Consider the following 57,671-nt stretch of genomic DNA (forward strand, 5'->3'; position numbering starts at 1 on the left):
TTTTCAGGCAAAACCTTTGCAGTGAGCTGAATTTCGCCTTCAACTTCAACAGTGTTTTCGCCCGAAATTTCAACCGATTTTACGGCAACAGTTTCTTTTTCATCGCCGGTGCTGTCAGCATCACAAGAAAACAGCAGGCCGCTCAGAATAAAAGACAATGATGCCAGTACGGCAAATGCCTTTCCAAACTTTTTCATATGAATCCCCTTTTTTAGATAGTTGGAAGCAAGAAAGCGCTGATTAACATTTTCGCGATTAACCAGCACTTTCCTTCAAATTATTCTCCGATTACGATTACACCGATTGCAGCTTTGTCACCTTTTGAAATTACATCATTTCCTGTCGCAGTAAATGATTGTTCAAAGGTCGTGACAGCAGTTGCTTTTGCAGCAAGTTTTACATCTTTATCGTTCACTTTGAAACATTTCTGACTTCCGCTTGGCAGCGAGCCGATTACGGTAATTGTAGTTCCCGCAGCCGCTTTTACAGTAATTTGAGAAGCAGATTCCATTTTCAAAGTCGGGTATTCTTTTCCATTATATTGAATCGTGAGTGCACCATTCTTTACATCCCCATTAACCTTGCATGAAGTCAATGTTACGCGCGAATCGCTTGAAACAGCCTTTCCGTCAGAAACAAGTGAAACGACAGCAGCGCCGGTCACAGGTGCAGGCTCTGGAGTTCCAGATTCATTTCCATTTCCGTTACCTGATTCACCTTCGTTTCCATTATCTGATTCGCTTTTGCCCTCGCCACTTTCTTTTTCTTCTGTACCAGAACTTGTTCCGCTTCCCTGAATCTTTGTCAGGCTTGTTTTATAAGCGACAACAATTTCCTTGAGTTCTGAAATCACATCGTCGTCCTTGTCGTCCTTTGCATTATTGAAAGTATAAGCAAAATCAGGCTCATGACGGCCGGCAAATTTCATTACATCAGCCTTTGCCTGAAGAGGATTTGAAGGAACACCAGAAAGACCAAGACCAGAAAGCCCCAGTTCAGTGTCGAAGTTAGAATAACTCGTACCGCCAGCCTTAGTCACAACAGAAGCAGGAACGGTCTCAGAGCGTGAATCGACTTCATAAGCGTCAATGTCATCGAGGGCAACACCTGTCGAATAAGTTGTTGTCCATGCAGTTGGAGCGTAAACCTTAATCGACTTGATGTTGATTGAGCCTTCTTTTCCTGCAACGATTGCAAGTGATGTAGATGAATCAGAGCTTACATCAAAGGTGTATGCTGGATAGTTCGCATCAGTAACAGACTGGCTCACACTGCCGACTTTAACTGTTGCAGAAGAAACATTTTTTGAAGCCGATTTTGCAGTAATCACAACCTTGCTTGCATTTGAAGGAACCTTGAGCGTAAATCCTGTTTTTTCATTTGCGAACTGATAATAAGGCTTTGTTGAATCACTTGCGCCTTTATCAGAGGCATCATTTTTCGAGATGAATGAAGGAAGCTCTTCACCATAAGTCCATGAATAAAGAAGCCAGCCATCTTCGGTTTCAGTTCCAATCGTCTCGCTTGCAGTGCCAGAGCCGCCAAGAGCAGTCTTTGTTGCCTCGCCAGAAGCATTGTTTCCGTAGCGGTATTTATTTGTAACAAAATGAACAGTATTAGCCGTGTTGTAGCCGATGAAGTTATTCCATGCCTTGATTATGCCGCCGTCTTCTCCAGAGAAAGTTCCGGCTCCAGTAGCGTCAGTTCCCTGTTTGCTTGACATCATCGGGTCATTTGCATCACGGAAGAAATTTCCTTCAACAAGGGCAGATGCTCCGGTCGTAATGCCGACTCCATATTTTGCATTTCCGTCGTAGTAATTGTTGTAAACATGAACGGCACTTGCATTTCTGATGCGCGGATGTCGTGAATCAGAATGGTCATACCAGTTATGGTGATAAGAAAGATAGTTTGAACCGCCAGATGCATGCTCAGAAGCGTCCAGAAGATTACATTTTCCTGAATCCCAGAAATGATTGTATGAAAGAGTGCTGTAAGTAGATTTTTTCAAGTCCAGAGAACCGTCACCTTTCGCCTGGTCAGCATCACTGCCTTTTCCGCCATATGAAATATCGTTGTTATGAATCCAGAGATAAGAATTGTTCGTATCGATTGAAACGCCGTCATCCATGAAGTTGTAGATTCCGAGGTTAGAAACTTCAACATATTTTGCCTCACGGATAAGGAATCCGAATCCAGAAATTGCCGCATCATGACCGACACCCTCAATCGTAATGCCGCTTGCAGTCGTGCTCTTAATCTGAAGACCTTCAGCACTTGAACCGAGTGAATCCATCTGGTCTTTTGAAATCGTTCCGACAATTCGGATATCAAGAGGAACAGAAAGATTTTTAAGGGAAGTCTCGCTCAAAATATCCTGCAAACCAGTGTATGTCGCAGCCTTTTTGCCACTTGATGAATAAGAAACAGTTTTTGCAGTATCGCCAGTCACATAAATAACGATTGCACCGTCTTTAAGCGTTCCGTCAGCCTTGTAAGCACCCGGTGTGTCAGAGCTTGTAAAAGCAAAACCTGAACGGTCATGATCAACGACCTTCATTGTTGCACTTGAATATGCCGAAGTTGTGCCGCCAGAAACAGCCGCAACCTTGATTGTATGCTCACCAGCAGCAAGACCAAGTGCATCAGCGCGGACAACCTTTGAAAGAGTCTTTTTAGTCCAGCTTACCTGAAGGCTTTCACTCTCTGACTGCTCGTAATAAACATATTCGTTATAATATCTGATAAGGGATTCATCGATTTCTTTATCATCACAGAGGACTTTATACGAAGCACCGTCAACCTGCTCAAAAATAACATATGCACTATTGAGCCAACCTTCACCCTTTACGATGTTGACAGACGCATTTGACACATCTGCCTCCGAAGGCTCATCAAGCTTTGCTTCGTTTTCATTATCATCGCCTTTTGCAGGATTATTGTTATTGTCTTCTTTTCCCTGCTCTTTTTCCTTTTCCTGATTCTGATTTTCAGGAGCCGCAGGCTTGCTTATGTCATTAGAAGAACTGTCCGAATCAGTCGAACAAGACGCAAACACGAATGTCGCAAGGACACCCGCCATAAAGATTTTTTTCAACAGGCTTTTCAAAATTTCCCCCTTTTTGATATAGCGCGTTTTAATATGTCGTCATTGTAACAAGTTCGGAAAAGTACATTCATGGCACAATTTGCACTTTTCCGAACTATTTTCAAAATATAGGATTTTATGCTATCTTTATGCTTGGGAGATTTTTATGGGATTCGACATCACAACGAACAATACAGAGACTGACCCGCAGATTTTGCTGTCTCAGTTTTTCAAGACTTTCGATAATTTTTCTGATGACGAAAAAGCGCGTTTCACCTCGGCATGGGATTTTCTTTGCAAAAAGACCGATGGCATCAAACGAAACTGCGGACTCCCCTACATTCTCCATCCAATGCGTGTTGCCGCAATCCTCGCCGAAGCACAAATGGACATTGACTGCCTCATTTCCGGCCTGCTCCACTCAATTTTTGAAGTTGACGGCATTTCCGAAGCAGAAGTCAAGGCACAGTTCGGAGACACGGTTTTCAAAATCGTAAAAGACACTTCCAAAATCACGGGCATGAAAATCAATGCGACCACAATCGCACAGGCGGATTCAATCCGAAAAATGCTGTTTGCGATGATTGATGATGTCCGCGTCATTCTTGTCAAACTCGCAGACCGTCTCGACCGAATGCGAAACCTCAAATCAATCGAAGAAAAAAAGCAAAGGCTCGTCTCATCCGAAGTCATAGACATCTGGGCACCGCTTGCCGACCGGCTTGGTATGCAGAGCGTCAAATCCGAACTTGAAGATTTGAGCCTCAAATACTCTAACCCCGATGTCTTCCAGCAGATTAAGGCAATTGTCGCACAAAAAAAAGACGAACGGGCCGCTTACCTCGAAAAAGCAGTCAACGCAATCTACAAGTCTTCCGAAAAGCTCGGAATCAAAGTCAGCATCTCAAGCCGCGCAAAGCATTTCTATTCAATCTACAAAAAAATGCAGAAAAGGAATGTTCCTGCATCCTCTCTCTATGATTTGCTCGCACTGCGCATAATCTGCCAGACAAACGCTGAATGTTACACATTGATTGGAATCGTTCACGGTCTATGGAAGCCAATGGACGGCCGTTTTAAAGATTACATTGCCATGCCAAAAGCAAACGGATATCAATCGCTGCACACCACGGTTGTTTGCGAAGGAAAGCCGCTTGAAATCCAAATCAGAACGAGCGAAATGCACAACATGGCAGAACACGGTGTCGCTTCGCACTGGCTCTACAAAAAGGGCATGAATCATGACAAAGTTGATGTCAATTCACTCGGAATCTTCAATCAGCTGCAGAATCTCAAAAACGAAGATTTGAGCAACGAGAATTTCTTTGCAGAGCTCAAGGGCGAACTTTTGGGCGATGAAATTTATGTCTTCACTCCAAAAGGCGATGTAATTCAGCTGCCACAGGGAAGCAATGCAATCGACTTCGCATATCATGTTCACTCAGCAGTTGGCGAAAAAATCGTCGGTGCAAAAGCTGACGGAAAAATCATCCCGATTACAACCCCGCTCAAAAACACTCAGATTATCGAAATCATCACGAATCCGCAGGCTCACCCTACAGAAAATCAGCTCAAGGTCGTAAAAACAAGCAAGGCTCGTCAGCGAATCCATTCATGGCTTCTGTCAAACGACCCGACCTTTGAAGACAAGGCAGCCGCAGAACAGCGTGCACGAGATTTGGACGCTCAAAACGAGAGAAGCCGTGCCATCCAGGAAGAAAAACGCAAAAAACGCTCCGCAAAAGGCACAAATCCCGACTACGCCGAAAAAAGCCTCTACACCGGTAAAATCACCGTCGAAAATACAAAAAATGTCGTCTACACGCTGGCCGGATGCTGCAATCCTCAGCCCGGTGACCCAATCGTAGGCTACATGAACAAAAACAAAGGCCTCAAAGTCCACAAAGCGACCTGCATGACCTTCCAGCGCATTCCGAACATCGAAAACCGAATGATTGAAGTGACCTGGGAAAAAAAGATTTAACAAACCACCGTCTCATACCCATTGACCAACTAGGCAATTCCCGTTAATATAAACCTATCAAGGTACTAGGTATTATATTAAAAGGAAACAGTTATGGCATTGGACGAACAGACAATCTACCGCGAGCATCCGTGCTTCGGGCCGCACAAACACAATAAAGGGCGAATTCATCTGCCGGTCGCACCTGGCTGCAACATCGAATGCCGCTTCTGCGACAGAAAAATTAATGAGAGCGAGAACAGGCCGGGCGTTACAAGCACCGTAATCAAACCCGAAGAAGCCTGTGAATATATCCGCCGCGCACTCGAACGATGCCCGGAGCTTACAGTAGTTGGAATCGCGGGACCGGGCGACACACTTGCCACAAATTACGCGCTTGAAACATTCCGGCTCGTCAAAAAAGAATTTCCTCAGCTTATCCGCTGTATGAGCACCAACGGACTCTTGCTTTCAGAGCGTGCCGAAGAACTGATTGAAGTCGGAATTGACACGCTCACGGTTACAGTCAATGCCGTAGAACCAGAAATCGAAGCTCAGCTCAACAACAGAATTATTTATCACGGAAAGATTTACACAGGAGTTGAGGCAGCAGAAATTCTGATTCACAATCAGCTGGAAGGAATCAGAAAAGTCGCCGATTCAGGAATGCTGATTAAAGTGAACACAGTCCTCTGCCCCGGAATCAACGACAAACATATAGAAGAAATCGCCTACACCGTAAAAGATGCGGGCGCACACATTTACAACATCATTCCGCTGATTCCGCAGAACGAGCTAAAACACCTCGAAGCCCCGACATTCAAGCAGCTCGATGATGCCCGAAAAGCCGCTTACCCGTACATCAATATTTTCACCCACTGTGCGCATTGCCGAGCCGACGCAATCGGAGTGCCGGGCGAGTACGACATCGGAAGCGAAATCTACATGGGGCGTGTGAACACGAAGGAGACCTTCAGCCACGGGTGATTTTCAGCATACGCGCAGCAATGGACATTGCCGGTCAGACATTATATGATAAATCATGCTGTCATTTGAAAGTGATTATATCGAAGGTGCACACCCGCTGATTTTGGATGCACTCATTAAAAGTAATATGGAACAACTTTCCGGTTATGGTGCAGACAAATACACAGAATCGGCAAAGAAAAAACTCGCCGACCTTTGCGGATTGCCGGACTGTCAGATTCAGTTTTTGACTGGAGGAACGCAGACCAATCAGATTGTAATTGATACTATGCTCCGCCAGTTTGAGGGAGTTGTTGCCGCACAAACGGGTCATGTGAGCGTTCATGAAGCCGGCGCAATTGAATACACTGGCAGAAAAGTCCTTACGCTGCCATCACATGACGGAAAGATGAAGGCAGACGAACTAGCTTCTTTCATTTCTGATTTTTATGCTGACGGCAACTGCGAGCATATGGTTTTTCCAGGAATGGTTTACATCTCGCATCCAACTGAATACGGAACGCTTTACTCATTGAAAGAACTTGAAGAACTGAGCGCCGTATGCCAGAAAAACAAGATTCCGCTTTTTATGGACGGTGCACGACTGGCCTATGCCCTTGCAAGTCACAGCACGGATGTAACTTTAAAAGATATCGCCAGACTTTGTGATGTCTTTTATGTTGGCGGAACTAAAGCAGGTGCTCTATGCGGTGAAGCAGTCGTTTTTACGCGAAACAATATGCCACTTCATTTCGAGCATCTTGTAAAAAAACATGGCGCACTTTTGGCAAAAGGCCGACTTCTGGGAATTCAATTCGATACGCTATTCACAGATGATTTGTACCTCAAACTTGGAAAAAATGCCATCGACCGTGCCGAAGAGCTAAAATCGCTGTTTAAAGAAAAAGGATTCCACTTTTACCTGGATTCGCCCACAAACCAGCAATTCATAATCCTCGAAAACGCACAGATTGAAACCCTCAAAGCAAAAGTCAAGTTCAGTTTCTGGGAAAAATACGATGACACCCACTCAGTAGTACGCTTTGCAACCAGCTGGGCAACCACAACAGAAAAAATCGCAATGCTGCGAGAGATTCTTTCGGAATAAAAAACAAAAAGAGAGCCGTAGCTCCCTTTTTTCATTTGTTCTGTTTATATTCAAAAAGAATATAAAAGCATTTTGCGGAGTCAAAAGACTCCTTGTTAGCAGGTTGACCGGATAAATTAATCAGTAATTTCATAATATTGCATCAAACTTTTTATGTCAAATTATTTTTACATATTCTCTTAATCATGATACAATTTTTTTATGAAATATCGATTGGGGCTCGATTTAGGTACAAATTCTATTGGTTGGGCTGTGTATTCTTTGGATAATCAGAATACACCTTTGAATCTTGAAGATATGGGTGTCCGTATTTTTTCAGACGGGCGGGATCCAAAAACGAAAGAACCTCTGGCCGTTGCGCGAAGAATCGCCAGAGGGCAACGAAAAATAATCTATAGAAGAAAACTTCGTCGAAAAGCAACTTTCAGACTTTTACAAGAACAAGGCTTGTTCCCAAAAACAAAAGAAGAAACTCAAAAATTAAAGTCGTTAAATCCTTATGAGCTTCGTATCAAAGCATTAGATGAAAAACTAGAACCATCTGAACTTGCTCGTGTTCTATTTAATCTTTCTGTCCGTAGAGGCTTTAAAAGCAACCGAAAAGATACTGAGAATAACGAGCAAGAAACTTCAAATTCAAAAGAAAAACTATCTCAAAAGGATATGTGCACAGAACTTGCAAATGCAATAAAGGACTCTGGCTGCCGAACTATCGGCGAATTCTTGTGGAAAAATCAGAATCAAAATCATGGTATAAGATTTGTTCCTGGAAGAATGAAATACTATCCTCTTCGACAAATGTATATTGATGAATTCAATGCAATTCACTCAGTTCAAGAACAATTCTTCAAAAATATTAAGTGGGATGAAATCTATAATGCAATTTTCTTTCAACGCCCATTAAAAGCACAAGAAAGAGGCCGTTGTCAATACATTCCAGAAAACGAAAGAACCTTCAAAGCTCTTCCTTGTGCTCAAAAACTTAGAATTCTGCAAGAAGTAAGAAATTTAAATTATCAGAATGCAGAAGGAAAAACTCTTCCGATTTCGAATGTGAGTAAACTTTCTCTTTTTTCCGAATCAGGCGAAGATACTCTCTTAAAACTCTTGGATACAAAAGAAAAAGTTACTTTTGATGCATTCCGAAAAGCACTGGGGCTTAGTCCTGCCTGTACATTTAATCTCGAACGAGGCGGAAGAACTTTCTTGCAGGGAAATACCACAGCTGTAAAAATGAGGAGCAAAAATCGATTTGGTTCTTTGTGGGATACACTTTCGCTTGAGGAACAGGATTTTATCGTTGAAAAATTGATAACGGCAGATGAGGATTCTGAAATTCTTGAGACTCTCGAAAAATACAGTCTTACAGATGAACAAAAAGATTCCATATTAAAATTGCAACTTCAAACTGGTACTACGATGCTTTGTAAAGAAGTTTCCGAAAAACTTGTTCATAAAATGGAATCTGATAGCGCCGATACATACACGGTTGCTGTTGAATCTTTGGGATATAAATATGCTGACCAAACTGTGGAAAAGTGTGATGAATTGCCATATTACGGAAAAGTCCTTGTCGGCTCAACAATGGGCTCTGATCCGTCTGCTGATGAAAGCAAGCCTGAGAAAAAATATGGAAAAATCAGCAACCCCACTGTTCATGTATCTTTGAATCAGACTCGGGTTGTCGTCAACGCTCTTATCAAACAGTACGGAAAGCCCGCTCAGATAGCCCTTGAACTTTCACGAGATTTAAAGGCAAGCCGGGAAGCAAAAGAGGCGATTCAGAAAAAGCAGAACGAAAACAAAAAGCGAAATGAAATCACAAATAAAAACATTCGTGATGCAAATCCAAATATTCCTTATCCCAACCGCAACGACCGCTTAAAGTGGCGCTTGTGGGAAGAACTTGGAGCAGAAGGGCTTCCACGAAAATGTCTTTATTGCGGAAAGAATATATCCGGTGGGGAACTGTTCAGCAAGAACATTGAAATTGAGCATATTCTGCCATACAGCCGAACCTTGCTTGACGCAGAGTCGAATCTGACTGTGGCACATGCAAGCTGCAATGCCTTTAAAAAAGAGCGTTCTCCCTACGAAGCTTTTGGCACAAATCCCAAGGGCTTTAATTGGGAAGAAATTCTTATGCGGGCAAACCAACTGAAAAATCCTGCCAAGCGCAGGCGTTTTGCCGTAGATGCAATGGAGACTTTTGAAAAAGACAGCGGATTTATTGCCCGACAACTGACGGATAATGCCTATCTTTCAAAAATGGCAATGAAATACCTGAAGTCTGTCTGCGACGATATCTGGTCGGTAAACGGCGGAATGACAAAATTGCTTCGTGACAAATGGGAAATTGATTCTATTTTAAAGCGTAAAATAGATGACAGGGAAATTGCCCATTTTGAATTAAAAGAAGAGCAAATCGGTGAATACAAAAAGAACCGCTATGACCACCGCCACCATGCTTTGGATGCTTCTGTAATTGCCTTGATTGACCGTTCGCTTGTAAAGGAAATTTCTACGCTTAATGCTCGCTCACAAAACCACAGAATTGAAGTTCCGCCAATGGCTGTTCCTAGACTGGAATTGCAGGAAAAAGTGAAAAATATTGTTGTAAGCTTTAAGCCTGACCACGGTGCGGAAGGAAAACTTTCAAAAGAGACTTTGCTTGGCAAAATCAAGCGTGAAGAATTGCTGGAAATTTCAAAAATTGAGGAGGCGGACATTCCTCTTATAAAAAGTGATAAAGTCCGTAAGGATTTTGAGGAAAAATTTGCAGAAACAAAGGACATCAAGCAAGTCCGAAAAGAATTTAAGGATGTCTATCCGCAGATAAAAGTTTTCAAAGAATATTTTGTTGTCCGTACAGCGGTAATGAGTTTGAAAGAAAACAACATTGAGGACATTGTTGATAATAAAATTCGAACGAAACTGCAAGAATTTATTGTGCTCCACAAGGGTGAAAAATTTGAAGATGTTTTGGAGCGATTCAGCGAACAGACTAGAATAAAAAAAGTCCGCTGTTTGAATCGTGACCAAAATCCAATTGTTATTAAAGGCTGTGTTCCCCGATACTATGAAACTAAAGATTATTGTGCAGCTATAATTTGGAAAACCCCTCCCAAAAAAGAAGGGGCAAAACCGACTTTTGAAGCACAATATTTCCTTAGGACGGAAATCGATAAAAACAACAAACCAAAAAAAGAAATAATAGAAGCATGGAAAAAGCAACACCATCCAGCTGCAAAACGTTTACCATTTCTTTTACACAAAGATGATTATTTGGAATTCTGCGATGGCGGGAAATGGTATAAGTGTAGAATAGCAGGATTGCAAGCTGCTGCGAATAGATTTGATATACGTCCAATTTTTTCGGTTACCGATTGTAAAGACTGGATAATTGCTACTGAAGAAAACCAACTGGAAGGATATTGGAAGCCGCAAAAAGGTCAGAATTACATCTCCGTCAATGTCCTCTTTGGCGAAAAAGAGGCAAGATTCATCACGGTAAATCCAATCGGCCGTGTATTCAGAAAATAATGGCTAACTCTGTTCAGTATGCCGATATTTAAAATATGCTGAACAGAGTTTTAGAGATTTATGAAGAAAATCGATATCTGTCTCTCAGTCGTGGCTTTATCGTCATACAGCATGGTTCAGAAGAACTGGGGCGTGTTCCTCTTGACGATATAGGCGTACTCTTACTTTCAGCTCAAAGCGTAACATTCTCCAAAAACATATTAAATGCTCTTGCAGAGCGAGGCTGCGTTACCGTCCTCTGTGGCAAAAACTATTCACCGCAAAGTATGGTTCTTCCTGTCTACTCACATTATCTTTTTGCAAAAATCCTGAAAAAACAGATTGATGCTTCTTTACCTCTTAAAAAAAGAATATGGCAGCAGATTGTTATCCAAAAAATTAAGAATCAGGCCTTGAATTTAAAACTTTGTGGCAAGGAAGAAGAATCAAAACGGATTGAAACCATAGCGGCTCTGGTAAAGTCAGGAGACCCCGACAATCGTGAAGCATACGCGGCCAGAATGTACTGGAAATATTTGTTCGGAAAAGATTTTACAAGAGATAAAGAAAAGGAAGGAATAAATTCTTTTTTGAATTATGGCTATGCAATCATGCGCTCCTCTATGGCACGGGCAGTTTGTGCCAGCGGACTTCTTCCTTCCCTTGGTCTTCATCACGACAATCATCTTAATCAGTTTTGTCTTGCGGACGATTTATTTGAGATTTACCGTCCTTTAGTTGACTGTGTAGTATTTCATCTTGGAATAAAAGATGATTCTGAGTTAACTCCCGAATATAAAACTAAACTTACAGAAACACTATGGATAAAGGTTCATACTTCGGAAGGCAATTCCCCTGCATTTCAGAGTATGCAATATCTGACGGCTTCTTATGTTCACGCATTGGAAGATGGAAAACCTGTCATTGATTTGCCTGTATGGGCAGGAGATGAATATGGCAATGCCAGAACTGAATAGGTATGAGCTTATGTGGATGCTTGTTTTATTTGATTTACCTGTGGTTGAGAAGAAAGAGCGCAAAGCAGCAACAGATTTCAGAAATTTTTTGCTCGATCACGGATTTGCAATGGTGCAATATTCAATTTATACTAAGCTTTTTTCCGGTAAGGATGCTTGTGAAAAATATTATCGCCTGATAAAGCAAAACTTGCCGGAAGAAGGTAAAGTTGATATTATCACGATAACGGATAAGCAATATGAAAACATTATCAGTTATTCATCCTGTAAAAAAATCGAAAAAAAAGAGCCTCAACAACTGCTTTTATTCTAGTTTTCCCTCAAAAAAAATACGTCCGATGCACTCTATTTCTTTATATAAAATAGAATTACATCGGATGTATTATAACTGATTAATTTGTCCGGTCAACCTGCAACATATTCATACCGCAAGCGTTACACATTTCAATTATAACTGATTAATTTGTCCGGTCAACCTGCAACCTTTTCAGCCTGCTGGATAACGGCATTCGAATTATAACTGATTAATTTGTCCGGTCAACCTGCAACGCTTTTGAGCCTCAAAGGCTTATTCCTTTGATTATAACTGATTAATTTGTCCGGTCAACCTGCAACGCCTTTGTTTTAGTATGGCTTGCTGTAATAATTATAACTGATTAATTTGTCCGGTCAACCTGCAACGACTGGAGTCATAATATTGAAGTAGATTTTTATTATAACTGATTAATTTGTCCGGTCAACCTGCAACATACAGATTCTCTTTATACAATATTTGTGAATTATAACTGATTAATTTGTCCGGTCAACCTGCAACCACTTTTAATTGTCCAAATCGTAACAATGAATTATAACTGATTAATTTGTCCGGTCAACCTGCAACCTTGCGAGCGTTGCTTCAAGAATCGGAAGCATTATAACTGATTAATTTGTCCGGTCAACCTGCAACAAAGGCTACTACAAGGGGGTTGTAGACGCTATTATAACTGATTAATTTGTCCGGTCAACCTGCAACCCGCCGTGGCCGTTGGGCGTTCCGAATTAAATTATAACTGATTAATTTGTCCGGTCAACCTGCAACTTTTTTGACTATTGGTTACTAGATGAACGGATTATAACTGATTAATTTGTCCGGTCAACCTGCAACAATGGTAACGACCTTTGTCGGGCTTTTGCTATTATAACTGATTAATTTGTCCGGTCAACCTGCAACGTAGGAATCGGCACTAACTCACTGTTGATTATTATAACTGATTAATTTGTCCGGTCAACCTGCAACATCTATTTGGGAGATGAGAACGGCACCGTAATTATAACTGATTAATTTGTCCGGTCAACCTGCAACAATTTTTTTTATCGGGTATAACAAAGACTGATTATAACTGATTAATTTGTCCGGTCAACCTGCAACCGGGAATGTAATATTATTGTCCAACATTGTATTATAACTGATTAATTTGTCCGGTCAACCTGCAACGGCAAACATCACACAGAATACACATTATTTATTATAACTGATTAATTTGTCCGGTCAACCTGCAACCTTCACGTTGATGAGGGGGAACGGCTTTGAATTATAACTGATTAATTTGTCCGGTCAACCTGCAACATTTCTGGTTCTGATGTCTCAAAGCGTATTATTATAACTGATTAATTTGTCCGGTCAACCTGCAACATAGCGGTCGGTGGTCAGTGGGCAAAAAGAATTATAACTGATTAATTTGTCCGGTCAACCTGCAACGATTTGTCAACTCTTGAAGCAGATGCGGCAATTATAACTGATTAATTTGTCCGGTCAACCTGCAACAAAGTTGCAACGTTTACTCCAAATATGATTATTATAACTGATTAATTTGTCCGGTCAACCTGCAACTCGCCGCGGTCGTTGGGCCTTTCGCATAAATTATAACTGATTAATTTGTCCGGTCAACCTGCAACGGAATCAAGGTAAAGACGGCACTGCTTGGCATTATAACTGTTTTATTTATTCAAATTTCCCCATTCCCGAAGTCTTTCCAACAGACTTGGTAGATTTCTGACTGCTTGCGCTTTCTCGCTCTTTCAAAGGTTTTTTTAACCACCAATTGACTAGTATAATAATATAGTATAAATTTAAATCATAGGAACACCAAAGCAAGGTGGGCTGTCTCCTAATCTTAACGAATGGGAGACTCGTGCAGATATGACGAATTACGAAAAAGCGATGCTTGTCATTTCGATTGTAACTTTGCTTATAGAAGCACTCGCTCTCTTCAAGTAATCTTGTAAGAAGCAAAAAATATAGCCTACCCCAGTGGTCAAGACTGAGTAGGCTATTCAATCAGCTGAAAGGAGACAGCCACACTGCGACGGTGTTCCTTTCTTGTTTTAATATAGCATATTTCGAGCAAAAGTCAAGGCAATCGTATTATAACTTTCACTCACTTTCTGTCACACCATCTTACCCATCTCCACTTTTCCTGCTACAATATCCTCATGAATTCATATTGCACTGAATGTGGTAGGCTTCTTGTCGAAAAGGAGCTTGAGGGCGAAGGGATTGTTCCTTATTGCGAAAAATGTGGTCAGTATCGGTTTCCGCTTTATAATGTGGCTGTCAGCATGATTGTGATTGACGAGTCAACTGGAAAGATTCTTCTGATTCAGCAGTACGGAAGGCCTGTTTATATTCTTGTTGCGGGATATGTGAACCGTGGCGAGAGGATTGAAGATGCCGCCGTTCGTGAAATCAAGGAAGAGACTGGCATGACCGCACGCAAGGTTCATTTCAACCGAACGAATTTCTTTGAAAAATCAAACACGCTTATGTGCAATTTTACGGCTTTCGTAAAAGATGCAAGCGAACTGAACCCGAACAAGGAAATCGATTCTTTCAAATGGTTCACTCCTGATGAAGCGCGAAAGAATATTCTTCCAGACAGCCTTGCTTCCAGATTTTTGAACGCTTATCTTGATGAGCAGAATGATTCCTAAAAATCTAAACAATTCACTTTCGCCCACCAGAATACTATGTTATACTGATGGGAGAGGTGAATCATGAACGAAATCTACGAATTTATCAAAAAATGCGGAACTTATTTTCTTGCAACAGTTGAGGACGGTCAGCCACGAAACCGCCCTTTTGGTACGGTAAATATATTTGACGGCAAGCTCTACATCCAGACCGGAAAGAGCAAGTCTGTTTCAAAGCAAATTCAGAAGAATCCAAAAGTCGAACTCTGCTGTTTTGACGGCTCCACAGGCCAGTGGCTCCGGCTTTCAGGAGAACTTGTGCGCGATGACAGGCGCGAAGCCAAGGCCGATATGCTTGAGCACTACCCTGATTTAAAGAGAATGTACTCTGCCGATGACGACAACACTGAAGTCCTCTACTTCAAAAACGCAAAGGCAACAATTTCAAGTTTTACGGCTGCTCCAAAAACAATCGAATTCTAATCTCTCAAAGCAGGCGGTCTTCATTTCTATAGACCGCCCCTTTTTTCCCCTTTCCATTCCATTTTCATATTATTTTAGCAATTAGCTGTGCTGTTTCTACCATAAACCTATTGATTAAATAGGTTAAATCCTTTACGATATATTTACCTACTACAACAATAGGTTTTACAAGGGTACTAAATGAAATATAAAGTTGCGGTCGCTACAAGCGATGGAAAAACAGTTGACTCTCACTTCGGTCATGCACAGAGCTTTTTAATTTATGAAGTTGATGAAGAAAGCGGTGCATTCGAAGACATTGAAGAGCGTGATGTTACGTCTGCCTGCTCAGGCGGTGAATGTGGCGGAAAACCGGCTGAATCGGCGGAGGCAGAAACTGCGGGCTGCGGCGGTCACAACGGAGCAGGAACAGGCTCATCTCCTATGGACGAAATTGCGAAAGCCCTGAGCGATGTGGATTATGTTCTCGTCGCAAGAATCGGGCCACACGCAATCCGTGCACTGGCGAAATACAATGTAACCGCCTACGACATCGTTCTCCCGATAGACGAGGCAATTGCAAAAATCAATGATTTCAGAAGAAAAATAAAAGAAAGAAAACAAAATTATAAAACTAACTAGACGCGGATGAACGCTGATAAACGCTGATAAAAAAATCCGCGTCCATCTGTGTGTATCTGCGTCAAATAAGAGGTATTGAGTATGGCGAAAATTCTTGATCAGCCGCGTTACAAGTGTGCGCTGGCTGCTATGCAGACTGTTCAGTCGATTCCGGGGGCAATTCCGGTTCTTCATTCGGGACCGGGATGTGCTTCAAAACTGAACGACAACAACGGAACCAGCGGACGATACAGCCCGAACATCTTCCCTTGTACTTCGATTTCGGAGAAGGAAGTTGTATTCGGTGGTGCTGAAAAATTGCGCTCAACGATTCACAATGCGCTGCGTGTCATTGACGCTGACTTGTTCGTGGTGCTTTCTGGATGTACGGGTGAGATTATCGGAGACGACATCAAGGAAGTTGCTCAGGAATTTGAGGACGAAGAAAAGCCTGTAATCTGGGCAAAGACTCCTGGCTTCAAGGGTAACAACTACGTCGGCCATGACTGGATTTTGAAGTCAATCTTCGAGCAGTACCTTAACCGTCCGGAAATCCGCGATGAGCGTGAAGAAGCCGGCGGAACAATAAAAGGTCTGGTCAACATTTTCGCAGGCCCGCCTCAGCAGGATCCTTACTGGCTCGGAAACTTGCGTGAAATTGAGAGCCTGATTTCTGCAATCGGACTCAAGCCGAACACAATCTTTGGCTTTGGCCGTGGAATCGAGAATATCAAGAATGCAGCACGCGCACAGTTCACAATTTTGATTTCGCCGTGGGTTGGTTTGGAAAGCGCAAAATATCTTGAGACAAAATTCAAGGTTCCGCTTTTGCATTATCCAATCCTGCCGATTGGAGCGAGCGAGACAACGAAATTCCTTCGGGCTGTGCAGGAGTTCACCGGAGCGGACAAAGATCTGGTTGAAAAGGTAATCACCGAAAAAGAAGCTGAATTCTACTATTATATCGAGCGATTTGCGGATACTTTGCTTGAAACCCGAATCCTGGGCAAGCGTTTTACGGTTGCAAGCGACAGCCAGTACACCATGGCAGTCACAAAATTCCTTGTAAACGACATGGGCTTATTCCCGGAGAAAGTCTTTATCACTGACGATGCGCCGGAAGCTTTCCGCACACAGATTGCCAATGAGATTTCAAACCTCAACTACGGAATTCAGGCAGAAGTTCAGTTTACGACAGACGGACACGACATTCACGAGCAGATTAAAAAGACTGACTTTGCGGGCACTCCGCTGATTATCGGTTCCAACTGGGAGAAAAAGCTTGCCGCTGAAATCGGTGCGCATTATGTGAACGTAAGCTATCCGATGCTTGAAAAGCTCGTAATCAACGACCACATCGCAGGCTACTCAGGCGGACTTCATCTGCTTGAGCAGATCTTCTCAGCTGCAATGAGCAAATTGAAACTTTAGGAGATAACCATGCCATATAACTTTAAAAACGCAAATCTCGCCGTTCGTGAAAACCGACTCGGCTCAATTACAGGTTTTGTGGGCAACCTTGAAACGCTCGTCTACCGCTCAGAATGCGGCTCACTCAAAAACCGCGAGCGATGCTTCTCACAGTCAAGCTCATGTCTTTCGGGCTGTGCCTTGAACGCCCTTGCCGCAATCAGAAACGTGGCCGTTGTTTACCACGCACCGGCAGGCTGTACCGCAATGGCCTCAAACGACAACGTAAAATTCGGCCAGATTGCAGCCAGAATCAACAAAACCACAAATTCGGTCTTTGTCTGCACGGACTTGAACGAAAAGGACACGGTTTTCGGTGCGATGAACGACCTTCGAAAAATCGTCGAGCACACTTACAACACATACAAGCCGGACGCAATTTTCATCTCGACTTCATGCGTTTCTGGCGTTATCGGTGAGGACGTTGACGGCTTGGCCGACGAAATCAACGAGGAACTTCCGATTCCTGTGATTCCGGTTCACTGCGAAGGCTTTAAGAGCCGAATCTGGGCAAGTGGTTTTGATATTTCCGACCACGCCGTTTTGCAGGGAATCGTAAAACCGCCGAAAGAAAAACGTAGAATCATCAACATCAAGAACTTCTACGAGAGCGCACGCCCTCAGATTACAAAGATTTTCAACGAAGTTTTTGACGCTGAGCCGCAGTTTCTTTACTGTAACTCGACAATCGAAGAGCTTAGTCATTTGAGCGAGGCTCTGGCAACGGTCTGTATCTGCGGTACTCTGGGAACTTATCTTGGAAACGCTTTGGAAGAAACTTACGGCGTTCCTTACGTGCGGACAATCAACCATTCTGGAGTCACAGGCTTTGAAACATGGCTCCGTGGAATCGGGGATGCGATTGGCCGCCGCGAGCAGGTTGAAGCCTACATCAAAAAACAGCGCGAAATTTACATTCCGCAGATTGAAGAAGCAATCAAGCCGCTTCGTGGTCTTCGGGCTGTAATCGGAATGGGACCAGGCTTTACTTACGAGATTGCCCGCGTTTTGCAGGAATTCGGCATGACAATCGATTACGCCCTTGCATGGCACTATGATTACAAGTACGACAACGGCCAAGTTCCGCCGGCACTGGAGCATCTGCTCAAAAACAGCCCTAAGGACATGAAGGTTGCCGTCGCCGACCAGCAGAACTACGAGGTTTTGAACATCCTCAACCGCTACAAGCCTGACGTGTACTTTAGCCGACACCCGGGAACTACTGTCTGGGCAATCAAGCAGGGCTATGCCGCAGTCTTCGTTGCCGACGAGTACACTGTCTTTGGTTACGAAGGAACTTTGAGCTTTGCAAAACTGATTCGCGACACCGTTACAAACCGCTCGTTCGAGAAAAACCTTGCCGCCCGAATCAAGCTTCCATACACAAAATGGTGGTACGAGCAGAGCAACGAAAAGTTCATCAACGCGGAGAGCAAGAGGTAGTGAGCAGGTAGCAGTGAGCAGTTTTCAGTGGACGTTACCCGCCTTTGACGGGTCGGGCTTTTCGTGAGCACTCTCGTTGTCGTGCTCATTTGGGTTCCGCTATCGCTCTATTGCTCACTGCGTTTCGCAACGGCTATCGCCGCCACTACAATCCCTAACGCTTGGCTATTTTGCTAATTTTTCGTAAAGCTTAAATAATTCTCCGACTATTTCCGATTCTGTGATGTCAGGGGGAAATCCGTAGGCCGCTATTACAGCCTTGTCGTTGGCTTGGTGGGCTTTTCGCAATTCTTGGGGCATGAAAGTCTCATCGTATAAATCTGCGAGCGTACTGTCGGGGAAGTTTGCGCGGGTATCCAAAATTGCCTGTGCGGTTTGTTCGATTTTTGCTTTCTGCTCGGCTGTTGGATTGCACCAAACAAAATTGTTGTAGACAATATCATTTGAGTAACGATAATCGCTTTTCAATCTTCCGCAAACTACACGCATCCATGCGTTATGAATAGAACTTGTAAGTATACCAAATTCATATAAACTTGCATTTGGAACAATTTGTACAGCATCACTTGCAATTATATCGGATGAAACATACCCTATTGGAATATAACTACGTTTTTCTGACGAGACTCGAGGAATCAAGAGATAATTTCCACTTTCGGGCTGACGGTTCTCGGTAAACAGATATGGATATGCGGCCCAATTCTGAGTTGATTCTTTGGAACTTGAAAGCCGCATTTCTTTTACAGCGGCTACTCTTTGTGCTACAAGTGACATTTTGCGTAATTCGGCAGGACTTGCATTTACGAGCCATAGGCAATATCGTTTTTTCCCATTTATGAATTCTTCTGCTCCTAAAAACTCTCGGATAAATTTTTTTGCAGCAGGTTCCTTTTTTATGAATTCGTCGTATTCTTCCGCTTCAATTATAAGATTGCCACCATCTGTAGGCTGGCTTCCTTTGTTAATTTTAGAAACTTTGCAAAGCGGATTCTTTCTTTTTTCAACAAAAACATTCGGTGCATCAATTAAGTAAGGAGAGATATTACTTGCTATAGTCTTATTTCCATTCTCATCGAAGATAATTTTTTCCTTTTGATTGCTGTTTTTGTCACTGAATCCAAGAATTACACAATGAACATGAGCTTTTTGAGAGCTTTCAGAATCCCAAACAAATGTTTTATATGCAAAATCAAATTGAATATTGTTTTCCTCAAAAAGTGGCTTCCATACTTCTGCGACTTGCTCACCTTGAATAATCGAGTTTGTAGAAACAAAAGCGCATTTTGTCTGACTTCCATGAATAAGTCTGCTTGCTTTAATATACCACCCGACAACATAATCGATATTTTTCCCAATGTTTTTTACAACAAGTGCCAAGTCTTTCTTTTGCTGTTCAGATTGGAATGCATATCCAACAAAAGGGGGATTCCCGATGATGTAATCATAAACAATAGGCTTTGAAATTGATTTTGTATGGTCTATTTTGAACTCGACTTCTTTTGCAACTACATTAAGTTCTTTAAAATACTTCTGTGATAAGGCAGATTCTTCAATTTCTGAATCATGGATTTCAATCGTTGCCCCAGATAAATCTTTGTAAATGTTGAGCTTTTCGGCATAAAGAGCGTTAAGTTTCTGATTCTGCGAAAGTGTCGCCCAGTCAAGCTGCAGTGCGTTTCCTTCAATGATATTAGCACCTGTTTTGAGTGGTAGAAAATCAATTGTCTGACTCAAAATTGCCTCGGTTTCTGCAACCATCTGGCTTTCCGCAATCCACAAGGCGGTTTTTGCGACTGTTACGGCAAAATCGTTTATTTCAATTCCATAGAACTGGTTGATGTGAACTTTGATAAATTCATCGAATCCTAATTTTTTGTGGCCTTCGTTAAGGATTGAAAGAACTTTGTTTTCAAGCCGTCGGAGCGAAAGATATGTTTCTGTCAAAAAGTTTCCGGAGCCACATGCTGGGTCAAGAAATTTGAGTGAGCCGAGTTTTTCTTGAAAATCATAAAGTTTATCGATTTTTTGCTTGGCCGCTTTTGTCGCGCAAATCTGTTCAAACTCAGAATTTAACTCGTCCATAAAGAGCGGGTCGATTACCTTGTGAATGTTCTGAATCGAAGTGTAGTGCATTCCGCCCTTTCGGCGTGTGTCTGGATTCAATGTACTTTCAAAAACTGCACCAAAAATTGTTGGGGAAATCTCTGACCAGTTGAACGGAGCGCAGTGATTTACGATAACATCGACAATCTCTTGTGTGAAATTTGGAATTTCAATCTTTTCATCTCGGAATAATCCGCCGTTCACATAGGGGAAAGGCTTTAGTTTGAGGTCGTATTTGTCTCGGTCTGAAAGTTTTGTATCGAGACTCTTGAAAAGCTTGATGATTCCGTCACGCAGATTTTCAATGGCAAATGATTTTATATAATCTTCAAAAGAACTTTTGGTTTCAAAAAGCCCCGCATCTTCGGCATAAAGGCAAAAAACGATTCTGACGCAGAGAATGTTGAGTGAACGAAGACTGTTTTCTTCTGGTTCAATGTACTCTTTGTATAAAGCATCGTAAAGTTTTCCTACAAGTTCTCCAGCTTTTAAAGAAATTTCTTCTTCACGACGGATATTCTCGTTTTTTGTGTCCGAAAGAAATTGCAGACGATAAAAATCTTTTTCCAAGTCTTTCAAGAAAATCTGCTCTGGCTCGCCGCTTGGATTTTCCATGTCATACACAAGAAATTCATCAAAATTGCAAGTAACAATCCACTTTGGATGCTGGCTCAAAGGCAAGTCTGCAACATATTTTTTTGCCTGTTGGTATGGAGTGAGAAAAGATCCATCGCTCTGCTTGATAGGTTCACGCAAGTCCTTGTGGCTTGACTTTTGCTCAATCATAACTCGGGTGGAAGGAATATAGGCATCGATAAAATTCGTGATTGTTTTGTTCTGAATCTTGTCTTTTACCTGCTCTTCAAAGAAGATGAAATTCGCAATGTCTGCCACACCGAACACGCAAGTCAGAAGGTCAATCCAAAATTTCTGGGATTCGCCTTTTTCGTAGCCGTGTCCAAGCCAGTTTTCCGCGAACTTTTTAGCATTCTTTGTTTGTTCTGCCCTTGTCATACTTTGATTATATCAGACAATGGGAACTTTGTATAAGGAAATGTTTTTATCCTATTTATCTATTGACTTAGTAGGTAATAATCGCTATTATATACCTACCTTACAACTAGGTATTAAAAGAGGTACGAATGCTTAATTTAAAAAATGTTCTATATCGTGCTTTACCTGTACTTGGCGTGCTTTTTGCACTTTTGGTGCAGAGTGTTTTTCCTGATAGTCCGCTTCACCCGGCTTCAACGAAACATTATTACAACTTTCTTCTATATATATTGCTTTCGGTCACGGTTGTGTTGTTTGCGCTTTCTTTTTTCATCAAAAGGATTCATGACTCGCTTTCTGAAAAGGGAGCTTTTTTCGCTGGAAGCGGCATTCTGATTGCGATTTTGAATCTTGTGACCGCAAAATTGGCCTTGCTTCCGGTGATTTTCTTTCCGAGCTATGACAACATTCTGGCGGTATTCGTAGAACAAACTTCCCTGCTTTTGAAGTGCATTGGCTTTTCGTTCAGACTTTTGATTCTGGGCGTAATTTGGGGCGTAATTACAGGATTTATCACGGGCGTTTTTCTTGGCTTTTCAAAAAAGGTCTACTACTGGATTAATCCGTACATAAAGCTGATTGGTCCGATTCCTGCTACGGCATGGATTCCGCTCGTGCTGACCACTTTTCCGACGCCACTTGGGGCAAGCATTTTCATCATCGCGCTTGCGGTTTGGTTCCCGGTTCAGCTGATGACAAGCTCCGGAATACAGAATACAAGCAAGGTTTATTTTGAAGTGAGCAAGACGCTTGGAGCGGGAACCTTTTATCAGGTGTTCAAAGTCGCAGTTCCGGCCGCCCTTCCGAACATCTTTCAGGGCGTTTTCAACGGAATCTGTGCGGCATTCATCGCGCTCATGACGGCAGAAATGTTCGGTGCAAAATACGGAATCGGCTGGTACATAAGCTATCAGAAAGCGATGATGCTCTATTCAGGTGTCTACGCCGGTCTGATTATGATTGCGGTCTTCTGTACAGTAATCATCACCGCCCTATTCAAAGTGCGAACCCGCCTATTAAGCTGGCAGAAAGGACTTATCAAATGGTAAAAATACAAAAAAAACGGAGGTAAAAATGAAAAAAGTTTTTACAGCAATTGTCTTTGCAGCTATCGTATTTACTGGCTGTGAAAAGAAATCGTCGTCTCAGAAGGTCGTACGAATCAACTTCCAAACAGGCACTCTCTGTGCGGCTCCTGTTCATGTCGCAATGAAAATGGGGCTTTTTGATGAGGAACTTGCCGCAATCGGGCAGAAAGCGGAATATGTTCAGGTCGTTGAAGGCGGAGCAACTCTTGCAGAAATGATTGCTTCGGGCAAAGTCGATGCAGGATATGGCTTGTATGCGACCCAGCTTCAGGCAATGGAAAACGGTCTTCCAATCTCCTACACTTCGGGAATTCATGTCGGCTGTACGAAATATTATGTCCGTGCAGACTCAAACATTTATTCTGCAAAAGACTTGCGCGGAAAGAAAATCGGTGTTCCAGGCCTTGCTGATTCGAGCGTCATGAACCTCAAACGAAAACTCATGGATGAAGGAATCGGAGTTACTGCTGATAACAACGAAGTCGAATTTCTGGCTTATGCTTCATCTGACCTTGCAATCGCTTTGAATAACGGTGCGGTTGATGTAATCGGTGCGCACGATCCAGTCGCAACAAAAGGCGAACGAGCTTACAAATTCCGAAAAATTCTTGATACGGGAATTGATGAAAAATTCGTAAACGAGTATTGCTGCCAGCAGTTCGTAACGCACAAACTCTTAAAGGAAAATCCCGAAGGAGCAGCCGCTGTAACACGGGCTTTGCAGAAAGCAAGTGCCTTTGTCGAAGCAGAACCAAGAATTGCGGCACAGCTTCAGATTGAAAACAATCTCGTTGCTGGAGACCTGGATTTCAATGCAGAACTTCTCGACGAGCTAAACTTCATCCCAAGCCGCTCATTGGGCAAAAAGACCTTTGATTCTGCGGCGCGACAGCTTCAGGAAGCAGGAATCCTTAAAAAGACAACGGACATCGAAAAGTTTATTGCACAAGGATATATCGAGCTTTTTGGAGTTCCAGACGGCTATTCGTATGATTCAGCAACACAAACTTATAAAGAGATCAACGGAACAAGAACTAGTTTCAATTTAAAAAAATATCGGAGAAAATAAAATGAAAAAGCTAAATCTTATTCTGGCATCAGTAAGTGCACTTTTTGGACTGCTCGTAGCACTGGCCCCATACACCTTCGCAAAGGTCTGTTCAATGCCAAAAATGCACTGCCACGCAGTAACCGCACCGACTGAATTTGTCCTTGGAATCTTGATTTTCGCATTTTCTGCCTTTCAGGCGGCACTTCTATGGAAAAAACGCTGATTGAAAAACTGCCGGAAGGATTTTCTCTGGCGCTTTCAAATCTTTCAAAGAAGATTTACAGAACAGTTTCGCTTATCTTCCTTGCAGCTATTTCTTCTGCTGTTCTGTTCGCTTCGCTGATTCTCTCTTCAAGCCTGAAATCTGGAATCACAGGCCTTCGTTCCCGACTGGGCGCAGACCTGCTGGTAGTTCCAGAAGGCTATGAACAGGGAGCAGAGAATGTTCTTCTTACTGGTGAACCAAATTATTTCTACATGGACAAATCCGTTCTGGAATCAATTCGGGGCCTTGAGGGAATTGAAAATGCCACTGCTCAGTTTTACCTTACAAGCCTTGCTGAATCCTGCTGCGACTTTCCTATACAGATAATCGGATTCGACAGAAAAAGCGATTTTATCGTTCAGAATTGGGCACGCACGAAACTGGGCGAAAACAGCTCAACTGAAGACTTTCTTCTTTCGGGCAGCAATGTAAGCCTGACACACGGAAAAGTCAAATTTTTCGGTGAAGAGCACACAATTTCCGGAAGACTTTCAAAAAGCGGAACAGGAATGGACAATACAATCTTTTGTGATTTGGAAAGCCTTCAAAAAATTTTCGAAAGCGCAAAATCAAAAGGCTTCGGCTTCATTTCTGACGGCGATACAAAGAATAAAATCAGCACGGTTTTAATCAAAGTATCAGACGGCTCTTCAACAGATTCCGTCGCGCTCAGAATAAAAAATGCTGTGAAAGGAATACAGGTACTTACCGGCGAGAAATTCCTTAAATCTTTTTCGGAAAGGATTTCATCATTTCTCGTATTCTTTTATTCAATTTCGGCCCTGGTTCTCTTAATCAGCATTTTTTCACTCGGAATTGTATTTTCGTTAACAATCAATGAGCGGCAGCGTGAATTTTCAATTCTTCGTGTGCTCGGAGCAAACAGAAGACAGCTCAGGCAAATTCTTTTAGCAGAAGCGGCTTTTTTGGGCGGAAGCGGAGCTGTCACAGGAATTGCATTATCAGCACTGATTGTGATTCCATTCAACGCCATCATAGCAGAAAAAATCTCACTTCCTTTTGCGATGAGCAGTGCAGGCGAGATTCTGATTTTTGCCCTTCTCACCTTCGCCTTATGTACAGCTTCAAGCGTTTTTGCCGCATTAAACGGCGCATTCAGAATCTCAAAAATTGAACCTTATGGAGGAATAAAATGATTCAAATCGAAAAACTGTCAAAATCATTCAAAACTCCGCGGGGAATAAAAAAAGTCTTTTCAGATTTTTCATTAACGGTGAAAGATGGAAGTTTTCTCGGAATCGCAGGTGAATCAGGAACAGGAAAAAGCACGCTCCTTTCAATCATTACCGGCCTTCAAAAGCCAGATTCTGGAAAAGTATGCGTCAACGGAACGGAACTTTTGTCGCTCAATGATGATGAGATGTGCACTTTCCGAAATGAGAACATTGGATTTGTTTCGCAGGAGCAGAGTTTCCTTGAAAATCTTTCAGTTCTCGACAATGTGACACTTCCGGCTTTGCTTTCAAAAACAGGCAAAACCAAAAAGAGCGAAGTTATCGGACGGGCAAAAAAACTCCTTTCAGATTTCGGAATAGAAAGCCTTGCTGAAATGGGTCCATCAGCTCTTTCCGGCGGGGAAAACCGAAGACTGCTGATTGCACGGGCGCTGATTAATGACCCGCAGATTATTGTAGCCGATGAACCGACTGATGCCGTGAGCAAAAAGCAGGCCGAAGAAATCATCGGCATATTCAAGGCACTTTCAAAACGCGGAAAGACGGTAATTTTAGTCACCCACGATGAAAACGCACTGAAAAAATGCAGCAGCGTTTTTTATTTAGACAAATAACCTAGTCAAAATATAGGCAAAAAAAAGGAGAAACTAATGGCAAAAAAGATTCACGATTCACTTACCGAGCTTGTAGGACACACTCCCCTCGTTCGGCTTCACGGATATGAAAAAAAACTCGGCTTAAAGGCACATCTTCTGGCAAAAGTTGAATATTTCAATCCAATCGGAAGCATTAAAGACAGGATTGTTCTGCGCATAATCGAAGATGCAGAAAAAGCAGGAAAAATTCAGCCCGGAAAAACCACCTTGATTGAATACACCAGCGGAAACACAGGAATTGCAGTAAGCGCAATCGGAGCGATGAAAGGCTACAAAGTCCGCATTTTCCTTCAGGAAGGTGTCAGCAAGGAACGCTTGCAGGTGATGAAAGCATTCGGCGCAAATGTAACAAAAATCGGTGATGTTCCAGAATTACAAGATGCACTCAAAGCAACGAACAATGATTTCGTAGCGGCAACAAACATATTAAAACAGCATATTCGTGACCGCCAGGCCGCAGGTGATGATATTTATTTCGTTGATCAGATGATTAATCCTCTGAATCCGCAGGCTCATCACGATACGACTGGAAAGGAAATCTGGGAAGACACGGAAGGCGAACTTGCGGCCGTAGTTGCTTCGGTCGGAACGGCCGGAACCATCCGTGGAATCGCTGACTACCTTCATGGGCAGACAAAAAATGTAAAAATCTTTGCCGTAGAACCGGGCGAAAAAGACACGAAACTTACGGGAATTCATAATTTTACAGAAGTGCCAGTTGAACGAGTTCCGCCAAGCATCAAGGAAAACAATGAAATCACTAAAAAAGTCTTTGATGAAGTGTTTGTCGCTGACACAGACGGCGCATTTGAAGCGGCAAGAACTGTTGCAAAAACAGACGGCGTTCTGGTAGGAAATTCAAGCGGAGCGGCCCTCTGGGGAGCAACACAGATTGCCCAAAAAGAAGAATTCGCCGGAAAAAATATCGTAGTGATTTTCCCTGACACAGGACTTCGATATTTGAGCACAAATCTTTTTGAAGACTAAACGCAATATAAAGCAAAAGCGATAAGGGGGCATTATGCCGGGAAACATAAATATTCAGAAAGTTAACAAAAGTTTCGGAGATATTAAGGTACTGAACGATTTCTCACTGGATATAAAAGAAGGTTCTTTCGTAAGTTTGATTGGTCCGTCTGGATGCGGAAAATCAACACTTTTAAGAATCATCGGAGGTCTTGAAAAAGCAACAACAGGTTCTGTAAGTCTGGACGGCGAAACAATTACAAAGGCTGGAAGTGACAGAGGCTTTGCTTTTCAGGGCTCGAATCTGTTCCCCTGGCTTTCGGTAAAGGATAATGTTTCATTCGGCCTAAAAGCACGAAAAATCTACCACGAAAAAAAGCAGGATGTAAGCGATATCATCAATCTTGTCGGCTTAAAAGGATTTGAAAATTCCTATCCGCATCAGATTTCAGGCGGAATGCAGCAGAGAGCGTCCTTAGCACGAGCACTCGTCGGTCATCCAAAAGTCCTTCTTCTTGACGAACCTCTTGGCGCTTTGGATGCCTTTACGCGAATGAATTTGCAGGATGAAATTCTCCGCATAAAGAAAGAAAATGAAATGACTATGCTCATGGTAACTCATGATGTAGATGAAGCGATTTACATGAGCGACAGAGTTGTGGTAATGAGCGCACGGCCAAGTCGTGTTGAAGCAGTTATCGATATAAATCTTCCTCATCCGCGAATTCGGGTGCAGGATACCTTCACTCTTTACCGCAATAAGATTCTTGAATACCTGGATTTTGGCGGCAAAGTTCAGGATATTGAATATGTAATTTAACAAGTCGGTTTTTAAAGACTTAAAAATAAAATGGAAGAGAATATGTACAAAATTTCAACCAGAGGACAGTATGCACTTTTGATTATGGAAGATTTGGCGGAAAACGCAGAAGATTCTTTTGTTCCGCTGCGACTTCTTTCTCACAGACGAAATCTTTCAGTAAAATACCTCGAACAGATTCTTTCAAAACTGGTTGCGGCAAATCTCGTTGAAGGTTCAAGAGGAATTAACGGCGGCTACAGACTTACGAAACCCGCAGATAATTACACGGCAGGCGAAATCCTTCGAGTCATGGAAGGCGACCTTTCCCCGCGAAATACAAACGAAGGAAATACAATTGAATCAGCAGGCAGCGACGAGTTTTGGAAAGGCTTTGAGAATGTAATCAATAATTTTGTGGATTCCATAACGCTCGACACGCTGGTTCATAAAAATAAAGAATTCGTTGGCTTTGAATACTGCATCTAAACGCGCGCTGAATAAAGCCATTTGCGAATTTTTCAAAGTTAAACCGAGTTTCCTTAAATTTTCTTAAATCCTATTGACATAGTAGGTAATTAAATGTATATTAAACCTACCAGTTAACTAGGTTTAGGAGAAAAAATATGGCAGAAAATGTACTTTTCAGTGACTACTCTGCTTCCGATTACATAAAATTTGCGGAACAGAGCGCGGCATGGATAAAATCCACAAAGCAGGCAGGAAAATTCGGTGCACGATGGATTCAAAGCCCGGATTCAAAAGAAGATTTTACTGATTACCCGATGCTCACACCGAAATCCCTTTACGGTGGCTCAGCTGGAGTCGGACTTTTTTACCTTCGATTATATCAGTCGACAAAAAATGCTGAATATCTTGAGGAAGCAAAATCAGCGGCAAAAGAGATAATCGAAACCGATGAAGGGGCGGCTTTTTACGAGCGGACTTTGAATGCAAAGGCAAGCGGGGCTTCAAAACTTGTTCATGTAAAAAATATGCCTGGCTGGGCTGCAGGATACTACAACGGTCCTACTGGAAGTGCATATCTCGTGCTCAAACTTTATGAACTTACAGGTGATGAATCTTACAAAAACTATGCCGTCAAAGTTGCTGATGATTTGCTTGCGGCTGCAAAAAAATCTGATGCTGGCATTTACTGGAGCGAACAGAATGATTTGTGCGGCGATGCAGGATTCGTGACCTATCTTTCTGCAATCTACGAGCTTACAAAAGATTCAAAATATCTTGATGCAGAAAAAAGTTTCGGGAACTTCCTTTTGAGCAAAGGAAAACCTGCTCCAAAGGGCGGAACTTACTGGAATGTAGTTGATTTGACAATCATCGACTTTCCGAAAGATGTTTTCTGGGTAAATAATGCTCACGGAACAAGCGGAATCGGCTGGATTTTCACGATTCTTTACAAAACGACAAAAGACGAAAGATTTTTGAACGCGGCAAAAGAAGCTGCAAAATATATCGAAGGAATTGCGGTCGGTGACGAAAATGCTGTTCTTGTTCCATATCTCGACAGTTTGGAACGCGGTCCATCAACTGAGTTCTATTATCTGAGCACATGCCACGGACCTGCAGGAACTTCACTGCTCTTCCATGCGCTTTATAAAATCACCAGCGAAAAGCATTATCTGGATTGGGTTTTGAGGCTGAGCCGTGGAATCATTAAGGCGGGTGCACCGGAGAATTTCAGCCGCGGTTACTGGCAGAGTCAGGCTTTGTGCTGCGGAACTCCGGGCTTGCTTGAACATTTCGTTTCGGTTTACAAGCTCACGAAAAATCAGGAATTCCTTGAATATGCTAAACGGGCGGCAAAAACTGTTGTTGGGCAGTCATTTGTTCCTGATGCAGACGGTGATATTTATCATCAGAAAGCATTGCGAAGATGGAGCGGTGCATGGTGGCGAACGATTCCGACCGATGTTCACTCTTACACAGGTCTTTACATCGGAACGGCAGGAAACGCATGGTCGCTTCTTTCACTTGCGGCAGCCGAAAAGAACGAAAATCTTATCGAGCTGATTGAATACAACTATTTTAACTAAAAAAAACATAGAGGAGAAAATATTATGGCTAAAATTTACGATTCAATTACAGAACTTGTTGGGGACACACCGCTTGTCCGTCTTCATCGATATGAAAAATCTGAGAACCTTGAGGCAAACATTCTCGGAAAATTTGAGTACTTCAATCCTTCGGGCAGTGTCAAAGACCGAGCGGCATTGAACATCATCGAAGAAGCAGAAAAACGCGGCGACATTCATCCTGGAATGACTTTGATTGATTATACGAGCGGCAACACTGGAATCGGTGAGGCAACTTTCGCAAATGCAAAGGGATATAAATTCGTTGCCGTCATTCAGCCACTTGTTTCGCAGGAACGATCGCAGATTCTCAAGGCTTTGGGAGCAGAGCTTTTGCAGGTAACGGATGTTCCGGGATTCCCTGAGCTTTTGAAAAACGGCCTTACAATGACCGCACTCGAAAAACTCTTCAAAGATTTTGCCGCATCAAAAGGCTGGTATTACTTGAATCAGTGCGCGGACATTAATAACTCGCTTGCTCATGTAAAATCAACTGGTCCTGAGATTTGGGAAGCAACAGGCGGAAAAGTCGATTATGTTGTTCAGCTCGTAGGAACAGGCGGCACGCTTTCAGGCCTTTCAAAATACTTCCGTGAGAAAAATCCAAATGTAAAGATTATCGGAGCACAGCCTGCCGAACAGTCAAAGAAAAACCCTAACTTCCCGGAGCGAAACACAATCGACGGTGTTTTGAACTTTGACGGCGTTCCACAGGAAAATTATCCGCCACTTTTCACAAGTTTCGACACCAAATACGATGAATGTTTCAATGTCGTTGCCGAAGACGCTTATGAGACAGGCCGAAAACTCGTAAAACAGGAAGGATTCTTCGTTGGCCAGTCAGCAGGCGCGGCCCTTTGGACAGCAACCCAAATTGCAAAACGCCCGGAAGCAAAAGGCAAGAACATCATCGTGATTCTCGCCGACAACGCGTTCAAATATCTTTCAACAAATATGTATAAATAACGAAAAAGGGGGAACGGCACCTTTCAAAGCAAGGTTCCTTTCCCCCTTTCAATCCCCTAATCTTCCAAAGTTAAAAATGAGGTGCGAATATGTCTTTATCCTTTGAATCCAAATGTCTTCACATAGAAGATGAATCCGCTCCCGCGGGTGGTATAACTGCAGGGCACTGTACTCACTATGGTGCGATAAGTTTCCCGATTTATCAGACTGCAACTTACGCTCATCCCGCTGTCGGTCAGAGCACAGGCTTTGATTACAGCCGTCTGCAAAATCCGACAAGAGAGCATCTTGAAAAAGTAATTGCCCAACTCGAAGGAGGAATAGACGCATTCGCACTTTCAAGCGGAATGGCCGCTATCACTTTGCTTATGGAGCTTTTTTCACCGGGTGACCACATAATTGCAGATTCAGACCTTTACGGAGGTTCAATCCGCCTGTTTGACAATGTATCAAAAAAAAATGGAATTCAGTTCACCCGCCAAAATATTGCAGAACTTGGCGAATCAGAATTGGAAAGTCTTGTCACATCAAAAACAAAGGCAATCTATATCGAAACCCCGACAAACCCGATGATGAATGTTACCGACATTGCAAAAACAGCGGAAATTGCAAAGAAACACGGACTTCTTTTAATAGTAGACAATACATTTATGTCCCCATATTTTCAGAATCCACTTGCACTCGGTGCCGACATCGTGGTTCATTCAGGTACAAAATATCTGGCTGGCCACAATGACACCCTTGCAGGCTTCATAGTGACAAATCGGCCGGACATTCAGGAAAAACTTCGCTTCCTCATAAAAACCACGGGAGCAGGCCTTTCACCTTTTGACAGCTGGCTCACCCTGCGCGGAATCAAGACGCTCGCAATCCGCATGGAAAAGGCACAGCAAAACGCTGTAAAAATCGTTGAATGGCTCAAAAATCAAAAGGAAGTCACAAAAGTCCTGTATCCGGGGCTTCCAGAACATCCGGGCTTTGAAATTCAAAAAAAGCAAGCCCGTGGATTCGGCGCGATGATTACATTCAATGTCACCGATGAAGCAAAGGCCAAGTCAATTTTGAACAAGGTCAAGCTGATTCAGTTTGCAGAAAGTCTCGGTGGAGTGGAAACGCTCATCACCTATCCGGTAACGCAAACTCACGCAGATGTTCCTGAAGAAATCCGTCTCAAAAACGGAATCACAACCTCAACGCTCCGACTTTCAACAGGCATTGAAAATCCAGACGATTTAATAGAAGATTTAAGGCAGGCAATAAAGTAAAGGGGAAAGCCTTAAAACCCAAAAGGAGAATCAAATGTACGATTTCAACAAAATTACAGACCGTCATAACACCAACGCGATAAAATTCGACCTTGCAGTTGCACGCGGAAAGCCCGCCGATGTACTTCCTCTTTGGGTTGCCGACATGGACTTTCCTACTTCGCCAGCAATTATTGAAGCACTTCATTCTAAAGTAAATCACGGAATTTTCGGATATTCTGTTCCTGATGAGCGATTTTATGACGCCGTCAAAAAATGGCAGAAAACAGAGCACGATTTTGAAATCAACAGAAACTGGGTTGTGACCACACCGGGAGTCGTTTTTGCAATCGCCACGGCAATCAGGGCCTTTACAAATGAAGGGGATGCCGTAATCATTCAGACTCCGGTTTACTATCCATTCAAGAACATGATTGAAGCAAATAACCGTAAACTCGTCACATCTTCGCTTTTTGAAAAAGACGGCAAGTGGCAAATCGATTTTGATGACTTTGAGCGAAAAATCGAAGAAAACGCCGTAAAGCTCTTCATTTTATGCAGCCCGCACAATCCAGTCGGCAGAGTCTGGACGCGCGAAGAACTGACCCGTCTTTCAGAAATCTGCCTTAAGCACAATGTTCTTGTTTTTGCCGATGAAATTCACAACGATTTTGTATTTGAGCCGAACAAGCACACAGTTTTTTCGACGATTTCTAAAGAGACCGCATTGAATTGTATCGTCTCTACTTCCGCGAGCAAAACTTTCAACCTTGCGGGCCTTCAGTTCTCAATCAATTTCATTCAGAATCCTCAGTTAAAAAGAAAATTCCATGATGAACGCGACAAAACCGGCTACGATGAACCGAGTCTTATGGGATTCGTTGCAACGCAGGCAGCTTATGAACAGGGCAAAGAATGGCTTACCGAACTGAAAGCACACCTTGTATCAAATCTTGATTTTGTACGGAAATTTGTTAAAGAAAATCTCCAAAAAGCACGGTTGATTGAACCAGAAGGAACTTATCTTCTGTGGCTGGATTTTTCGGCTTACGGGTATTCAGATGCTGAACTCGATGATTTAATCGTAAATAAGGCAAAAGTCTGGCTTGACCGTGGAACGATGTTTGGAGCGGAAGGAAATTGCTATCAGAGAATCAACATAGCAACTCCCCTCCCGATTTTAAAAGAAGCCCTCGAAAGAATATCGAAGGCTTTATCGTAAAAAACTATTCGCTTAAAAGAACATCTTTGAGAATCGCAAGGCCCTCATCGATTTCTTTGTAAGAAATGTTGAGTGGCGGCACGATTCTGAGAGTGTTTGCACCGGCTGTTGAGGTAAGAAGCCCCTTTGCAAGAAGCTTTTTCTCAACCTCAACAGCAACGGCTCCGTTAATCATATCAACGCCAATCATCAGACCCTTTCCACGGATTTCGCCAACGCATTTTGCCCCGAAAGAAGCAATGGTCTTCCGCATATATTCGCCTTTTTCAACGACTGATTCAAGGAATCCCGGTTTTGTAAGCTCTTTAAGAACGACAAGACCTGCGGCACAAGCCAATGGGTTTCCACCGAATGTTGACTGATGATCACCAGCCTTGAACACATCAGCTGCCTTTCCGCGAATCAAAATACCACCGAACGGCACGCCACCGGCGACGCCTTTCGCAAAAGAAACAACTTCCGGCTCAAAATCAAGTGCATCGCTTGCAAGCAAAGTGCCTGTGCGGCCAAAACCAGTCTGAACTTCATCGGCCATTACGATTGCACCAGCTTTTCGGGCAGCATCTGCAGCAGCTTTTGCCCATTCAGCATCAACGATGTTTACACCACCCTCGCCCTGAACGCATTCAATCATAAGGGCTGCAGTTGTGTCATCGAAAGCCGTTTTAATTGCTTCCCAGTCGTTTGCTTTGATAGTCTTAAAGCAGTCAACATAAGGAGCAAAGCAGGCAGGATGGAATTTGTCCTGACCTGTTGCAGTCAGAGTTGCCAAAGTGCGGCCATGGAAAGAACTTTCCAAAGTGTAGATTACGCGGCGTTTTTCTCCACCATTGAGATAGCCGTATTTTCGAGCCAGTTTGATTGCAGCTTCATTTCCTTCTGCACCAGAATTTCCGAAGTAAACGGCATCAAAGCCTGTCTGTCCGAGAAGTTCTGTTGCATACTCGATTCCGACATCACTCGTAAAATAATTGCAGACATGAATCTGCTTTTTTGCCTGTTCAGAAATGGCCTTTACGAGAGGCTTAAAATTGTGACCGAGGCAGTTGACGGCAATTCCCGCCAGAAAATCAATGTATTTTTTGCCGTTGATGTCGTAGCAGGTTGAGCCTTTACCCTTTACCATTGTGACATCGAACGAGCCGTAATTATTTACAACAATTTTTGAACCCATAATTTTCTCCAAGATTTTAGTAAATCATCGTGCCAATACCACGGTCACTGAACATCTCGATAAGAAGCGAATGTGGTACGCGGCCGTCGATGATGTGGGTGCGTGGAACACCGCCTTTTCGCGCCATCATGCAGCACTCGATTTTTGGAATCATTCCGCCAGCGATTGTGCCGTCATCAAAGTATTTCTGAACATCTTCAATGTGAATCCGCTGAATCAATGATTTTGGATCGTTTATGTCACGGAGCACGCCCGGAACATTCGTGAGCTGAACGAATTTTTCGGCCTGCAAGGCAATTGCAAGTTTAGCTGCGGCTGTATCAGCATTGATGTTGTAACGGGCACTGTCACCAGATTCTCCAAGCGCAACAGTTGAAACGACAGGAATAAAGCCCTTGTCCAAAAGCGACTGAACGATTTCAGGATGAACTTCGGTTACTTCACCGACAAAGCCCAAATCAGCGCCGTCTTTATCAATCTTCTTTGCACGGAGCAAGCCTGAATCAACGCCCGAAAGACCGACTGCCTTTCCGCCTTCCTGAAGGATAAGACCAACAATGTCCTTGTTGAGTTTACCAGTCAAAACCATCTGAACGATTTCCATTGTTTCGGCATCGGTGTATCGAAGACCATTGATGAATTTTGATTCCTTTCCAACGCGCTCAAGCATGTTGTTGATTTCAGGACCGCCGCCATGCACGAGCACGACCTTGATTCCGATTGTATTCAAAAGAACCAAATCCTTCATTACTGCGGCTTTGAGTTCTTCATTGAGCATGGCATTTCCGCCATATTTTACAACGACAGTTTTTCCAACCCAATGGCGGAAATAAGGCAAAACCTGCACCAGAACATCCGACCAGTGAGCGTTGTCAACACGCGGATCAATTTTCTCACGAGTTTCGTTTTCATTATTTTCAGACATAATTTTCTCCTAAGTTCGATAATCTCCGTTGATTTTTACATAATCGTATGTGAGGTCACAGCCCCATGCGGTGCCTTTGGCATTTCCGTCTTCAAGTTCAACGAGGATGTCAACAGCTTCTTCGGTGAGAATTTTCTTTGCCAAGTCTTCATCGAAATTGAGCGGAACTCCGTGCTCGAACACTTTAATAGAAGATTCTTTACCACCGTTCTGACTTCCGTCCTCGAAATAGCGTTTTGCACCTTCGCGGCTCAAGAATGAAACCGAAGTTTTTTCTGGTGTGAAGAAGAATCCTGAATAGCCCATTGCGTCCAAGATTCGGCCCCAGTTTGCGTCAGCACCAAAGAATGCGGCTTTTACGAGATTTGAGCAGATTACGGCTTTTGCAAGACCACGGGCATTCTCTACAGTGTCAGCACCGACTACATTACAGGTGACAAGGCGGGTTGCACCTTCACCGTCAGCGGCGATTTTCTTTGCCATCTGGGTGTTGAGTGCGTTCAAAGCCTCAACGAAAGCGTCAAAATCAGCTCCTTCGCCAGTGATTTCAGCGTTTCCGGCCATTCCGTTTGCAAGAATAAGAAGAGAATCGTTTGTTGAAGTGTCACCGTCGATTGAAACGCAGTTGTAAGTGCCTGCCGCAGAAATTCGGAGTGCCTTTTCGAGCATTTCTGAAGAAATTGCACAGTCAGTCGTGATGAAGCCGAGCATTGTTCCCAAATTGATGTGAATCATGCCGCTGCCTTTAGCCATTGTTCCCATGCGGACAGTTTTGCCGCCAATCTGAGTTTCAAGGGCAACTTCTTTATACTGAGTGTCAGTCGTCATGATTGCGATTCGGGCTTCCTTGTGGCCTTCTTTTGAAAGACCGTCAGCAAGCTTGTCCAGACCGTTAAGGATTTTATCAACAGGAAGCTGCTGACCGATTACACCAGTCGAAAGAACGAGAACATCATCGGAATTAATGTTCATTTTTGCTGCGACTGCAACAGCCTCTTTATTTGCGTTGTCATAACCTTCTTTTCCAGTACAGGCATTTGCGTTTCCAGAGTTGGCGATTATGGCCTGAGCCTTGCCGTTTGCAATGTGATCACGAGTAAGTTTAACACACTCTGCCTTTACCCGGTTCTGTGTGAATACGCCGGCTGCATTGCAGACCTTTTCGCTGAAAATAAGAGCCGTGTCGTTAGTCGTTCGGCTTGATTTGATTTTGTTCAAAACACCGTTTGCAGTGAATCCCTGGGCTGCAGTAACGCCGCCGTCAATGAAATTACAAGAAAATGCCATAATTTTCTCCTGTATGCAAAAAAAAATGAATATTTATGCAAATTTATTACATAAATATTCATTAAGTATACGATAATGTGAATAAATATTCAAGGTGAATGAGAGACAGCCTTATTCCTGTGATTCAATCACAACATCTTCTTTTTTGACTTTCTGCCAGTCAAAGGCACTTACGGCCTCTTCAAGCGACAGTTTCTCTTCTTTTTCGAGGCAGCCGCAGAGAAATAGGATTTTTCCAATCAATTGTTCACTGGTAAAATTCTCTCGCAAAAAGCCCATGTCAGTGTCCTTGTCACGCTTGGAAAGACGGCGACCGTCAGCACTCAGCAAAAGAGGAAGATGAAAAAATTGCGGGAGCTGATGGAAATCGAGTTTTTCATAAAGATAAAGCTGATTGAAGGTCGAAGAAATCAAATCCCGGCCGCGAACAACCTGATTCACGCCCATAAGAGCATCATCAACCACGACGGCAAGCTGATATGAAAAGTTTCCGTCAGAACGGCGGATTATAAAGTCGCCCAAATCACGAGAGAGGTCGCAATTCTGATTTCCATAATGGCCGTCAAAAAAAGAACAAGTCCTGTCTTCAACAATGATTCTTTTTGCCGGAAGACGCACACTGTATAAAAGAGATTTTTCGGATTCTGAAAGGTTGCGGCACTTCCCTGAATAGACTGATTTTCCGTCACTTGCGTGCGGCGCTGATGATGAAAGCAAATCGGCACGAGTGCAAAAACAATCGTAAACAAGGCCTTTTTCACAAAGCAAATCGAAAGCTCTTATATAGAAAGAATCGCGATTCGACTGGTAAAACTCGCCGGAAAGTCCACCCTCGCTCGCTGAAAAATTATCCCATTTGAGGCCGAGCCAGAGCAAATCTTCAATAAGCTGAGAGGAATACTCTTTTTTACAGCGCTGACGGTCAAGATCTTCGATTCGTAAAATCCACTCGCCGCCAGTTTTTTTTGCAGAAAGATATGAAAGCAAGGCAGAATACACATTTCCCAAGTGCATTCGCCCGCTTGGAGAAGGAGCAAAGCGTCCACGCATTATTTTGAACTTTTTCCGTGAACTTTTTCGACTTCATCAAAGAACTTAGAACCGCCCTTTCCTCTTCCACGGTGAGGTCCAAGAACTTTTGACTGAACTTCGCCAGTTTTTTTCATTGAAGTCGCCATTCCCTTTCCAGGAACAGAAAGACGGTTGTAATTCATCTCATACATGACAGGATTTGATTCACTGAATTTGAAGATTTTGTTTGAACCGATTAGAAAAGAAAAAACCGCTGCAATCACGAGCAAAATCGAAACGCTCTTAACATTCTGAACGATTTTAGATTCATCAATAACGATAGTCATTTTATCCCCCTTGCGCATTAAACGCCCCAATAAAAATCACCCGTTTATATTTTCGGAAAGTTTTTGGCACTTCTTTATTTTTCATTTCCATTATAGAATAATCACAATATGTTTCCACCACTTCCACAAGAAAAAGCAGCCGCAGTTTTAAAAGATTTAATTCAGTCGCTCGAAGAAGGCAAAATTGAACTTGTACAGGTAGCCCGACCGAGTGAAGAACGAAAGAATCAGGGGGTGATGCTGGGCGCGCTCGTCTGTAAAAATAAAAACGGCGATGAAGTCAATTTGGTGACAAACTCTGGGAACGCAAAACAGTTTAGAATTAGCAGTGAGCAATTAGCAGTTAGCAGTGAGCAATTAGCAGTTAGCAATTATAACGGGACATTGTTCGCTTCGCTCACTCGTCCTAGTGTTTTGGGGGGAGTTGTTTTTGTAGGGCCGATTGTTTCGGCAGGGCAGATTGAAGCTGCACTTTCTGAGAATGATAGAGAAATTCATGAAATAACGAAAAAAATTAACAATGAGCAATTAGCAATGAGCAATGAGCAATTGAAAGAATTGCGTAAACAGCGAGAAAAATTGTGTGATGAGTCTTTGTCAAAAGTTCATGCACTTTATAAGTTTCATTGCATTGATGGGAAGGTTCGGTCGCTCAAAGAGATTTGCGGAATTTATAACGGCGGCAAATTGCCTCCGACTGGAACTGGTGACTGTTGCGCACCGAAACTCTTAGATTATGCCTTTTCGCACGAATTGATTCCTATTTCACTGGCAGAAACTCCTCACTCAACTTCTCACTGCTCACCGCTAACTGCTAACTTAACTCCCCCTTGCGATGAACGATGCGGAATCCTGCTTCCTGCCATGCTGGGCTTGCGGATTTTATATCGTGACGAGGCGATTTGCGTTGTGAACAAGCAGTCTGGGCTTTTGAGCGTTCCCGGTCGTGGAGAAGACAAGCAGGACTGTATTGAGTCTCGATTTAAGCGGCTTTTCGGCGACAAAGTTGAAATCGCACAGTGTGCAGTTCACCGTCTCGACCTGGAAACCAGCGGCGTGATGATTCTTGCATTTACAAAAGAGACACATCACAAACTTATGCAGCAATTTGAGGCAAAAACCGTTCAAAAAGAATATGTCGCACTGCTTGACGGCGTGCTTGCCAAAAAAGGAATTGCACAGCACGGTCAGATGGAGCTTTTTTTCAGGCTTGATGTCGAAAACCGTCCGCACCAGATTTGGGATGCAGAAAACGGCAAAAGTGCGGTCACTGAATGGGAAATTTTGGGCGTTGAGCGGTATCATGCGCCAGACGGCTCAACACGGAATGCCACGCGGGTACTTTTTATGCCGCACACAGGGCGCACTCATCAGCTTAGGCTTGCAAGCGCGGACGCTCACGGCTTTGGCGTGCCGATTATAGGAGACACTCTCTACGGAAAATGCGATGAAGGTGAGCGGCTCATGCTCCACGCACGGAAAGTCACTTTCACGCACCCAGTCACAGCCGAGCCAATGACGATTGAGTGCAATCCGGAGTTTTAAGATTTTTTTATCTCGCTCACGAAGAGGCCGGCAATCGTAAGCACGGCACCAATTGCGCCCATCAACGAGATTTTTTCGCCGAGTGCAAAAAACGCAAACACAATCGTGACGACAGGAATCAAATAAATGCCGACGGTTGCGCGCACTGTTCCGAGTTTCTCACAGGCAACATTCCATGCGGCAAAACAGAAGGCACTCGCCCCCAGACCTAAAAAGCACAGATTGAGCCAGTTAAGCGGATTAAAAAAACGGCTCTTATTAAAGAAAGAATCAAAAATCACGGAAATGCTGCCAGGAATCTGAAAATCTGGGGCTGAAGGAACGAATGCACCGAAACGAGCAAGTGAGAAAATCCCGATTGGGAGCATGAAAATTATAGCCCAGAAGAAAATACGCCGGGTCACCTGAATTGAATCGAGTTGCAGGGCATTGATTTTTGACACGCACAACGAGTAAACACCCCAGCTCAAGGCCGCCGCAAGGGCAAGGAAGTCACCCTTTGGATTGAGATTGAATTCCACGACGCCGTTAAAGCTAACCAGTGCGACTCCTAAAATCGCGAGCAGAAAACCGATGATAAAACACCCTGTCAGATGGTGCTCTTTCAAAAAAATCTGCGCAAAAATAGCTGTAAAAATCGGGCAGATAGAAACAATAATGCTGACATTCGATGCTGATGTATACGAAATCGCCATGTTTTCCATGAACTGATAAGCCGTGACGCCAGAAAATCCCGCGAGCATAAAATAAAGCTCCTGTTTTTTCGCAGACAGTTTGAGCAGCCCCGGCTTTAAAACCCAAAGCCCAATATATGCAAGAAGAAACCTGATAACGAGGATTTCATAAGACGAAAAGGAACGCAAAAGATATTTTGTCGAAACAAATGTGATTCCCCAGATGAACACGGAAATAGAAGCGAAGAAAAGCCCGGTGATGTTAATTTTTTTTGTCATGGAGAAGATTGTAGCAAAAAACACGGATTGAAGCCACAATTCTATAAAAAGGAAGAAAGCCATCGGTTTTCATAAAGTTTCGTTTAAGAAATTGTATTTTTTTTTGATTTCTGATATTCTCTACATCATGAAAGAATTCGAACTTAAATACGGATGCAATCCAAACCAGAAGCCTGCAAAGGTTTATGTAGATGAAGGCGATCTTCCAATCACAGTTTTGAATGGAAGACCGGGATATATCAACCTGCTCGACGCATTGAACGGATGGCAGCTTGTAAAGGAACTTAAAGAAGCAACAGGTCTTCCTGCCGCAACAAGTTTCAAGCATGTAAGTCCGGCCGGAGCCGCTGTCGGAAAGCCTCTTTCAGACACACTTAAATCAATTTACTTTACAGACGGTGTTGAACTTACACCACTCGCTTCGGCTTATGCACGCGCCCGTGGAGCAGACCGTATGAGCTCTTTCGGAGATTTCATTTCTTTGAGCGATGAATGTGACGAGGCCACAGCCCTTTTGATTAAAAAAGAAGTTTCTGACGGAATCGTTGCACCTTCATATTCACCAAAAGCACTTGAAATCCTCAAGGCAAAAAAGAACGGAAATTACTGCATTATTCAGATTGACCCGAACTATGTACCGCCTGCAACAGAAGTAAAACAGGTTTTCGGCGTTAAATTCGAGCAGGGACACAATTTCCTCAAAATTGACGAGTCTTGCCTTTCAAACATCGTTACGAAAAACAAAACTCTGAGCGAAGATGACAAGCACAACCTTATCATCGCGCTGATTACACTTAAATACACTCAGTCAAATTCAGTCTGCTATGTAAAAGACGGTCAGGCAATCGGTATCGGTGCAGGCCAGCAGAGCCGCGTTCACTGTACACGTCTCGCAGGTCAGAAAGCCGACAACTGGTGGTTGCGCCAGTCTCCGAAAGTTCTTGGCTTGCAGTTCGTTGACGGAATCAAACGAGCAGACCGCGACAACGCAATTGACGTTTACATTGGTGATGAGTACGAGGATGTTCTTGCTGAAGGCAAATGGCAGAATATTTTCAAAGTTAAGCCAGAAGTTTTCACACGCGAAGAAAAACGCGCTTGGCTCGACAAAAACACAAATGTAGCCGTAGGAAGTGACGCATTCTTCCCATTCGGAGACAACATCGAGCGGGCAAGAAAGAGCGGCGTTACAGTTGTAGCACAGCCAGGCGGAAGCGTCCGTGACGATCAGGTTATCGAAACCGCAGACAAGTACAACATGGTAATGTGCTTCAACGGAATCCGCCTCTTTCATCACTAGTTTGTAAGATAATGCCCGCATGGAGGCGGGTGATAAGCACAGAGAGAATTTTCGCAAGAAAATTCTCGTACGAATCAAAAATTACATGGATGTAATTTTTGTTCGAGTGTTCCATCATTAATATAAATGCAAAATGCCCGCACGGAAGCGGGCACACAGCAAAAAAATGGCCACACAGAGCGAAACTGTGTGGCTTTTCATTTTATGCCGCTCCGCTATGGAGCCCCGCAGTTGCCGTTTACGGCAATGAGCGTGAGCGAAGGGCGGAACAGCGGCAGAGAGTTGATTTGCACCAAATCTTATGCGTAAATCGGGCGAACTTTGATTACGCCTTCGATTGACTCGAATGCTTTGAGTGTTTCGCCTTCAACTTTTCCGTCAACATCGATGAGTGCATAAGCCAAATCGTTCTTGTTCTGGTCAACCATGCTTGCAATGTTGAGTTTTGCGTTACCAAGAACTGTTGTGAACTGAGCAATCATGTTCGGAACATTTTTGTGTGCAATACAAAGTCGTGTTCCGTTTGCAGGAATCACATTGTTCAAGAATGTCTTCGGGAAGTTGACTGAATTGCGAATTTCGCCGAGTTCGAGGAAGTCACGAAGCTCTTTTACTGCCATTATTGCACAGTTGTCTTCTGCTTCTGGAGTTGAAGCACCCAAGTGTGGCAAGCAGATTACTTTGTCGCATTTAAGAAGTTCTTCGTCTGCGAAATCAGTGATGAGAGCTGCAACTTTACCTGAGTTCAAAGCTGCAAGTACATCAGCGTTGTTAACCAAGCCACCACGAGCAAAGTTTACGATGCGAACGCCGTCTTTCATTGTTTTGATTGAAGAAGCGTTAATCATGCCCTTTGTGTCGTTTGTCTGTGGAACATGAACTGTGATGTAGTCAGATTTTGTGTAAACGCCTTCGAGTGTGTCAGAGATTTTTACATTGCGGTCGAGGGCGAGAGCTGCTTTTACAGAAAGGAATGGATCGTAGCCGATTACGTTCATTCCCAAAGCAATTGCTGTGTTTGCAACCATTGCACCGATTGCACCCAAACCGATAACGCCCAAAGTTTTTCCTTTAAGCTCTGGTCCAACGAACTGAGATTTGCCTTTTTCTGCGAGGGCAGGAATCTCATCACCTTTACCAGCCAAGCCTGCAACCCATTTGTTTGCGGCAACTGCCGGGCGACTAGAAAGCAAAAGGCCGAGGATAACAAGCTCTTTTACAGCGTTTGCGTTTGCACCCGGTGTATTGAATACTACGACGCCTTTTGCAGCGAGTTCTTCGCAAGGAATATTGTTTACACCAGCACCAGCTCGTCCTACAGCCTTAACTGACTCCCCAAGCTCCATTCCATGCATTTCAGCAGAGCGAACAAGAATTGCGTCCGGGTTATTAATGTCAGTAGCGATTTCATAGTCATCGCGAGGAAAGTTTTCCAAGCCGATTGCACTGATTTTATTTAAAGTCTGAATCTTGTACATTTTATTCTCCAAATTATGCGTTCTCTTTTGCGAATTTCTTCATGAACTCAACGAGAGCTTTAACTCCGTCCAAAGTCATTGCGTTGTAGATTGATGCTCGCATACCACCTACGAGGCGATGACCTTTGAGGTTTACGAGGCCGGCTGCGGCAGCTTCTTTAACGAACTTGTCGTTGATTTCCTTTTCTTTTGCGAGTGCTGCTTTTTCTGCGTCTGTGCGGTCAGCTTCGTCTTTCTTTCCGGCAGCAGCAGTTTCTGCAGTTGAGTATTTTGTGAGGAAAGGAACATTCATCAAAGAGCGGCTACCCTTTTCTGTTGTGGCATGGTAGAAATTGCCCTCGTTGTTGTCGAGGTAGTTGTAAAGGTATTCAGCCTTTTCCTTGTTGCGTTTGAGCATTCCATCTGCACCGCCGTTCTTTTCAATCCAGTGAAGAACCTTGTCCAAAACATAGATTGTATAGCATGGTGGTGTATTGTACATTGAGCCGTTGTCAGCGTGTGTTTTGTAAGCGAGCATTGTCGGTGTTCCTGGCAAGCAATCAGCGGCTTCAGGAATCAAGTCTTCGCGGACGATTACGAGTGTAACGCCAGCTGGAGCCAGGTTTTTCTGAGCACCTGCGAAAAGCAAACCGAATTTTGTTACATCAAGTGGCTCACTCAAAACGCATGAAGAAATGTCGGCAACCAATGGAATGTCGCCAGTCTCAGGGATGTACTCGTAGTGAGTTCCCATGATTGTGTTGTTGAAACAGATGTAAACGTAGTCGTAGTCGCCAGTTACTTTCTCAACTTTTGGAATGTAAGAATAATTCTTGTCTTTTGAAGAAGCGATTACATCAACTGCGATTCCGAGTTTTTTTGCCTCAGCAGCAGCTTTTTTTGCCCAAACACCAGTCTCGATGTAAGCAGCTTTTTTATTTTTGATACCCAAGTTCTGAGCAACCATTGCGAACTGTGTAGAACCGCCGCCCTGAACAAAAAGAACTTTGTAGTTCTCAGGAACATTCATCAATTTGCGGACCATTTTCTCTGCATCTTCGATGATTGGCTCATAAGCCTTCGAGCGGTGACTCATTTCCATTACGGACTGACCTGTTCCGTTGTAATCAAGCATTTCTGCCGCACACTCTTTCAAAACCTCTTCCGGCAAGCAAGAAGGACCCGCACTAAAATTGTAGACTCGTGCCATTTTTTTCTCCTATTGAGGGGGAAAGCCTTCCCCCTGCGTCGCACTTCGTTGCGCCGACACCCCCTTCGCCTAGGGCTACGCCCTAAAACCCGGTATCAGCGTTTCAGTGAAATATTTCACAGAATTTATGACTAGAGTTTAAAGATTTGCAGGAACAAGGTCAATGAAAGTGGCGAAATTTGTGCAATTTATTGTGAAATATTTCACAGTATTACTGTTTTGCGGCCATTCCGGTCAGGACAATTACTGTATTCACATTTTCTACTCTTATATCTTTTGGGAGAGAGAGAACAACATTTGTATAATTGACAATTCCTTTTACACCAGCTTCCACCAACCTTTCTGCCATAAACTGGGCTTTTTCGTCCGGCACGGCAAGAACGGCATATTCAATTTTGAGAGAGTGAATCTTTTTTTCTAAATCAAGGGTCGGAAAAAGAGGAATGGCTGACTTCATGATTTCAATTTTATTCATATTTGTATCAAAACCCGCCGCAAGCTCAAAGGAAGTTCCTTCGAAAACCGAAGATTCAAGTAGTGCCGCTCCAAGCTTGCCCAGTCCAACGATGCAGCACCGGTGCTTTTCCTGTTCATTATATTCTATTCCAAAAGCCTGCCGGATCGCGTCCTGCAAAATTTTTATATCGTAGCCGTTGCTCACCCCATTATGAAGCTCAAGCAAGGAAATGTCTCGGCGAATCGTAGCTTTACCCCAGCCAGTCAACGCGCTCAATTCAACAGAAGTCACCTTTTCTTTTTCAAGCTGAGAGAGAAGTCTTTCAAGAACAATGAGTCTTTTTTTGGACGGCGCAGGAATTTTTTTCATATAACTTTTATATCTTAAATCGCTCAGTCTGTCATCCGAAAAAAGTCTTTTTAAAATTTTGGAGTTTTCTGACATATTTTTTAGAGAAAAAACCGCAAAAATGTCAGAATATTACAAATTCTACAAAGAAAAATGCAGAGATTTACATTTGATACTGTTTATAAGAATTATCTTACTTTTTACATTCAAAAAGGGGGAATGTATGAAAAAATGTTTGAAGACAATTATGGGTGCTGGTCTTGCTGCTGCGCTCGTTTTGTCAGGATGCTCAGAAATTGCCGACATCAATGAAGGTGATTCAAACACAACAAGCGGAACCTTTACAATTCTCGCAAACTCATCAAAAACTGTAAAAGTTTCAAAGAGCTCTCTCACCTACAACACAAACAATTACAAACAGGCTTTCGATTTGGGTGGCGGTGCTGACGGAGTAAAACCGACTTACAGAGCGATTAAATTCGGATTCAGCTGAACGAACATCGGAGATTTTCCGCCGTCAATTTGAAGTACGCTTCATTCTGACGGCGGATTTTTTTTCAGAATATTACTTCTCTTGTATACTTTTTTTAAAATCATGCTATAATGGAATAACTTTTTGGAGCAAAACATGATTAGTTGTGTAAAATGCAAAACATCCCTCCCTGATGAAGCAAATTTCTGCAGCCACTGCGGTTTTCCTGTCGGCTCGCTTAAAATTTGCCGTTCTTGCACGGAATGTGGAGCAAATTTAAGTGCAATCGACAGATTCTGCTCTCAATGCGGCAAACCAGTTCGCGTCGTTAAATCAACCGATGTTAATCCTTTTGTAAACTCAAAGTCAAATGCCGCAAACAACGATGTTCCAAAAATGATTGCTATTGAAGGCGGAGAATTCCTCATGGGCGGTGCAGCCTCAAATTGCGTCGTCAATCTTACAAGTTTCTTCCTTTCAGAAACCCCTGTCACGCAAAGGCAATACTTTCATATTACAGGCCAAAATCCGTCCAAACTTCAAGGCGAAGACAAGCCTGTCGAAATGGTAAACTGGTGCGAAGCCGTAATCTTCTGCAACATTCTCAGCGCACGCAAAAATCTTACTCCGTGTTACAGCATCGGTACAATCACTGACCTCAGAGCATTTGATTCAACAAGCCCGGTCTGGAAGCGTATCAGCTGCAACTTCCTTGCAAATGGTTTTCGTCTGCCCACAGAAGCAGAATGGGAATTCGCAGCCCGTGGTGGCAAAAACTGTGATCCATTCTCTTTTGCAGGCAATTCAGACATCGATAAAGTGGCATGGTACGGAGAAAACAGCAACATTAACTCTCACACGGTCGGCACAAAAGCCCCCAACTCACTTGGACTGTTCGACATGTGCGGTAATGTTACCGAATGGTGCTGGGATTACTTTGAAAATGATTTTCCCACAAAGTCTCAGCTAAATCCGCATGGTCCGCAAATCGGCAACATGCATGTAAAACGAGGCGGAAGCTGGCTCGACGATGCCCCGCAATGCACCGTCTTCTACAGGAGTGCAAGTGCTCCTGCAGGCAAAAGCAGCAGTCTTGGCTTCAGAATCTGCCAGACAAATCTTAACGACCCAAATTTAAAGAGATAGTCATAATAAGCACAACAAGGATATATAAGGAAGAAAATATGACAATAACACAGAACAAAACTTCAGATGGACTTGAACTGGTAGTTGCCGGCCGACTGGATACAAACACAGCTCCTGAACTCGAAATGGCCCTCAAAGCAATCGAACCTGCAAAACAAACACTTCATCTCAACCTGAAGGATATTGAATATGTGTCCAGTGCAGGTCTTCGGGTTATTCTCCTTGCGCACAAAATCATGCTTCCAACTGGCGGCAAAATGGTCATCAAAGAACCGTCAGAATTCTGCCGTCAGGTGCTCAGTGCAACCGGCATGGATTCAATCCTTATATTCGAATAAGATTTGGGGATGAGCAAAAAATGTGGTGGTTGAGCTTGTCGAAACCACCATGTATCAAGTGAATGCTCATTTCTGCAAATTCACAGCCCCACGCGCACCATTTAACCGAACGCTCCCCTGCTCTATTCAATTGCTTTTTTAATCGTCAGAATATTCTGTCCGTCGGCATATTCGTATTCAACGATGTCCATAAATTTCTTCGTCAAAAAGATTCCAAGACCACCGATTTCACGCTCTTCGGCACTCAGGCTTAAATCAGGATCCTGCTTTGCAATCGGATTGAAAGGCTTACCTTTATCTTTAAAAATCATGGTCAGCACATTGTCAGCAAAAGCGGCAGAAACGCGTGCTTCTCCGACCTCTGGAGTGTAAGCATAATGGGCTATATTCACGAAAATTTCTTCAACGGCAAGATCTATCTTATTTATCAAAATCGGCGAACAATTTTCTGGCAGGCATGAATGTATAAAATCATTGACTTTTTCGATATTACAGTCTTCAGCAGTGATTGTCAGTTCACTCATCTTTGCAGCCCCTCCATTTTCATTTTTTAAATCAGGATTTCCAATAAACTCCATTTCGAGCATGGTAATATCATCAAACTGGTCAGCTCCATTTACAAAGCCATCGATGTCTTTACGAACAAAATCAACAATTTCCTTAGGACTCATTTTAAAAGCCTCATCCCGCTTCAAAACCGAAAGAAGCCGTTCTTCACCGTAAAGCTGATTGGCACTGTCAGTTGCTTCAGTAACACCGTCCGTATAGAGGAAAAGTTTATCGCCAGGAAGAATTGAAATTTCATGATTTTGATACGGGATTCCTTCCATCGCCGCAAGCATGAGATTCGGCTTAGATTCAAGATAAGAAACCTCGCCGCCTTTGCAGATTACCGGGGCTGTATGACCTGCATTTGAAAAAGTCAGTTTGCCGGTGGAAAGTTCAAGAATCGCCATCCAGCAGGTGACAAAAAGCCCGGACTCATTGCCCTCGCAAAGTGCCCTGTTCACATGGTCGAATATTTCAGCTGGTGTCTTAAAGCGGAAAGCTGCTTCTTTTAAAAGAGTTTTTGCAACGACCATGAAAAGAGCGGCAGGAACTCCCTTACCAGAAACATCTGCCACAACAACAGTAAAATGATCATCGTCAATCATGAAAAAATCATAGAAATCACCGCCGACTTCCTTTGCCGGTGACATAGAAGCAAAAAGGGAGATTTCAGGATGATTTTTATATGGAGGGAAAACGCGCGGCAACATTTCAGCCTGAATCTTTGTGGCGACATTTAGCTCAGCTCCGATTCGTTCCCGTTCTGCAGTGGCTTGAGTCAAATCAGAAATATAACGGTTCATGTCCCCGCTCATCTTTTCGACGGATTTCGCAAGCAGCCCCAGTTCATCCCGATTTTTGATTTTTTTCAATACGCCGGAAAGTTCACCGTGATGCTCCGCAAAATGAGTGGTTTCATCGATTATAAGCATGAGTGGCTTGATTACACTGAGCAAAAGCGAAAGGGCGTACAGCAAGATGAACAAAAGCGTAAATACAAGAGCCGCTATGAGAGTTGGACGCAGATAATTATGAATGTATGCCTCAACTTCCTTCATTGGCTTTACAACACTCAGAACGGCAACAACCTTTCCTGTAAAATCACGCACAGGAACAGAAGTCGTGACATGGCCGCCAGATTTTTTGTAAGAAAAGAAACTTAATGATTCGCCGTTTTCTATAATGCGCCTGAGATTTTCAATATACACAGCATTTTTTTTGGCAAGTGATTCAACATAACCGAGAGGATAAGGCTCACTCGCAACAAGACTGTTGACCGTATCAAAAATGTAAGTCCGCGAAGTGTAATCAGGAGCAACAACTGTAAGATAGATGAAAGCGATTTCAGCCGTTTCGGTAAGTTCGTTTAATCGCTGATTCGTTGAATCCCAAAGACCGTCATTTCCTTCAGTGAGCCAGTAAGAAATTCGTTCGCTATCAACATAAGAAATGGCTGTCTGAGCAAACTGCTTTGTACTGTCACCGTAAACGCCTTCAAGTTGCTTTTTAAATTCTTTATAACTCATGAAACTGATGATTGCAAACATGAAAATGCCAAACAGAGATGCAAAGGCAAGCAGCTTAACAGACAGGACAGACAAGTGAATTTTTCGTTTCATAGGATTCCCCCTTATATTATAAAGCGGAATTAAAAAAAAATCGATTTTTTTCTATTTTTTTTGCCTTGAGATTGCCGAAAAGTGATTTTTAACTCTAATATATAGGTATGAAGAAAATAAATTTTAAGAAGACATTTTTTAATCAGGGGCTTTTTGCCGCAATTTTCGCAGTGTTTTTGCTTTTATTCTCATGCTCTGAAAGCAAAGATTGGAAAACGGTTTCGCCCACCACGCAGGGCACGGAGCAGGAAAGTGAACAACAAGATGACGCTCAATCTGAGCAGCAGGAAGAGTCTCCCGGCGGTCAAACCGAACAAAAATCCGAATCTGAACCGCAGAGCCTTAAAATCATGAACTGGAACCTTCAGACTTTTTTTGACGCAGTTTATGACGGAAATGAATATGACGAATACAAGAATGCAGATAGCGGCTGGACTGAAGAAAAATACAATGCCCGGCTTGAACGGCTCGCTTCAGTCATAAAGACCATCGATGCGGATGTAATCACTTTCGAGGAACTTGAAAAAGAAGAACAGCTTCAAGATATCGCAAACAGGCTTGCCGGCAATTTTTCTTCATCAGCAAGCTATAAAAAGGCATTCTTTGCGGCCAATTATGGAAGCTCACTTGGTTGTGCGGTAATTTCCCGCTACCCGATTGGTGAAACTTCAGTGCACGCGATTGATTACGGCTCACCAAAATCAACTCGCCCGATTATTAAATTTTCTGTATACAAAGAAGGCCGAACCCTCACGATTTTTGTAAATCACTGGAACAGCAAACGAAACGACAGCGCATTTTCAAAGACATGCCGTGAAAAACAGGAAAAACTGCTCGCAAAGCTCATGTCCGAAGCCAGTGCGGAAAACCAGCCGCTTCTTGCCACTGGAGATTTCAACATGGATATTTCGGAATTTGAACTGATTGAGGCAAGCATTAATAATTCTATAGAAAATGATGAAAACATTATGCTGAATGGGGAATCTGATTTTGCGGTCTACTCACCGTGGATTCAGGAAAATGGCGAGTATCAGACACCCGGAAGTTACTGGTACAACAATGATTGGGAACGAATCGACCACTTCTTTGCAGCCGGAAACATTAAAATAGAAGATTTCTGCGCGGAAGGTTCAGGTGAATGGGTCTATTCAAACAATCATCCATATTACTACAGTTTGAAAAACAATCAGGGCTACTCAGACCATTTCCCAATCACCTGCAAAGTTACCTTCTAGCGGCAACCGATTTCTTCTTCATCGCCCACATCCCATGCATCAAAAAGGTTGTCGGGCGTGTTTTCATCCTCATCTTCGTCATCATCGCCGTTTTTCACTTCAGTCGAATCGTAGTCTCCGTGAGTTCCGTCGTCCTCATTTTGATCAAATTCCGGGGTGACTTCTTTATCTCCGATTTCATTCCTCATTTCAGCCACAAGAGCCTCATTTGCGGCAACGCGAGCTGCAATTTCTGGAGAGACAGAAGATTCGCTCGTTACGGTCGCAACATTACATTCTTCTTCCTCAGAAACACCACCGTGCAAATCATCTTCAAATTGGCTTTCACAAGCATTTTCTGACTTGCTCAGGTCTTCTCCACCGGCAGAATCTTCCGGGATTGCAACTTCAAACGGAAAACCTTTTCGTAAAAGAGCCTGCTTCAAAAAAATCGCGATTGCAACATCAATATCAGTTCCAAGAGTCTCAAAAAGTTCTGACGCTTTTTCGACGAGAGAATCTTCCAAATCAATTTCATAAGTCTTAATCATATTTTTATTATCGGTGAAAAGCTGATAAATTTCAACGCAGCGAACAGGCGCGATGCTGTTTAATTTTCTGGCAGCATGGTATAATATCTGTCTTATATGAATACGACATTAGAACAAAAGCAGGAGTCTAAGCAGTTTTACCGCTCTCTTGCAAAAATCGTTACGCCAATTGCCCTTCAAAATCTTATTTCAGCGGCGGTCAGTTCTGCTGATGTCGTCATGCTTGGATATGTCGGGCAAAATGCTATCGCGGCTGTAAATCTTGCCTCCTACATTCAGTTCATTCTTTTCCTTTTTTTCATTGGATTTTCTTCCGGTGTCGTCATGCTTGCGGCTCAATACTGGGGGAAAAAAGACACTTACTCAATCGAAACGATATTTTCAATTGCGGTCAAGCTAGCAGGATTTGTCGGTCTCGTCTTTTCACTGCTGTCATTTTTCATTCCTCATCACCTGATGAAAATATTCACCGATGACAAAACTCTTATCGCAATCGGAAGCGACTACCTTAAAATCGCAGGAATCGGGTTCTTCATCCTCGCTTTCTCGCAGATTTACCAGGCCGTCCTTAAAAGTATTGAGCATGTAAAAACAGTCACGGCAATCACAACGACAGCCCTTCTCATCAATATTTTCTTAAACGCCGTTTTCATTTTCGGTCTTTTCGGTGCACCAAAAATGGGAGTAAAAGGCGTCGCCCTTGCAACAAGCATTTCAAGATTTCTCGAATTCGCCATCTGCGTGTTTGTCTGCAGGAGAATCAAGGAAATCTCCTTCTCACCAAAACTTCTTTTCAGACGGAATTCCGTTCTTTTTAAAGATTTCGTTCATTTTTCCATGCCGGCAATCGGAAACGAAGCAATCTGGGGTGCGGGCTGGTCAATGTATGCGGTAATCATGGGGCATCTTGGAGCAGATTTGGTTGCAGCAAATTCGGTCGTCAGTGTAATAAGAAACCTCACGAGCGTTCTTGCATTCGGAATGGCTTACGGCGGTGCAATTCTTTTAGGAAAACAGATGGGAGCAAACCAAATGGCTCTGGTTTCGAGAAACGCTTCCAGGCTCGTAAAAAGCACAATTTTTGTCGGATTGCTTGAAGCTGTCGTACTCTTAGCGTGCAAGCCGCTTCTTTTTAAAATAGCAGATTTGAACGAGCAGGCCTCCGCATACCTCACGCCACTGCTGTACATAAACAGCATTTCGCTTGTTGGAGCCGTAATCAATACGGTCCTGATTTGCGGAGTTTTCCGTGCCGGCGGAGATGCGAAATTCGGTCTTATCCTAGACACCTTTGCAATGTGGGCAGTTTCGGTTCCGCTCGGCTTTATCTGTGCCTTCGTCCTCCATCTTCCACCATTGACCGTTTACCTGATTATGTATCTCGATGAATGGGAAAAAATGATTTTCAACATCATACATTACAAAAACAAAAAATGGATAAAAAACATCACAAGGGATTTTACAAAAGAAAACAACTAATTCAAAAAAATAATCACGATAAAAGGGATAAAAAAAATAAACCACAGATTACTCAGATTACACGGATTAAAAATCTAATCTGTGCAATCTGTGACATCTGTGGTTTTAAATTAAACAGCTAAGTTTAACTTATTTGCTCAAGCGAGCTTATTTTGAAAGACGAGCTTCGAGGTCATCCAAGCAGGCTGTGAGCTCTTTTGGCAAGTGTTTGCCGAATTTTGGATAGTGGTTCTCGCGGATGTCTTTAACTTCCTTCAACCAGCCCTCTTTGTCCACATTGAGAATCTGTGGGAGAGTCTTTTTGTAGTACTCAGGCAATCCGTCTGTGTTGATAGCACCCTCTTTTGGCATGAAGCCGATTGGTGTGTCAACATAGTTGTCTTTTCCGTCGCAGCGGTCGAAAATCCATGCGAGAACGCGTGAGTTGTCGCCGTAGCCTGGCCACATGAATCCGCCTGGAAGCTCTTTGTTGTTCTCGTCCTTGCGGAACCAGTTAACGTAGAAGATCTTTGGCAATTTGTCCTGATCAGCTTTTGCACCAACGTCAATCCAGTGCTGGAAGTAGTCGCCCATGTTGTATCCACAGAATGGGAGAATAGCGAATGGGTCACGGCGGATTTTACCAACCTGTGAAGCATCGATTGTAGATGCTGCTGTGATTTCTGAACCAACGATAGAACCCAAGAATACACCGTGATTCCAGTTGCGGCTCTGGTGTACGAGAGGTACAGTTGATGGGCGGCGACCACCGAAGAGGATAGCAGAGATTGGAACGCCCTCTGGGTTTTCCCACTCTGGAGCGATACACGGACACTGTTTTGCAGGTGCTGTGAATCGTGCGTTTGGATGAGCGAATTCCTCGCCTTTTGGTGATTTGTCTTTTGGAAGAGCGTCACGAGTCTGGCCTTTCCAGTCAACGAGCTTGCCCTTAGCTGGGTAACCAATCTGTTCCCACCAAACATCGCCGTCTTCTGTAAGAGCACAGTTTGTGAAGATTGTGTTCTTTGAAGCAGAGATAAGAGCGTTTTTGTTAGACTCAGCAGAAGTTCCTGGAGCAACGCCGAAGAAGCCTGCCTCTGGGTTGATAGCGTACAAGCGACCGTCTTTGCCGAATTTCATCCAAGCGATGTCGTCACCGATTGTCTCAACTTTCCAGCCTGGGATTGTTGGGATAAGCATAGCCAAGTTTGTTTTACCACAAGCTGATGGGAATGCGCCAGTAACGTATTTAACTTTGCCCTCTGGGTTTGTGAGCTTGAGGATGAGCATGTGCTCAGCGAGCCAGCCTTCTTCACGAGCCAGAACAGTAGCGATTCGGAGAGCGAAACATTTTTTGCCGAGCAAAGCGTTTCCGCCGTATCCTGAACCGTAAGACCAGATGAGGTGCTCTTCTGGGAACTGAGAGATGTATTTGTGCTCAACATCTGCACAAGGCCAAATGCCGTTGTCTTTTTCGCCGTTGTTGAGTGGTTTACCAACTGAGTGCAAACAAGGAACGAATTCACCGTCTGTACCGATGATGTCGAGAACTTTTTTGCCTGCGCGAGTCATGATGTCCATGTTGAGAACAACGTACTCAGAGTCAGTAAGCTCAATACCGTTCTTTGAGATTGGTGAGCCGAGTGGACCCATGCAGAATGGGATTACGTACATTGTGCGGCCGTGCATACAACCTTTGTACAAACCTTTCATTGTTGCCTTGAGCTCAACCGGGTCAATCCAGTTGTTTGTTGGACCTGCATCTTCCTGTTTTACAGAAGAAATGAATGTTCGGCCCTCAACGCGAGCTACATCGCTTGGAAGTGAACGGAACAAGAAGCTGTTAGGCTTTTTTGCAAGTGGAGTAGCAAGACCTGCATCGACGCATTTTTTCATCAATCGGTCATACTCTTCAGTAGAACCATCACATACATAAACGCTGTCTGGTTCACACATCTTAACACATTCTTCAACCCAAGCTTTGATTTTCGGGTTTTTGATTTCATCAAGTGTCATTGTATCGCTCCTATAAAGTTCGATTTGAAAAAGATTATACCACGATTTTTGCGAATTGTGAATATGGAAGTGAAAAAAAAGCCGTGTGGACAAAAAAAATTGCCCGCACGGTTAAGTGCAGGCAATTCTTCTATTTAAGCCGATTTTTTAGTTTTCGTTGCGGGCTTTCAACTCAGCAGAAATCTCTTCGACTTTGCTATCTGTCAAAATGAATTTACTTCTGAAGATAATTACACCGACAATCAGAACCAGGATTGGAACAAGTGTCATTACCATGCGCAAGCCCATTTTTGAAGCTGCATCAACGCCTTCTGAAAAATCAATTTTGACATAATCAGGAACATCGTCTGCAACATTCTTCAAATTAAGGACAGAAAGAGCGATTGAAGCGATGAATGCCGAAATTCCTGAAGCAAGTTTTACAACGAAAGTCTGCATAGAGAAGATAACGCTTTCATCGCGGCGTTTATTCTTCAAATCACCATAATCAACTGTATTTGCAAGGAAGACAGTGATGATTACATTGTTTACACCTGCACTTGCCATTACGAGCACACCAGGAATCAGGAATGGAACTACAGAATTTACACCGATTGAAGCCATTGCAAGCAAAGCGATATAGCCGATAATGCTCATTCCAACGCTAACATAGAAAATCTTTGTATTGCTCAACTTCAAGCCACTTCTCAAGAGAGGATACAAAAGCATCATCGCAAGAATCTGTGTGCCGCCACCGACCATATTGAACAGTGCATAACCGTCATTCCAGTTTGTGCCGCCCAAATCATACTTGAAGAAGTAGATTACAAGGTTTGAAGTGATGTAAAGCGCAACATTGATAACAACAATCGTAATAACAACAGTCATTGCCTGGTCATTTCGCAAAAGTGCACGGAACATTTCACCCATTGAAGGAGTTTTCATGTCAACAGTTGATTTTTCTTTGATTGCGATACAGAGAATCAAAGTGAAAATAACGAAAAGAACTGCAACACCAAGAGTGAAATATTTGAATCCGATGAATTCATGCCACTGAGAGCCTGGAAAACGAGAGGCCTGTTCAGCAGTAGCATTGCCGCCAATCATTTTTCCAAGAAGAGGAACAATAATCATTGTGGCGATAGAAATGATTGCAGCACCGACACCAGCACAGCTTCGAGCCAAAGTTGTAAGACCTTCGCGCTCTTTTCCGCCGTTAGTGAAAGCAGGAATCATTGACCAGTAAGGAATATCCATCATTGTGTAGGTAATGCCCCAAACGATGTAAGTGACAGCAGCATAAGCTACAAGACCTTTTGCATCGATACAAGGTGGAGCAGAGAACATAAGGAAGAGAACGACAGCATTTGTAAGCGTACCGATTAAAAGCCACGGACGAAATTTGCCCCAGCGGGTTTTTGTTTTTGCAACAATAACACCCATAATCGGGTCATTGAATGCGTCAAAAATTCGTGCAGCAAGCAGAATTATACCCATCGCAACGGCACTAACGCCCATGATATCCTGAAAATAATACAGAATATAGCTGGCAGAAAGCATGTAAACCATGTCTTTTCCAACAGCACCAAGACCATACGAAGCCTTTTCCTTTAGTCCTAACATAGGATTCTCCTTTTTAAAATTTCCGTTTTTAATTCTTTAAGGCAACAAGAATTATGTTGATTAAAAGTTCAATCTGCTTTCTCGCTTCTACGCTTCTGTCCATGGTCAAAAGTTCTCCTGAAATTGAAAGCTTTTGCGCAAGGCAGAACAGGGAATGCATCATCGTTACAAACATTTCCTGTGCAGTTGAAGCGGCAAGCACTTCATTTTTGGAACTGGAGAATGAAATCGAACCGTCCTTGATTCCTTTTTCCAGTGCCTGAACAACGATTGTATTTGTGATACCAATCGTTTTTTCGTATTCGAGGAGCTTTTCAGAACTCACCTTTTCCTTCTTAATGAAAGAATCGAAATAGTAGATGAAGCTGAAAAAACTTCTCTGTGTTATGAGGGCATCAGCATAAACTTCAAGCAATTCCCTCATCTGCTCAAAGCCGCTCAACGAATCGTACTTCTCAGAAGAAAATACTTCGCTGAACACTGCCGTCTCAAGATTCCATGCGTAAATCGCGACCTCAATTGCAAGTTCTTCCTTTGTCTGGAAATATCTGTACAAAGAAGCAACTCCAATTTTGGAAGCTGCCGCAATGTCGTTCATTGAAATGTTTTCGATTCCGTTCTCAGAAAACAAACCGAAAGTACATTCAATAATCGACTGGATTCTTCCGTCTTTTTTTTCTTTTCGGGTTTCGCTTTTAGTTACACTCGCCTGCCCACTCATAGATGCTCACCTCTTTGCCGACAGCTTTTTCAACAGCATGATATGCGCCATTGTAAATTCCGACTTTTTTATTAGACATAATCGCATGATTCATCTTTTCAAGCAAGTCGGGTGTCTCAACAAATGAACGAAGCATAAAGCAGGCATATTCAAGACTCGGACATTCCGGTGTTCCATCGCCCACTTCTGCAGCCCGTATTGCACCCCAGCATTCATGGCCTCCGACATGCTGAATCATCAGCTTTGGAACAGGATAGAATGCAAGCTCACTCGGTTTTGTAATCAGCACATCACAAGCACGAATAAGAATGTTTGTCGCATAAACGGCCGCAAAAATGTCTTTGTGGCAGAAAACATGAATTCCGTTTGACTCATCGCCAGCACAGGCAATGTCATTCAAAGCGTTTTCTGCAAATTTTCGTGTGAAAGACCAGTCATGGAAATGAGTCTTTGAATGTTCCTCAATTTCAGGGATTTTCTCCTTAAACATGTTCCACACATTCTCATAATCTCCGATGTTCAGATACAGGGCAGCTTTCTTTTCCTTGATATAAGGAAGCAAAGTTTTGATAAGTCCTGCAAAGTAGTCTCCCTGAGCGCCCGCACCGCCAATTGTCAAAAGGAAGCGAAGCGGTTTTTTGCCAGAGATTCTTGCAAGTCGTTTTTTACAATCAGACTCAATGTTTCGAACCATTTC

Annotated in this window: 48 protein-coding genes and 1 CRISPR repeat array (1 of these 49 running past the window's edge); of the genes, 30 read left to right on the forward strand and 18 right to left on the reverse strand. The window is 43.1% G+C overall.

The window, feature by feature from the left end:
• Positions 1-197: hypothetical protein (locus Q0Q74_RS06150; protein WP_294429407.1), on the reverse strand; the 197-nt coding region annotated here is incomplete at its 3' end.
• A gap of 80 nt (positions 198-277) precedes the next feature.
• On the reverse strand, positions 278-3,109 hold the full coding sequence (locus Q0Q74_RS06155) for a right-handed parallel beta-helix repeat-containing protein (RefSeq protein WP_294429408.1): 2,832 nt from the start codon (positions 3,107-3,109) through the stop codon (positions 278-280).
• Positions 3,110-3,254: 145 nt separating this feature from the next.
• On the opposite strand from Q0Q74_RS06155, the gene Q0Q74_RS06160 reads away from it, so the two are divergent.
• The 11 genes from Q0Q74_RS06160 to Q0Q74_RS06210 all read left to right on the forward strand — a co-directional run bounded on the left by Q0Q74_RS06160 (position 3,255) and on the right by Q0Q74_RS06210 (position 18,569).
• Positions 3,255-5,072 carry a RelA/SpoT family protein gene (locus Q0Q74_RS06160; RefSeq protein WP_294429409.1) on the forward strand — a complete coding sequence of 606 codons (1,818 nt, stop codon included), beginning with the start codon at positions 3,255-3,257 and terminating at the stop codon, positions 5,070-5,072.
• A 93-nt stretch (positions 5,073-5,165) separates the two neighbouring features.
• A complete protein-coding gene (locus Q0Q74_RS06165) occupies positions 5,166-6,038 on the forward strand; it encodes a radical SAM protein (protein WP_294429410.1) in 873 nt (290 codons plus the stop codon).
• A gap of 55 nt (positions 6,039-6,093) precedes the next feature.
• Complete coding sequence (locus tag Q0Q74_RS06170) at positions 6,094-7,125, forward strand: aminotransferase class I/II-fold pyridoxal phosphate-dependent enzyme (RefSeq protein WP_294429411.1); 1,032 nt, start codon at positions 6,094-6,096, stop codon at positions 7,123-7,125.
• A gap of 201 nt (positions 7,126-7,326) precedes the next feature.
• A complete protein-coding gene (cas9, locus tag Q0Q74_RS06175; protein ID WP_294429415.1) occupies positions 7,327-10,668 on the forward strand; it encodes a type II CRISPR RNA-guided endonuclease Cas9 in 3,342 nt (1,113 codons plus the stop codon).
• A 35-nt stretch (positions 10,669-10,703) separates the two neighbouring features.
• Positions 10,704-11,624 carry a type II CRISPR-associated endonuclease Cas1 gene (gene cas1 / locus Q0Q74_RS06180; RefSeq protein ID WP_294429416.1) on the forward strand — a complete coding sequence of 307 codons (921 nt, stop codon included), beginning with the start codon at positions 10,704-10,706 and terminating at the stop codon, positions 11,622-11,624.
• On the forward strand, positions 11,602-11,937 hold the full coding sequence (gene cas2 / locus Q0Q74_RS06185) for a CRISPR-associated endonuclease Cas2 (protein WP_294429417.1): 336 nt from the start codon (positions 11,602-11,604) through the stop codon (positions 11,935-11,937). The genes cas1 and cas2 overlap by 23 nt, the downstream gene beginning before the upstream one ends.
• Positions 11,938-12,005: 68 nt before the next feature.
• Positions 12,006-13,559: a CRISPR direct-repeat array (repeat unit 36 nt; unit sequence ATTATAACTGATTAATTTGTCCGGTCAACCTGCAAC).
• A 537-nt stretch (positions 13,560-14,096) separates the two neighbouring features.
• A complete protein-coding gene (locus Q0Q74_RS06190) occupies positions 14,097-14,594 on the forward strand; it encodes an NUDIX domain-containing protein (RefSeq protein WP_294429418.1) in 498 nt (165 codons plus the stop codon).
• 63 nt (positions 14,595-14,657) lie between these two features.
• Positions 14,658-15,056, forward strand: a complete 399-nt coding sequence (locus Q0Q74_RS06195) for a pyridoxamine 5'-phosphate oxidase family protein (protein WP_294429420.1) — start codon at positions 14,658-14,660, stop codon at positions 15,054-15,056.
• 180 nt (positions 15,057-15,236) lie between these two features.
• Entirely contained in the window at positions 15,237-15,677 is a 441-nt protein-coding gene (locus tag Q0Q74_RS06200; RefSeq protein ID WP_294429421.1) for a NifB/NifX family molybdenum-iron cluster-binding protein, read from the forward strand.
• A gap of 81 nt (positions 15,678-15,758) precedes the next feature.
• Positions 15,759-17,087 carry a nitrogenase component 1 gene (locus Q0Q74_RS06205; protein ID WP_294429422.1) on the forward strand — a complete coding sequence of 443 codons (1,329 nt, stop codon included), beginning with the start codon at positions 15,759-15,761 and terminating at the stop codon, positions 17,085-17,087.
• A gap of 9 nt (positions 17,088-17,096) precedes the next feature.
• The gene (locus Q0Q74_RS06210; protein WP_294429423.1) at positions 17,097-18,569 is read left to right on the forward strand and encodes a nitrogenase component 1; all 1,473 of its coding nucleotides are present in this window, start codon (positions 17,097-17,099) and stop codon (positions 18,567-18,569) included.
• A 165-nt stretch (positions 18,570-18,734) separates the two neighbouring features.
• Here the strand turns inward: Q0Q74_RS06210 and Q0Q74_RS06215 are convergent, their stop codons facing one another.
• Positions 18,735-21,686: a DNA methyltransferase gene (locus Q0Q74_RS06215; protein ID WP_294429424.1), complete on the reverse strand. Its 2,952-nt coding sequence runs from the start codon at positions 21,684-21,686 to the stop codon at positions 18,735-18,737.
• Between the two features lie 128 nt (positions 21,687-21,814).
• Here Q0Q74_RS06215 and Q0Q74_RS06220 point away from each other — a divergent pair, with 128 nt between their 5' ends.
• The 12 genes from Q0Q74_RS06220 to Q0Q74_RS06275 all read left to right on the forward strand — a co-directional run bounded on the left by Q0Q74_RS06220 (position 21,815) and on the right by Q0Q74_RS06275 (position 33,274).
• Entirely contained in the window at positions 21,815-22,774 is a 960-nt protein-coding gene (locus Q0Q74_RS06220; RefSeq protein ID WP_294429425.1) for an ABC transporter permease, read from the forward strand.
• Positions 22,775-22,799: 25 nt separating this feature from the next.
• Positions 22,800-23,882 (forward strand): ABC transporter substrate-binding protein, encoded by a 1,083-nt coding sequence (locus Q0Q74_RS06225; RefSeq protein ID WP_294429427.1) that lies wholly within the window; start codon positions 22,800-22,802, stop codon positions 23,880-23,882.
• 1 nt (position 23,883) lies between these two features.
• A complete protein-coding gene (locus tag Q0Q74_RS06230; protein ID WP_294429428.1) occupies positions 23,884-24,087 on the forward strand; it encodes a DUF4418 family protein in 204 nt (67 codons plus the stop codon).
• Positions 24,072-25,286 (forward strand): FtsX-like permease family protein, encoded by a 1,215-nt coding sequence (locus Q0Q74_RS06235; protein WP_294429429.1) that lies wholly within the window; start codon positions 24,072-24,074, stop codon positions 25,284-25,286. Before Q0Q74_RS06230 ends, Q0Q74_RS06235 begins: the two co-directional genes overlap by 16 nt.
• Positions 25,283-25,939, forward strand: a complete 657-nt coding sequence (locus Q0Q74_RS06240; protein ID WP_294429430.1) for an ABC transporter ATP-binding protein — start codon at positions 25,283-25,285, stop codon at positions 25,937-25,939. The genes Q0Q74_RS06235 and Q0Q74_RS06240 overlap by 4 nt, the downstream gene beginning before the upstream one ends.
• 36 nt (positions 25,940-25,975) lie before the next feature.
• Positions 25,976-26,968 carry a PLP-dependent cysteine synthase family protein gene (locus Q0Q74_RS06245; protein WP_294429431.1) on the forward strand — a complete coding sequence of 331 codons (993 nt, stop codon included), beginning with the start codon at positions 25,976-25,978 and terminating at the stop codon, positions 26,966-26,968.
• Between the two features lie 34 nt (positions 26,969-27,002).
• Positions 27,003-27,767, forward strand: coding sequence for an ABC transporter ATP-binding protein (locus Q0Q74_RS06250; protein WP_294429432.1), 765 nt, complete (start codon positions 27,003-27,005; stop codon positions 27,765-27,767).
• Positions 27,768-27,809: 42 nt separating this feature from the next.
• Complete coding sequence (locus Q0Q74_RS06255) at positions 27,810-28,235, forward strand: Rrf2 family transcriptional regulator (protein ID WP_294429434.1); 426 nt, start codon at positions 27,810-27,812, stop codon at positions 28,233-28,235.
• 137 nt (positions 28,236-28,372) lie between these two features.
• Positions 28,373-29,803, forward strand: coding sequence for a lanthionine synthetase LanC family protein (locus tag Q0Q74_RS06260; protein ID WP_294429435.1), 1,431 nt, complete (start codon positions 28,373-28,375; stop codon positions 29,801-29,803).
• Positions 29,804-29,827: 24 nt separating this feature from the next.
• Complete coding sequence (locus Q0Q74_RS06265; RefSeq protein ID WP_294429437.1) at positions 29,828-30,808, forward strand: PLP-dependent cysteine synthase family protein; 981 nt, start codon at positions 29,828-29,830, stop codon at positions 30,806-30,808.
• 89 nt (positions 30,809-30,897) lie between these two features.
• Entirely contained in the window at positions 30,898-32,073 is a 1,176-nt protein-coding gene (locus tag Q0Q74_RS06270) for a PLP-dependent aspartate aminotransferase family protein (protein ID WP_294429438.1), read from the forward strand.
• Positions 32,074-32,107: 34 nt separating this feature from the next.
• Positions 32,108-33,274 carry a MalY/PatB family protein gene (locus Q0Q74_RS06275; protein WP_294429440.1) on the forward strand — a complete coding sequence of 389 codons (1,167 nt, stop codon included), beginning with the start codon at positions 32,108-32,110 and terminating at the stop codon, positions 33,272-33,274.
• 4 nt (positions 33,275-33,278) lie between these two features.
• Here Q0Q74_RS06275 and Q0Q74_RS06280 read toward each other — a convergent pair whose 3' ends face one another.
• From Q0Q74_RS06280 to Q0Q74_RS06300, 5 genes are all read right to left on the reverse strand, one after another.
• Positions 33,279-34,448 carry an acetylornithine/succinylornithine family transaminase gene (locus tag Q0Q74_RS06280; RefSeq protein WP_294429441.1) on the reverse strand — a complete coding sequence of 390 codons (1,170 nt, stop codon included), beginning with the start codon at positions 34,446-34,448 and terminating at the stop codon, positions 33,279-33,281.
• 16 nt (positions 34,449-34,464) lie between these two features.
• Positions 34,465-35,373, reverse strand: a complete 909-nt coding sequence (gene argB / locus Q0Q74_RS06285) for an acetylglutamate kinase (RefSeq protein WP_294429442.1) — start codon at positions 35,371-35,373, stop codon at positions 34,465-34,467.
• Positions 35,374-35,382: 9 nt separating this feature from the next.
• Entirely contained in the window at positions 35,383-36,660 is a 1,278-nt protein-coding gene (gene argJ / locus Q0Q74_RS06290; protein WP_294429443.1) for a bifunctional glutamate N-acetyltransferase/amino-acid acetyltransferase ArgJ, read from the reverse strand.
• 111 nt (positions 36,661-36,771) lie between these two features.
• Positions 36,772-37,710, reverse strand: a complete 939-nt coding sequence (gene gluQRS, locus Q0Q74_RS06295) for a tRNA glutamyl-Q(34) synthetase GluQRS (protein ID WP_294429444.1) — start codon at positions 37,708-37,710, stop codon at positions 36,772-36,774.
• Positions 37,710-38,018 (reverse strand): hypothetical protein, encoded by a 309-nt coding sequence (locus tag Q0Q74_RS06300; RefSeq protein ID WP_294429445.1) that lies wholly within the window; start codon positions 38,016-38,018, stop codon positions 37,710-37,712. The genes gluQRS and Q0Q74_RS06300 overlap by 1 nt, the downstream gene beginning before the upstream one ends.
• 108 nt (positions 38,019-38,126) lie before the next feature.
• Between Q0Q74_RS06300 and Q0Q74_RS06305 the strand changes: the two genes are divergently transcribed.
• On the forward strand, positions 38,127-39,563 hold the full coding sequence (locus tag Q0Q74_RS06305; RefSeq protein ID WP_294429446.1) for an RluA family pseudouridine synthase: 1,437 nt from the start codon (positions 38,127-38,129) through the stop codon (positions 39,561-39,563).
• Here the strand turns inward: Q0Q74_RS06305 and Q0Q74_RS06310 are convergent.
• Positions 39,560-40,516, reverse strand: a complete 957-nt coding sequence (locus Q0Q74_RS06310; RefSeq protein ID WP_294429447.1) for a DMT family transporter — start codon at positions 40,514-40,516, stop codon at positions 39,560-39,562. The genes Q0Q74_RS06305 and Q0Q74_RS06310 overlap by 4 nt on opposite strands.
• 127 nt (positions 40,517-40,643) lie before the next feature.
• Here Q0Q74_RS06310 and Q0Q74_RS06315 point away from each other — a divergent pair, with 127 nt between their 5' ends.
• A complete protein-coding gene (locus tag Q0Q74_RS06315) occupies positions 40,644-41,816 on the forward strand; it encodes a phosphoribosylaminoimidazolecarboxamide formyltransferase (protein ID WP_294429448.1) in 1,173 nt (390 codons plus the stop codon).
• Positions 41,817-42,115: 299 nt separating this feature from the next.
• On the opposite strand, the gene Q0Q74_RS06320 is transcribed toward Q0Q74_RS06315, so the two are convergent.
• The 3 genes from Q0Q74_RS06320 to Q0Q74_RS06330 all read right to left on the reverse strand — a co-directional run bounded on the left by Q0Q74_RS06320 (position 42,116) and on the right by Q0Q74_RS06330 (position 45,309).
• The gene (locus Q0Q74_RS06320; protein ID WP_294429449.1) at positions 42,116-43,294 is read right to left on the reverse strand and encodes a phosphoglycerate dehydrogenase; all 1,179 of its coding nucleotides are present in this window, start codon (positions 43,292-43,294) and stop codon (positions 42,116-42,118) included.
• A gap of 13 nt (positions 43,295-43,307) precedes the next feature.
• Positions 43,308-44,483, reverse strand: coding sequence for a 3-phosphoserine/phosphohydroxythreonine transaminase (serC, locus tag Q0Q74_RS06325; RefSeq protein WP_294429450.1), 1,176 nt, complete (start codon positions 44,481-44,483; stop codon positions 43,308-43,310).
• A 211-nt stretch (positions 44,484-44,694) separates the two neighbouring features.
• Positions 44,695-45,309 carry a redox-sensing transcriptional repressor Rex gene (locus Q0Q74_RS06330; protein WP_294429451.1) on the reverse strand — a complete coding sequence of 205 codons (615 nt, stop codon included), beginning with the start codon at positions 45,307-45,309 and terminating at the stop codon, positions 44,695-44,697.
• 202 nt (positions 45,310-45,511) lie between these two features.
• On the opposite strand from Q0Q74_RS06330, the gene Q0Q74_RS06335 reads away from it, so the two are divergent.
• The 3 genes from Q0Q74_RS06335 (at position 45,512) to Q0Q74_RS06345 (ending at position 47,244) form a co-directional block, all read left to right on the forward strand.
• Entirely contained in the window at positions 45,512-45,781 is a 270-nt protein-coding gene (locus Q0Q74_RS06335; protein ID WP_294429452.1) for a hypothetical protein, read from the forward strand.
• A gap of 135 nt (positions 45,782-45,916) precedes the next feature.
• Positions 45,917-46,906 carry an SUMF1/EgtB/PvdO family nonheme iron enzyme gene (locus Q0Q74_RS06340; protein ID WP_294429453.1) on the forward strand — a complete coding sequence of 330 codons (990 nt, stop codon included), beginning with the start codon at positions 45,917-45,919 and terminating at the stop codon, positions 46,904-46,906.
• 38 nt (positions 46,907-46,944) lie between these two features.
• The gene (locus Q0Q74_RS06345) at positions 46,945-47,244 is read left to right on the forward strand and encodes an STAS domain-containing protein (RefSeq protein ID WP_294429454.1); all 300 of its coding nucleotides are present in this window, start codon (positions 46,945-46,947) and stop codon (positions 47,242-47,244) included.
• Positions 47,245-47,366: 122 nt separating this feature from the next.
• On the opposite strand, the gene Q0Q74_RS06350 is transcribed toward Q0Q74_RS06345, so the two are convergent.
• Positions 47,367-49,412, reverse strand: coding sequence for a SpoIIE family protein phosphatase (locus tag Q0Q74_RS06350; protein WP_294429455.1), 2,046 nt, complete (start codon positions 49,410-49,412; stop codon positions 47,367-47,369).
• A gap of 107 nt (positions 49,413-49,519) precedes the next feature.
• Here Q0Q74_RS06350 and Q0Q74_RS06355 point away from each other — a divergent pair, with 107 nt between their 5' ends.
• Positions 49,520-50,647: an endonuclease/exonuclease/phosphatase family protein gene (locus Q0Q74_RS06355; RefSeq protein WP_294429456.1), complete on the forward strand. Its 1,128-nt coding sequence runs from the start codon at positions 49,520-49,522 to the stop codon at positions 50,645-50,647.
• Here the strand turns inward: Q0Q74_RS06355 and Q0Q74_RS06360 are convergent.
• Positions 50,644-51,177 carry a hypothetical protein gene (locus Q0Q74_RS06360; protein WP_294429457.1) on the reverse strand — a complete coding sequence of 178 codons (534 nt, stop codon included), beginning with the start codon at positions 51,175-51,177 and terminating at the stop codon, positions 50,644-50,646. The two genes, Q0Q74_RS06355 and Q0Q74_RS06360, sit on opposite strands and share 4 nt — an antisense overlap.
• 96 nt (positions 51,178-51,273) lie before the next feature.
• On the opposite strand from Q0Q74_RS06360, the gene Q0Q74_RS06365 reads away from it, so the two are divergent.
• Positions 51,274-52,656 (forward strand): MATE family efflux transporter, encoded by a 1,383-nt coding sequence (locus Q0Q74_RS06365; protein WP_294429458.1) that lies wholly within the window; start codon positions 51,274-51,276, stop codon positions 52,654-52,656.
• 147 nt (positions 52,657-52,803) lie between these two features.
• On the opposite strand, the gene Q0Q74_RS06370 is transcribed toward Q0Q74_RS06365, so the two are convergent.
• From Q0Q74_RS06370 to Q0Q74_RS06385, 4 genes are all read right to left on the reverse strand, one after another.
• Positions 52,804-54,651 carry a phosphoenolpyruvate carboxykinase (GTP) gene (locus Q0Q74_RS06370; RefSeq protein WP_294429459.1) on the reverse strand — a complete coding sequence of 616 codons (1,848 nt, stop codon included), beginning with the start codon at positions 54,649-54,651 and terminating at the stop codon, positions 52,804-52,806.
• Positions 54,652-54,798: 147 nt separating this feature from the next.
• Positions 54,799-56,253 carry a glycoside-pentoside-hexuronide (GPH):cation symporter gene (locus Q0Q74_RS06375; protein WP_294429460.1) on the reverse strand — a complete coding sequence of 485 codons (1,455 nt, stop codon included), beginning with the start codon at positions 56,251-56,253 and terminating at the stop codon, positions 54,799-54,801.
• 28 nt (positions 56,254-56,281) lie between these two features.
• Positions 56,282-56,974 carry a TetR/AcrR family transcriptional regulator gene (locus Q0Q74_RS06380; protein WP_294429461.1) on the reverse strand — a complete coding sequence of 231 codons (693 nt, stop codon included), beginning with the start codon at positions 56,972-56,974 and terminating at the stop codon, positions 56,282-56,284.
• A protein-coding gene (locus tag Q0Q74_RS06385) for a hypothetical protein (protein WP_294429462.1) crosses the window boundary here: on the reverse strand, positions 56,949-57,671 show its 3' portion. 780 nt of this gene lie beyond the right edge of the window; 723 of the gene's 1,503 nt are visible here — the last part of the coding sequence; its start codon lies beyond the right edge, outside the window; it ends in the stop codon at positions 56,949-56,951. Before Q0Q74_RS06385 ends, Q0Q74_RS06380 begins: the two co-directional genes overlap by 26 nt.

The sequence above is a fragment of the uncultured Treponema sp. genome (assembly GCF_946187725.1).
GTDB lineage: Bacteria > Spirochaetota > Spirochaetia > Treponematales > Treponemataceae > Treponema_D.

Coding starts and splice junctions, on each gene's coding strand:
- Q0Q74_RS06230 (WP_294429428.1), top strand. CDS start 23,884: ATGAAAAAGCTAAATCTTATTCTGGCATCAGTAAGTGCACTTTTTGGA.
- cas2 (WP_294429417.1), top strand. CDS start 11,602: ATGGCAATGCCAGAACTGAATAGGTATGAGCTTATGTGGATGCTTGTT.
- Q0Q74_RS06345 (WP_294429454.1), top strand. CDS start 46,945: ATGACAATAACACAGAACAAAACTTCAGATGGACTTGAACTGGTAGTT.
- Q0Q74_RS06350 (WP_294429455.1), bottom strand. CDS start 49,412: ATGAAACGAAAAATTCACTTGTCTGTCCTGTCTGTTAAGCTGCTTGCC.
- Q0Q74_RS06255 (WP_294429434.1), top strand. CDS start 27,810: ATGTACAAAATTTCAACCAGAGGACAGTATGCACTTTTGATTATGGAA.
- Q0Q74_RS06240 (WP_294429430.1), top strand. CDS start 25,283: ATGATTCAAATCGAAAAACTGTCAAAATCATTCAAAACTCCGCGGGGA.
- Q0Q74_RS06300 (WP_294429445.1), bottom strand. CDS start 38,018: ATGACTATCGTTATTGATGAATCTAAAATCGTTCAGAATGTTAAGAGC.
- Q0Q74_RS06170 (WP_294429411.1), top strand. CDS start 6,094: ATGCTGTCATTTGAAAGTGATTATATCGAAGGTGCACACCCGCTGATT.
- Q0Q74_RS06270 (WP_294429438.1), top strand. CDS start 30,898: ATGTCTTTATCCTTTGAATCCAAATGTCTTCACATAGAAGATGAATCC.
- Q0Q74_RS06280 (WP_294429441.1), bottom strand. CDS start 34,448: ATGGGTTCAAAAATTGTTGTAAATAATTACGGCTCGTTCGATGTCACA.
- Q0Q74_RS06245 (WP_294429431.1), top strand. CDS start 25,976: ATGGCAAAAAAGATTCACGATTCACTTACCGAGCTTGTAGGACACACT.
- Q0Q74_RS06380 (WP_294429461.1), bottom strand. CDS start 56,974: ATGAGTGGGCAGGCGAGTGTAACTAAAAGCGAAACCCGAAAAGAAAAA.
- Q0Q74_RS06195 (WP_294429420.1), top strand. CDS start 14,658: ATGAACGAAATCTACGAATTTATCAAAAAATGCGGAACTTATTTTCTT.
- Q0Q74_RS06165 (WP_294429410.1), top strand. CDS start 5,166: ATGGCATTGGACGAACAGACAATCTACCGCGAGCATCCGTGCTTCGGG.
- argB (WP_294429442.1), bottom strand. CDS start 35,373: ATGTCTGAAAATAATGAAAACGAAACTCGTGAGAAAATTGATCCGCGT.
- serC (WP_294429450.1), bottom strand. CDS start 44,483: ATGGCACGAGTCTACAATTTTAGTGCGGGTCCTTCTTGCTTGCCGGAA.
- Q0Q74_RS06190 (WP_294429418.1), top strand. CDS start 14,097: ATGAATTCATATTGCACTGAATGTGGTAGGCTTCTTGTCGAAAAGGAG.
- Q0Q74_RS06370 (WP_294429459.1), bottom strand. CDS start 54,651: ATGACACTTGATGAAATCAAAAACCCGAAAATCAAAGCTTGGGTTGAA.
- Q0Q74_RS06200 (WP_294429421.1), top strand. CDS start 15,237: ATGAAATATAAAGTTGCGGTCGCTACAAGCGATGGAAAAACAGTTGAC.
- cas9 (WP_294429415.1), top strand. CDS start 7,327: ATGAAATATCGATTGGGGCTCGATTTAGGTACAAATTCTATTGGTTGG.
- Q0Q74_RS06375 (WP_294429460.1), bottom strand. CDS start 56,253: ATGTTAGGACTAAAGGAAAAGGCTTCGTATGGTCTTGGTGCTGTTGGA.
- Q0Q74_RS06220 (WP_294429425.1), top strand. CDS start 21,815: ATGCTTAATTTAAAAAATGTTCTATATCGTGCTTTACCTGTACTTGGC.
- Q0Q74_RS06330 (WP_294429451.1), bottom strand. CDS start 45,309: ATGAAAAAAATTCCTGCGCCGTCCAAAAAAAGACTCATTGTTCTTGAA.
- Q0Q74_RS06250 (WP_294429432.1), top strand. CDS start 27,003: ATGCCGGGAAACATAAATATTCAGAAAGTTAACAAAAGTTTCGGAGAT.
- Q0Q74_RS06205 (WP_294429422.1), top strand. CDS start 15,759: ATGGCGAAAATTCTTGATCAGCCGCGTTACAAGTGTGCGCTGGCTGCT.
- Q0Q74_RS06210 (WP_294429423.1), top strand. CDS start 17,097: ATGCCATATAACTTTAAAAACGCAAATCTCGCCGTTCGTGAAAACCGA.
- Q0Q74_RS06360 (WP_294429457.1), bottom strand. CDS start 51,177: ATGATTAAGACTTATGAAATTGATTTGGAAGATTCTCTCGTCGAAAAA.
- Q0Q74_RS06355 (WP_294429456.1), top strand. CDS start 49,520: ATGAAGAAAATAAATTTTAAGAAGACATTTTTTAATCAGGGGCTTTTT.
- Q0Q74_RS06305 (WP_294429446.1), top strand. CDS start 38,127: ATGTTTCCACCACTTCCACAAGAAAAAGCAGCCGCAGTTTTAAAAGAT.
- Q0Q74_RS06225 (WP_294429427.1), top strand. CDS start 22,800: ATGAAAAAAGTTTTTACAGCAATTGTCTTTGCAGCTATCGTATTTACT.
- Q0Q74_RS06215 (WP_294429424.1), bottom strand. CDS start 21,686: ATGACAAGGGCAGAACAAACAAAGAATGCTAAAAAGTTCGCGGAAAAC.
- Q0Q74_RS06365 (WP_294429458.1), top strand. CDS start 51,274: ATGAATACGACATTAGAACAAAAGCAGGAGTCTAAGCAGTTTTACCGC.
- gluQRS (WP_294429444.1), bottom strand. CDS start 37,710: ATGCGTGGACGCTTTGCTCCTTCTCCAAGCGGGCGAATGCACTTGGGA.
- Q0Q74_RS06340 (WP_294429453.1), top strand. CDS start 45,917: ATGATTAGTTGTGTAAAATGCAAAACATCCCTCCCTGATGAAGCAAAT.
- Q0Q74_RS06235 (WP_294429429.1), top strand. CDS start 24,072: ATGGAAAAAACGCTGATTGAAAAACTGCCGGAAGGATTTTCTCTGGCG.
- cas1 (WP_294429416.1), top strand. CDS start 10,704: ATGCTGAACAGAGTTTTAGAGATTTATGAAGAAAATCGATATCTGTCT.
- Q0Q74_RS06275 (WP_294429440.1), top strand. CDS start 32,108: ATGTACGATTTCAACAAAATTACAGACCGTCATAACACCAACGCGATA.
- Q0Q74_RS06335 (WP_294429452.1), top strand. CDS start 45,512: ATGAAAAAATGTTTGAAGACAATTATGGGTGCTGGTCTTGCTGCTGCG.
- Q0Q74_RS06315 (WP_294429448.1), top strand. CDS start 40,644: ATGAAAGAATTCGAACTTAAATACGGATGCAATCCAAACCAGAAGCCT.
- Q0Q74_RS06260 (WP_294429435.1), top strand. CDS start 28,373: ATGGCAGAAAATGTACTTTTCAGTGACTACTCTGCTTCCGATTACATA.
- Q0Q74_RS06265 (WP_294429437.1), top strand. CDS start 29,828: ATGGCTAAAATTTACGATTCAATTACAGAACTTGTTGGGGACACACCG.
- Q0Q74_RS06320 (WP_294429449.1), bottom strand. CDS start 43,294: ATGTACAAGATTCAGACTTTAAATAAAATCAGTGCAATCGGCTTGGAA.
- argJ (WP_294429443.1), bottom strand. CDS start 36,660: ATGGCATTTTCTTGTAATTTCATTGACGGCGGCGTTACTGCAGCCCAG.
- Q0Q74_RS06310 (WP_294429447.1), bottom strand. CDS start 40,516: ATGACAAAAAAAATTAACATCACCGGGCTTTTCTTCGCTTCTATTTCC.
- Q0Q74_RS06160 (WP_294429409.1), top strand. CDS start 3,255: ATGGGATTCGACATCACAACGAACAATACAGAGACTGACCCGCAGATT.